The organism is Aeriscardovia aeriphila (assembly GCF_002259595.1).
Taxonomy (GTDB): domain Bacteria; phylum Actinomycetota; class Actinomycetes; order Actinomycetales; family Bifidobacteriaceae; genus Aeriscardovia; species Aeriscardovia aeriphila.
Genome location: NZ_MWWU01000004.1, coordinates 1 through 57,671, shown reverse-complemented (window position 1 = coordinate 57,671; position 57,671 = coordinate 1). Strand labels below are relative to the sequence as shown.

The following is a 57,671-nucleotide window of genomic DNA, read 5'->3' as shown; positions in this document are numbered from 1 at the left end:
TACCGCGTTGCCAGGTAGTCTTCCAACGTCTGTGGTTTGTTGCCGGTGAGCTTTTCGTAGTCGGAGGTGATTTCACCGAGCAAGCCCATGCTTCCGGCTTTATACAAGCTTGCTGACAGTTCGGCGTGGTCAGCAGTAACGGCAGATTGCTTCAAACGGGCAATATATTGTTCTGGCTTTGCGGGATGGTATTCCACAGGTCGGCCCACAACGCCGCTGAGCAACTGGGCAAGCTCGCTCGGTGTATAGGAACGCTCTTGGGTGAGCGTATAAGTTTGACGGTTGTCCTCTTCGCGAGGGTGCAGGGCGAGCTCGGTTATGGCATGGGCTACATCTTTAACGGTGATGAAGCTTAACGGAGCCTGAGAATCTTTGCCCATCGGCAAGTCAAGGATGCCAGATTGGCTGACGAAAGGAAGGTCATCGGCAAGCTTGTATGCGTACAGGCCAGTGCGAACGATAGTCCAATCGAAATCTGTTTCTTCAGCAAGGCGACGAGGAAGGTAGCCAAAGTAAGCCGAGCGGAAGAAGGGGTTATTGAGCTGGTCGGCAATGAAGCCCACAGAAATAATGCGCGAGACGCTGGCGCGCTTTGCTGCATAGATAAGGTGTTCCAGGTCGTGAACGGCATGGAAAGAATCGGGGTCGTTCGCAGGAATAAAGATGACGGTGTCGCAGCCCCAGAAGGCTGCAGTCAGCATGTTTTTATCAGAATAGTCGACGTGGCCAAGTTGCAAGCCGCGGCCGACAAACTGGGAATCCTTGCTGATGTCGTGAATGCCCAGGTGAATGTCAGAAGCGGGAATGCGGGTGGACATTTCATCGACGAGGGCACTTCCCAAATGTCCTGTCGCTCCTGTGATGAAGTACTTCATAGTCCGTCCTTAATGCTCTGAGCCTGCTTCCCTGCTTGTCACGTGCCTTTGTGAGATTACCAGCACGATGACATTTCTGTGGTTCTCTTCTGCTGTGAGTGCCATGTCTCTGTGTTGCTGCAACACGCGAGATGGCTCGGTAGCATTGTGCTTCGCTTTTGTAACGCGAGATTATCGTTCATGTTACATAAGAGGAAAACTGTTTACATTTGGCAGGGCGAGTGAGAGGGTGTCGCCTTGCGCAGACGATTTCTGTAACGTTACACTGATAGAGAAGGAAAGAAGGCGAGCATCAACAACCCCAGGAGAAAGCAAAGAGAAACTTTCGAAATAGCCTTCTTGCCAGCAACATTGTGACCGTTCACATACACTAGAACCGGTACACATCGCTTCAAACTCATTCAAGGAAGAGTGACTGTAATGACAGATGAGAAGCAAAAAGCACACCTGATCGTCGATGACGATTTCACAGTAGCTGACGTTGACCCTCGTGTGTTTGGAACACTGGTCGAGCACCTGGGCCGTTGCGTTTACGGCGGAATTTACGACCCTGAGAGCGAATACGCCGACGAAGACGGCTTCCGCACAGACGTTCTCGACCTCGTGCGCGAATTGGGAGTCACCACTGTACGCTACCCAGGCGGCAACTTCGTTTCCGGCTACCGCTGGGAAGATGGCGTTGGCCCACGCGACCAGCGCCCACTCCGCCTTGACCTGGCTTGGCACTCCACAGAGACCAACGCTGTAGGCCTGCATGAAATGGAGAACTGGCTGCATAAAGCTGGCGAAAAGAATGTAGAAGGCCAAGGAATCGGCCGCCCGCTGGAAATGATGGAGGCTGTGAATCTCGGCACGCGCGGCTTGGAAGATGCGTTAAATCTCGTCGAATACGCCAACATTCCCGGTGGAACAGAGCGCTCCGAGCAGCGTCGTGCCAATGGTGCAGATGAACCATTTGGCATTAAGTTGTGGTGCTTGGGCAACGAGATGGATGGTCCATGGCAGCTCGGTCATTCCAGTGCAGAAGAATACGCTTCCAAGGTTCAGCAGGTTGCTGCTGGTATGCGCCAGATTGATCCTTCAGTTGAGCTCGTCGTCTGCGGCTCCTCCGGCCATGGAATGCCTGAGTTCTCCCGCTGGGAGGGAACCGTTCTCGACCGTGCCTACAATAATGTTGATTTCGTTTCGTGCCATGCCTACTACCATATGGTCAACGATGATCTGGCGAGCTTCCTGGCATCCGGCGTTGATATGGATGGCTTCATCGCTGATGTGAGCGCCAGCATTGATGCTGCTAAGGCTCGTGCGAAGAGCAGCCATCAGGTCAACATTTCCTTTGATGAGTGGAATGTGTGGTATCTGGATTCTGAGCCAAGCAAGGTTCCTTCTGGCATCGACAACTGGCCAGTCGCTCCTCACTTGTTGGAGGACGTGTACTCGACAGCCGATGCTGTTGTGGTGGGCGACTTGCTCATTACCTTGCTCAAGCATGCTGACCGTGTTCGCGCTGCTTCTATTGCTCAGCTCGTCAACGTGATCGCTCCGATTATGGTTCCTGCCCAGGGCAAGGCTTACCGTCAGACGAGCTTCTTCCCCTTCGCTCAGACTGCTCAAGCAGCGCAAGGTGCTACTGTTTTGCGTCCTCGTTTGAATACTTCTCACGTGTCGACGGATAAGTACGGCGAGGTGGACGCTCTCGATACCGTTGCTCTGCGTTGTGCTGATGGTTCGCTGGCTGTTCTGGCTGTGAATCGCAACACGGAAAAGCCTCTTGATTTCACCGTGAGCGTGCCTGGTGCAGTTCAGTCCGCATCTGCTCTCACGCTGCATGAGGACGATTGGTCGCTGGCCAACACAGACGAGCAGCCAGAGCGCGTTGGCTTGAAGGAGAATTCTTCTGTCAGCGTTGAGGCTGGTGAGAAGAGCTCTGAGGTAAGCGTGAGCTTGCCTGCTGTTTCCTGGACCATTCTTCGTGTTCGTTAAATTATGAGTTTCTCCAGATTGTCAGTCTGATGAAACAAAAGGAGCTCACAGCGCAAGCGCTGTGAGCTCCTTTTGTTCAGGTTCAGATGTGCGATGAGAGACTTCTCCTGCACAGGAGCACACATCTGCACCTGGGAGGCTGGGTGGGAAGAAGGAAAGAACCCAGCTCTCGAGTCTGCGAGTGAAATTACGGATATTCGCAAGGTGCTTCCGCGCTCAGTGCCGTGCATGTTTTCATACACATTTCCATGCGTCTATCTATGCTCATTTCTGGCACTGAATGTGTTGTAACGCTGCGTGCGTTGTACGTGCACTGTACAGGCATAGGTGGCGCTGTCACATCAAGCTTGAGCTAGGAATGTGGCATGTAATTTCTCTCTTATTCTGTAGTAAAACAAAGAGTTATTTTCTTGGCATATAGCAGTGAAACAGTTCGAAAAGTAACTATATAATTCGATGAATATACGGCAATGGCAATCTGGGAAGTGCTGAAAAGAATTCTTTTCTTACCATTTTCTCAGGCGACGCGATTGCTTCCCTCAGTAAAATATGAGAACGTACATACGAGAGAGAGCGTTCTTTTCAGGCTTATGAACAAGTGATTACACACTTTCCACAGTCGTGAGGAGCGCTGAAGGAAGAGAGAATGGAGCACAGGGGAGAAGTGTCCCTTCTTCACTGCGCTCGAGGAGCAGATGATGAATCTCCACACAGTGTGGAAGCGTACAACTGCACTCATAGCTGCATTTGTCGCAGTCATTACGCTGATGACTTTCGCTATGCATACCTCTTTCCGCGCTTTTGCTGCTGATGATAATAGTTCTTCAGCGAAAGCAATTCCTTGTGGGACCCTCCTTGATAGCGCTGATGCGAGTGCTTCCGCCGCAGATAACGAAGTGAAGATTGCTTATAACCAATCTTCGCCGAACTATGAACTGGGCTTGAATCAGTTCGACTACACGATGAACTTTTCTGTCTCCACCTCTCAGATTCGCAAGAATGCCTCTGTCTGCTTCACCATTGATGGCAAGAATGCAAAACATGTGGACGGTTTTAGCGTACAAAACCTCGAGGGAAGCACAGTAGCATGGCCGAGCGATGTGAGCCAAGGCTACGATGAGCAAACAGACACGTACTATTACCGAGTCACCTTCCCCGAAGACCTCGCTCAAGGCACATCCATTGAAGGAAATATCAACATCAGCTTCAAGGACGGCTACCCGACAATTTGGAGTGAGGCTCCGCTGCACGCCTACTTTGCTGACGCGACGACCAATGGTGCGTTTATTGAACAGAAAGGCTCTCCACTCAAGCATCGCTTCCGCTATGGTGATTACGCAGCTTCTCACTTTTCCAAGTTTGTCAACCCAGACTATGGCAGTTCTCAAGCTACCAATACGCAAAAAATTCAGGTAATCGGCGGTAATGGCGAGGCTGCAACTAAGCCTCGTACGGGTATTCATTACATTCCTGCGAGCTCTGCGCGCCCGGTGAAGTACACGTTCACTGGCCGCTCCATTTACTATGCCATCGACAAGATTGTCATTACTGATAATCTTCCAACATATACCGATAAGGATGGCAAACTTCGTCATGCAATTTTGTAATGCCCGACAGCTGAGGATACTTCTGGCACCAATATGGCGGGTTCGGCCCCCAGTGACTGCATCAACGACAAATGGGTTGTTGACGAGGAAAAGGGGACTGCAACGCTGACGTTGAGCGCTGACGATGCAACAATTGCGGCTCAGGGCAAAGATAGGATATTTAAGCTACTTCAAGCTTCTCCCATTTACCTTGCCTTCCCAGACATTTTGCTTGATAAAACGTTCGACGATGAGTATAACCCAGGAATCAAGCGCTACTATGTGGAAATCTCGAACCATGCGCAAGCTCAGTACGAGCATGCTGGCGACAAGGGGATTGATACTTTCTCAGCGAATGAAGCGAATGGTGAAATGGACCCTCTGGTTTCTTATCTCGTTCCTGAGGCGACCTATGTGCAAGCGGGAAACCTCACGGAGCTCGTGCGAGATGCCGCCAACCATACGCCCACGCCGGATGACAATGACTACACCTCGTCGGCAACTCTCATGGATTACATCAAGGATAAGAGCACAAATTCTCCGTGGTATGTGGGCTTTTATAACGATACCTTGGTGAGTAAAAACAAGGTGTCGCTCACCTTTACCGCTGCTCCTGGGCTGAAGATTACCAGGATTGATCATCTCATCGAGCCAGTGAACTGGGTAGGAGATAGCCAACGCGGCTGGAAGATCGCGTGGACTTTCACACAATGGGTCAATCAGACGCAGTACTCTTTGCAAAAGAATATTCAATCCATCACTGTCTGTTTTGACCAGGAGAAGAAAGATTGCCAGCAGCTTGCAGAAGACCCTGCTAACTGGAGCTTTGCCAATGTTGGTTATGGCCTTGATTTCAACTTTTCCAAGCCAGTGCAATCTGTAACTGTGACGCTGAAACCTGATTTCGTGGTGAGGCCAGGCTCTGGAATCTGGATGCAACCCTACACTCAGTTCGTGGACCCACAGGGTACGAGTTATGACCCTGATGACTTGGATAAGAACAACTATGTGAGCCCCGCATCGGCAACGTCAGCGAATGTTGGCTCTGACCTGTTACTTTCTTCCCACCGTATTGCCACCCTCAGCTTGATTGCACCGAGCGAAGGGCAGGTCGAGATTCATGGTCAGAATTCTGGTTACAAACAAGGCGATAGTGACTTTGTAAATGCTACAACAGATTGGCAGACGCTTTCTCCAGTGAAAGGTGATCACGCAGTATTCGCTACGCGTATGAATAATGAAACCTATGGTGGCGTTAATTACAATACTGAGCTCAATGCTGATGCGCCGTATAAAAACCTGCGCTTGGTGTTCTATGCTCCTCATGGTTTGGACTTGAGCAAAGCAGAATACCAGGGTTTGAATGGCTCGGATAACATGATCACCCGAACCGAGGTTATCGATAACTATGAGGGCTCTGGTCAACAAGCTTTCGTCATGTACCTTGACCGTAACCAATACGAAACTAATCTGAAAAATGCTATTCAACAGACTACGATTGGTGTTCGCGTACCGTTGGGTAATAACATTTTGCCTGGTCGCCATGATGGTTATTTCCAAGTGGAATGGGATGAAGGCACGTATGGCACGAAAACCCAGAAAGCTGGGACCTCTGTGCAGAAGGTAGAACAGCATTTCTATGTCGATTCCACAGCAGTGCGCACTTTCGAAAAAGGCGTAGTAACCACACTCGATGCGGCACATGAATTTGACACCATGCCAAAATCCTCAGCAGTGACAGCTGGTTCCACTTTCTACTACACCTTATCCGAAAACTTCTTCGGCCAGGCAGATATGCCAACATCCGTTGTTGTGGACGCGCTTCCTCGTGCCAACACGACTGTGGACCCGAAGACGGGTGATGACACAACAGGGCCTGATTATGGCAAGACAAAACTCAAGCGCGATCTTGACGTGCACTTAACCGGGCCTGTGCAAGGAATCGTCGTCAAGTAGGACCCTCTCGACGGTTACAGAGTCAGCGTGAGCGATGCATCTGATAACTATGATGCTCTCTACACCACGAACCCTGCTGTTCAGACGAAGTCCATGACTGAGGTGTTGGCAGATTCCTCTATTCAATGGATTCCTGCCTCGCAAGTGAGCGATTGGAAGAGCGTAACCGGCGTAAAAGTTGATTTCACGAAGATGGCTCGCAACGCTATCACTCGCGTTCTCCTGCCAGTGGAGACAGACCATGCTTCAGTGGCGTTCGATTCTGCTCAGGCGAAAATCCCATTTGAATCTGACAACGTAGCTGGTCACCTCTTGAGTGATCAAGGCGAAGTTTCTGAACATAAGGTCACGGTCACCATGATGCCGCGCCTTCACGTTGTCGCGAGGAGTTTGCCTCGGGCTGGTGGCCAGGCAAGCACCGTATGGCTTTGGATTATCAGCGTTGCTGTTGCAGGAATTCTTCTTGCTCTTCTCGCCCTCAGGCTACGAACTCGCTGCAGCTGAGAGAGCTGGAAAGCCAGACTGTGAATAGTGTGTTGAAAGTACTCTGTAACAGGAAAATAATAAACAAATTCTCACAGTGTGTTTAACTCTAGCTGACAAGTGGATAGAATAAAGAGAGAAGAAGAAATCTCTGCATGAAGTATCGCTCTGGATTATCAGTGCGGCAGTAGCGGGCCTTGCTCTGCTCGTGTGCGCGGGCGTGGTGAGTGTCAGGCGGCGGAATGCAGCAGCGTAGGTGAAAACGGTAACTGGATACAACAAAGTGGCAGTTATGAGACACTCTCAATAGAGAGAATGCGGATATGAGACTTATTCTGATTCGAGATTTCCAAGGCCTTCACTATTACGGTTACATTCCTGAGACGAACAATGCGCGGAAAGAACAAATCGAAGTGTTTGAGCTCACTAAGGAGGATGAAGGCCTGCTTGATAAGGATTTTGTTACTCCTGTCGATGATCTCTGCCACTCACTTATTGATCCAGGGGACGTTGATTTCCTCAATGCTGACCAATGTAGGTTATTGCTTGTTTGGCTTCGCAAACGCTTGAAGGATCCTCTTGAACCGCGTTTAGAGATAATCTACGACGTGCTTGTGCGGTTTGCGCAGAAAGCTATCGAGTTGGTTACAGGTATCGTCTTTGACCTGTAAGAAAAATAAAACCCGCTGCTTCCGAAAAACAGCGGGTAAATGGCGGAGGATGCGAGATTCGAACTCGCGAGGGCGTTAACCCAACACGCTTTCCAAGCGAGCGCCATAGACCACTAGGCGAATCCTCCATCGGGCAACTTGCTAACCCTAACACAATTCGCTGAGAAATCCAAGCGGAGAAATTGCGGTGTGTCGAATTTTTTTGGGGAAAGTCAGCGTTCGCTACTTTTGCAAACTACAGAGCAAACTACAGAAGCAGCGAACGTATAAAGTTTTCTATTTACTCAATGCAGTCCATCCTTCCTGGGTCAGGTAGTTATTACCTACGGTCATGTCATATTGAATAAGCTTGTAATCCTTCAGGATTTCTTTCTGCTCATCTGTCATCTTCTGAGGCTCAATCGGGTTTCCTTCAGAATCCAAATACGTATTCGGCTGGATATCAGTATTCTTCGACCAATCTGATGATGTTTGCAAAGTTGGTTCGATAGCTGGAATCTGGGCATGAGCTTGAGTAAGGAACGCAAGGTAAGGAGAAACCTTAGCATTCATATGCTCTGCTGCCTGAGCCATGAAATAGTTGGGGGAGGTGTAAGCAGCATTACCAATTGGCTGGTTACCTGAGCCAAGAGCCCGAGCTGCGCTGTTGGACCAGATAAAGTAATCGGTTTCATGCAAGATGAGGCTATTCTCTGCGTTGGCAATCTGGTCAGGATAGTTGGCTGGAAGGTGGTCACCATACCAAATCACAGTTACTGGCCTCTTCAACTGGTCAAGCTTTTCAAGCCATTGTTGTGTTGCCTGGTCAGTGTATTGAACACCACGAGCAAAGGTGTTCAAAGCAGTAGCATCATCCTGATGTAGCTCGCCAGAAACGCTCAAACTGCGAGAAGGATACCAATCTCCATAAGGCAGATGGTTTTGCATAGTGCTCAACTGGACGAAGACAGGCTGATTGCCCTTCTCACGATTGAGCTGATGCAAGGTTTCTGAATAAGCAGAGGCATCGGAGATATGCGGATCGTTTTCAATGCGAGATTCTTGAGAAATGTAGTTCGGTCCATCCTGGGTATAGAAGAAGCGGAACAGAAACTTATCAGAGAAGATCTTGGAACGAGAATAGGTGCTTGAGGTATAGGGGTGGATAGCAAAGGATCCGCGGTTAATGAGTTTGCTGCTCTTTCCAGATTGGTCAGAAAGAGCATGCTGCACAGATTTATCTGCTGTATTCCACATTTGGTTAAAGCTAAATGCAGTTTCTTGGTGCGAAGTGACCTGCAGGTATGGTGTGATGACCGAAGGAGAGAAAATAGCTGTACTCATGCCAGTCAGAGCCTGGTACTCGAGATTAGCAGTTCCTCCACCATAGCCAGAAGAGAGCATAAGCCCAGACGTCGTCTGTGATTTCAGGGAACGAATAAATGGCATCGGGTCTTCGCTATACGACAAGCCCGGAACGCGCGTAGGGTCCGCAAATGATTCAGAGAGCACCATGATGACAGTCTGATCAGTCAGAGAGGTGTTGCGCGTTTGATTCATCTCCTTGGCTACCTTGGAGTAGCGTTGGGCAATTTTATTCATGGTGCTTTGTGAATAGTTACTCGGTTTCTTCATTACGGTTGTGTTGATGAAACGAGTGAAAGATACCGCTGCACCATTTTGTTGTGCATCGAGCAAAGTACTCCACATTGCTGGGTCATCATCCATGGACAGAGCGAATCTGTAGGCCCAGGTTCCGCTTGTTCCCAAGTTGAGAGAAAAATTTGCTACGAACAGGATAGTGGAGAAAATGGCGATGATGCGCAAAGGAATTTGAATCAAACGATTCTTAAACCACAACAATCGTGCCTTACCAAAGAGAAGCCGGAAAATAATAGAAAGCAAGATGGCAGAGATAACAATCCATACAGTTGTGGAGATGAGAGCTTTACTTTCCTTATTAAGAAATGAAGTGAGATTGCCACCGCCAAGAGACAGTGCTGCTTGAACATCTTGAAGAGTAACTGTCGCATTCCTTAAGGCAACCATTAAGCGATTTGACACCATCCACACGATGATGAGCGAAGAATAGATTGCAGTAGCTAGCCAGAAACGATTGGTGATGATAACAAGGGCGAGGTAAAAAGCAAAGAGAATGAGGTAGTTGAGGGCGAGACGGTGCTCAGTAGTAAACAGTGATTCCGTATATGCGTGAGCAAAAAAATCCGAAAAGCTGGTAAGGGAAGCACCCTTAATGAGATTGTTCGCATTCACTCCCCATTGCAAGGCAAAAATGCTCAGGCCGGGTAGGAGGAAAAGAAATAGAGGATAGATGAACCATTGATGGCGGAACCAATATAACCAGGCAGGTTGATGGGTTTTGTTGACCTCATCATACAGCGGCCAGTTTCGTTCTATCCACCCCTTCATTGCTTTATATTTGTTGGAGCACAGAGAGAAGAAAGATTGGATCGCATCAGGAAGGTTCATTACTTTCACCTCAATTTTGCCCAAGCATACAAATATATGGGGTTTATCATAATCGATAGCATCGCCGCCAGAGGAATAAACACTCTGTAGGGAAGCTTTTCAAGCGCAATCGCTACCGATTCATTTCATTGTGCGCATCACATCATTGGGAGCGTTACAGGAAATAGTTTGCCTTCAGCTTTCCTCCAGCAAGGAGAGGAAACAGTGAGGAACTAATGCTTTTTCTATACTATAAGAAGAGAGAAGTTTGAGGAGGAATTATGGTACGAGGCAAGCATGCGAAGCCATCGCAAACCGTTGAAAAGGTGAAAAAGACGAGCACTGCCCTTGCTGCTACCTTTGCTACAGGTGTCATGGCTGCTTCAGGTACGCAACTGGCGACTGCCGCTCTTGCAGCACCTGAGCAGGATAACCATGTTCGTACAGTTGACGCTCAACAAGAAAGTGTTGCGCAGCAACAATCTGCAGGTGTTCCTGATGTCGATTCCACGTTAAACCCGCCTGCTCCTTCTTCTACTAACCGCACTGAACAGGCACCTGTTACCTCTCTACAACAGCAAGATGCTTCACAAAGCCAAAGCGCACAGGCTAACCACAACATGTATGAGGAGAACCCTACCGTTGCTCTTCCTGAAAAGATCGCAGCATCTATCCCTGATGATGCTGACGTGGTAGGCCCCGATTATGCGATCAGCGCCGATAACTCTACGGTGTGGCGCCTCGACACCGGTGAGCAGGTCACTGATCCAGCTTTAGTGGGCACTCCAGATCACCCTGCAGATCCTTTTGCACTGAGCAATGGCCATCGCTTCCTGCGCGTCCCCGTCTCTCGCGTTCGTGAGGAAATGGCACAGGCAGGCCGCAGTTCGCAAGCTCGCGTGCAAACCCAGGTTCAGCATAACCAGGACGGCAACTCAACTGCAAAAGCTGGCCAAGGTGATCAAGCTGGCCAAGCGGCTGGTCAGTCTAGCCAATCGCAACAAGCCGAAAACTCTTCTGCGGCCTCACCTCAAGGTTCGGTGAATACAAGTGCCGCACATGAGGCAGACCAGAGCAGCAGTGATGGCGCGGTTCATGGTACTTTCGCTCGCGCTCACATCCCTGGCGCAACCTTGGCAACGAGCGCAGGTAAATACGCTGGTTCCACTCAAGCCACTACTTTCCAAGGCAATGAGTATGGTGCACACTGGGGTTCTGACACTGGTGGCGCAGCTTTCAAAGATTACCAGGGAAGAACAATGGTCTACCAAGCCCGACTCTTCGCTGATATTTCTCAATGGCAAGGCTACCCTGACTGGAATCAAGTGAAGGATTCCGGTATTCAAGGTGTCATCATTCGTATCGGCTACGGTACGGGTGGTATTGATACTTCTGCGCAATATAACATTCAGCAGGCCAAAAAGCATGGCATTCCCTTTGGCGTCTACCTTTTCTCCTACGCGGAGAACGGAAAAGAGGCATACGACGAAGGTATGCACACTGTTAATCTGTTGCGCCGTTATGGCGTAAGCCCCAGCGACCTATCCTTGCCAGTGTATTACGACCTCGAATACTACCGCCTGCCAAGCAGCACCTACGACTCTATCGCCAACAACTGGTGGGCAGCACTGCAAGCCAATGGGTACAAAAATTTGGCACTGTATGCAAGCACCAGCTGGTATAACACCTATTTGAACACGCCGAACTTGCATGCCAAGGCTGGCTGGGTTGCGCAATATGGTGCTTTGCTGCAGTATCGCAACTTCACCTCACCGTCGAAGTTCTTTGGTTGGCAGTACTCCTCTGAAGGCCGAGTTGCGGGTATAGCCGGTAATGTTGACCTCAATGCCTTCGGTTACACCGAGCCAGTATCCAACCCTTGGCAAGGCCAGCAGGGAAGTGATCAAGCAGGCGTTGATATTACTCGATATCCGCAAGTGAACATTCCTAATGGTGAGTATTACATTAACTCGGCGGTGAATTCTGGCCAGGTCGCACTTGATGTTCCCCGAGCAAGCGCCACTGATAATCTTGGGCTGCAGGTGTGGAATGGTAACCAACTGAAAAACCAGAAGTATCGGTTCACGCGCAATAGTGATGGAACATACACCATTATTAACGTGGGATCAGGTAAAGCGCTGGAAGTTTCTGCCGCACAGTTGGTAAAAGGAAAGGACCTTCAGCAATACAAGCCTAACGGAACGCGAGCACAACGATGGATTCTGCGTTCTGCAGGCAACGGCCAAGTGTATATCCAATCAGTGCTGGGCAATATGGTGATTGACCTTGCAGGTGGAAGCACTGCCAATGGTAATCGCGTGCAGTTGTGGTCTCCTAACCTCAATGTTGCTCAGAAATGGATACTCTCTTCATCCACTGTTTCTATTCCTTCAGGAATGGCGAAAATTCAGGCTTCTTCTGCAAGTAACCAGGTGTGGGATATACCATCCGCGCAGAAGGGCAATTCCGTTCGCGCCCAAGTGTATAGATGGAATAGAACGCAAGCCCAAGTGTATAAGTTCACCTCAGTGGGCAATGGACTGTATACCATCGCAAATCGCAATTCAGGCAAACTGCTTGAGGTTCGTGATGGTTCAGACGCAAAGGGTGCCTCAGTTCAGCAGTACCAGGCCAATGGAACTCAAGCACAGAAATGGGTAGTCAGAGATGGAGGGAATGGAACAGTTATGTTCCAAAACCTCGACTCGGGTCTCTTCATCGATATTCCTTCCGCAAATACCTCAAATGGTTCACAGCTGCAACAATGGGAAGGCAATGGCTCCTCAGCTCAGAAGTTCAGAGTAGTGGGATTACAAGCATCTGATTTGGCACCCCAAAAGCAGACGCAGCGTCAGCAACTCGATGAACTAGCTCAATCACATCGCAATGATGTGGAGGATGGCACATACAGGTTTGCTGCATCATCCAATAGCCAATTTGTTCTCGATATTGATTCAGCTTCCACCGCAGATCACGCAAATGCTCGCCTATGGAGTCAAAACGGAACATCTGCGCAAGAGTGGAATCTCACGCACGATTCTCACGGGTATGTTCAGTTGACCAACGTGGGAACCGGAAAAGTGCTTACCGTTTCCTCTGGGAAAGCGGGACAAGCAGTGAATGTTGACCAGTTGGTTCGATTGAACACAACTGATGAAAGTCAATACCGTCAAAAATGGATTGCACAGAAGACATCACGCGGAATTGTTCTTCTCTCTGCTCTCGATTCCTCGTATGCGCTCGATATTGACAGCAACTTCATGCATGATGCAACGAACGTGCGCTTGTGGAAGACGGATGGAACACCTGCGCAAGCATGGAATCTACAAAGCCCTCTCGTGGGAACTGCTCGAGCAGATGCAATGGCAAAGGCCTTCCGCTATCAGCTTTCCGACGGAGCTCATCGGTTTGCCTCAGCAGCCAACCAAGATTATGTCATTGACCTGCATGGAGGCTTCCGAAACGATCAGACGAATATCTGGCTGTGGAAACAGAATGGAGCATCCGCACAGTTATGGATTGTTTCCCATGATTTCCAAGGTTTCGTCACGCTGACTAATGCTTCTACAGGTAAAGCACTCGATGTTCAGTGGGCTCGTTCTACTCGAGGAGAAAACATCTGGCAGTACACCAAGAACAATTCGCGCGCACAAAAATGGATAGCTGTGCGAGTTGGGAACGCATTCGTTTTCCACTCGGCAATGGACCCCAGCTATGTCATTGATCTTGATTCTGCGCGAGTAGCAAATGGAACGAATATTCGCTTGTGGACTGATAACGGTACTGCAGCGCAACGATGGATAGGCTGAGGTTCTGAGCCTGGCGATACTTGTTCACTAGGCTCGCAAGTTCAAGCGCTGACGATTATCACTGCGAAAACTCACGATTCCCAAGATTAACACTACGAAAATGCGGCAGGGTGTTTGCCCTGCCGCATTGCTTTTTCCGCGCTGATAATCTCAAGAAATTTTAGATGCGGTGAGAAGAAGCCATATCATGATGCTGCTTCTTGAGAGCGGCCATAACATGGCGCAAATAAACGACATGGTTCATCTGCTGCGTGAAACGCTTCCGCGCGGCACGAGCTTGAGCGTCGAGGATCAAGCCAGCAATGAAGAAAAGCACACCCAGAATGATCATAAACACAGCGCAGAAGAGGGTAGGGAAGCGCTGTACCATATGCGTTTGCCAGAACTCCCAAAAAATAGAAGCCACGAAGGCTGCACCGATGAGCGCAATGATGCCACCAATCCAGCTGAAGAAGGGAAGTGGCTTGTTTTCGCGGATCATACGGCCAATCGTGCTCATCACCTTGATGCCATCACCCACCGTGTCAAGCTTGGAAACGGAACCTTCAGGGCGGTCGCGATACTGGACAGGCATCGCCGTGATTTTCACATTGTGGTTGAGAGCATGGATGGTCATCTCCGTCTCCAACTCAAAACCGCGAGAAATAGCAGGGTAGGTTTTCACAAAGCCAAAGCTCATCGCACGGTAGCCAGTCATCACATCAGTGACGTTGGAGTGGAACATGTGGTTGATCGAACCGCGCACGAGAACATTACCCATGTTGTGGAAGGGACGCTTGTTCTCCTCGAAGTAGGTGGAGGAGAGGCGGTCGCCAATCACCATGTCGTAGCCTTCGAGAATCTTTTGAATCATAGCAGGAGCATCTTCGGCCGGGTACGTGTCGTCACCGTCCACCATGACGTACGCATCTGCGTCGATGTCTTCAAACATGGAGCGGATGACATTTCCCTTGCCCTGGCGCGGCTCGTGGCGCACAACAGCGCCAGCCTTCTTGGCAAGCTGAGCGGTGTCATCGCTGGAATTGTTGTCATACACGTAGATAGTGGCGTGAGGTAGAACACGGCGGAAATCAGTCACCACCTTGGTAATAGTGACCGCTTCATTGTAGCAAGGAATAAGCACAGCAACTTCTGCAGCGTCCACTTTCCCCTGATCAATCGGCTCTGGCTGAGCAGGGAGGATCGGAGTTGCCTCATTTGCCTTGGCCAAGTTCTGCTCCTTTGACTGCTGATTATTCACAGTCTCAATACTAGCGAAAAGTAAGAAATAATACTGATAATGCGGTCGAAGCATTGCAAATGACGAGGAGTGACGAATACAGGTGAAGAATGCTTGTGCGAGTTTGAGGCTTGGCATGCTGTTGATAGGATAGTCCAGAGTAACAAGGAAGGTGAGATATGGCTGGCTGGCTGATGTTCGTGCTTGCGGGAATAGTGGGAGCACTCTTGCTTTACGTACCGGGAACGGTGCTTCTGCATTTATTCCGAGTTCCTTGGAATGTCAGTCTGATTGCATCAGCTCCAGTTACAGTCGGAATTGCACAGGTTCTTTTCCTTGCCTATTCTCATGCTCACATTCCAGTGACGCTTCTCACGTTTGTATTGCCGCTGACCATAATTCTTGGAATTGCTCAGGTCGCTCAAGTGCTGATGAGAAAAAAGGCAGCGATGAGCTCCCACGAGAGTGCAGGGAAAATCGCGCAAGGCAGTAACAGTGTGGAAAAGAATGCATGGAATTCTCTCCGTACTGTTCTCGCGCTGCCACGCTCGCGGGGGTACCTGATGGTGACAGGAACAGCCGTCGTTCTTCTGCTGTTCCAAACAATTTTCTTTGTCGTCAGCCGTTTTGATGGGCCAGATTCCTTCGTACAAAATTACGATGTTCCATGGCATTATTCCATCATTAAGTGGTTCATGGAGAAGGGTGATTTTTCTGCTACACGTTCTGGTGCTGTCGTTCCTACAGAAGGTGGAACATTTTACCCGACAGGCTGGCATGCTCTGGTTGCACTGACAGCCATGCTGACAGGAGCATCGATTCCGTTGGCTGCTAATGCAATTAACACCATTGTGATTTGCGTGGTGTGGCCTATCAGCGTTTACGCTCTTATCCGTTGGGTGATGAGGAAGCCTCCAGTACAGCAATTGTGGCCGTTGGCATTCCTTCTCAGCGGTGCATTCGCTGCATTCCCATGGCGCTTTATGTCATTCGGACCGCTCTATTCGAATATGTTCTCGAATGTGATGCTTCCAGTATTGCTGCTCTTTGGCCTAGTAATCTTTTCTCCGCAGAGCTCGTGGTCCACTCGCTTCCATATTCTTCCGCTTTTCGCTCTGACGGCAGTTGGCAGTGCTATGGCTCAGCCAAACGTCATCTTTACCACCGCAGTCATTCTTGCTGTTTACGTTGTTTTCCGAATCCCTGCATATTGTTCTGCTGCCTTAACACATCAGTCTGTGGCTGCTCGTGTTGCAATGAGCGTGGTTATTGAAGTGCTTTTCCTCTCTGTTGTTGCAGTTGTGTGGAAATTCCTTTATGGGCTAGAGTTCTTGCAAAGAACCGTGACATTTACATGGCCCCATTTCTTGCGCATTCGTTACGCGCTGTTGAATATGTTTGCAGTATCTGCAGCGGGCGGTGCAGTTGCGTGGGCTCCTCAGTACATTCTGATGGTTCTCGTCACTGTGGGTGCGATCTGGACATTGTGGCATCGTCAGTATCTCTGGATTACTGCATCTTACGCTGTTTTTGCGGGATTCTGGGTGCTTTCTGCATCGCAGGATAATGATGTGAAGCATCTCCTCACGGGTTTTTGGTACACAGATCACTATCGTCTTGCTGCAGCTACTGTCTTTTCTGGGATTTTTCTTGCAGCTTTTGGTCTGTCTGTCATCCTTCTTGGGCTTGCCAAGATTGTCATGAAAGGACATCTTTCCTCTGCTCATAACATTGCCTCCTCACGCTCCGAAAACAATGACGCTGAGAACAATGAGCTGGTGGCATTGATCAGTGGTAATACGAGACGTTCTCACATTGCTGCTGTTTGTGTTGTTCTTTTTACTGCTGTGTGCCTGTTGGTTAACATGGTTCCTTCTTTCACTCTTGCTGGTGACCATCATCAATTAGGTTTTGAAGATGTCATCGAACACTTGGAGGATGGGAATAAAGCCACAGGGAAACTGCGCAGCTACACACAAGAAGAACGCCAGTTCGTGAAGAAAGTGAAGGCTATCGTTGGCAATTCAGTGGTGCTCAACCAACCCTATGACGGTTCAGCATTTATGTATGCCTTGGATAATGTCAATATTTTCTTCAAAGCATTTGACGCGAACTGGATGGGTCACCCGAGTAATGATATGTGGCCAATCATGCAACGGCTTTACGATTATTCAACCGATGCACAGGTACGCGCAGCTGTGAAGAAATCAGGAGCTCGCTATGTCCTGCTCATGGATCGTCATGAATATCGATTTGATAAGAATGATGGATACTGGCATGGCTATACAAACAGCTACATGGCTTCAATGTGGACAGGTTTTGACAAGCTCAAGCCATCAACTCCTGGTTTTACGCTGGTCTTAGAAGAAGGGAATAACAGGCTGTATCGCATTGACGAGTAAGTGTGTCTCTGTTTTGCTATTCCTGCTGGTAACATGACGCATAGTTTCATGTTTGGAGGGGTTATGCCAACAATTCGCTTCGCAAATGTTCTTCTCGAAGAGAATCCTCGAGCGCTTGAATGCCCAGGGTTATACGTGCATGCTACCGGGCGATTCCAACCGCTCGATGTTGCCGACAATAACCCAGCACATTCGGTGTGGAGTTTTGCCGCACATTCGAGCTTTAACTTCATGACCTATTTCAACGCGCTTTCTGTAGGAAAGCTCCGCGAATATGCTTCGGCACAAAAGTTCACTCTCACGGTTACGCATAAGGGTGGCCAAGCTCATCTCCAGCCGATCATCGCGTCTGTGTACTCACACACTCCTCAGCCTCAGGGCGAGCCTGTCCTTCTTCCCGCATCTCAAGATTGGCACAGTGTTGAAGTTGAGCTTCCGTGCAACACTGACACTGTCTTGGCCTCTTTCGTTCTCACCACTGAGGATGAGCCTGTTGAACTGACTCATTCTTACTACTCAGTCAGCGTGGAGCAGCAACTGCGCGATGTTAATCTCGTGCTTTCGACAACGACTTTTAAGAAGGAAAGCTATGTTCGCGACAACATTGCCAAGGTAAAAGCGCAGCTGTGCCAGCCCGGTGATGAGCTTGCTGATCACTTCCATATGTATGTGATCGATAATGGCCGAACTTTGCCCGTTCATGAGCTTTCTGATGAGCATGTCACCATCCGTCCTAATAAGAATGTTGGCGGTGCTGGTGGTTTTGCACGCGGCATGATCGAAGCGATGGAGCAGGAAAAACCTGCAACACACATTATTTTGATGGACGACGATGTGTCTATCGCTCCGGAATCCATTCGACGTACCTATAATTTGCTGCGAATCGTCAACGACGAGTACAAGGAGGCTCTCGTTTCCGGCTCGATGCTCAACTTCATCGTCCCTAACCTCAGCATGGAGGATACTGGCTGGGTTACTCCGCAAGGGCCGTTTGCTCCACTCAAACCGCAATTGGACGCGAACAACCTGGACGATCTGATCTACAATGAGACTTTCGAAGCTCCGAAGGACATTCAGCGTCGTCAACGCTACGCAGGCTGGTGGTATTGCTGCATCCCGATCAGCGTCATTAAGCGCGTAGGCCTTCCATTGCCATTCTTCATTCGCAGTGATGACACAGAATACGGCACGAGAACGATGGTTCCTCTGATGAGCATGAACGGCATTGGAATCTGGCACATGCCATTCTATATTCGCTACTCTGCTGCAGTGGAACGCTACCAGACTATCCGCAATACTCTGACTGCACAGTTCACCACTGGCTTTGCGCCTGATTCTGACTTCATTTATCAAGTACACAATTTTGTGCGACTGGAACTCAAGAAGTTCGGCTACACGAACGCGCGCCTCGTGTTAGACGCCTTTGAAGACTTCTTGAAAGGCCCAGAATTCTACTCAGCAAAGGGCATGGCCGAGAAGACGTTCCTCGCAGCGAATAAGAACCAGGAAAAGCTTGTTGACTATGCTCAGTTGCAGAAGCAAACGGCAGCATTAGGCCTCGATTTTGATCCTTCTCACTACACTCATCAGCTGGTTGATTCCGACAGTCCGCGCAGCTATGTACAGCGCATCGCCGATTACGTGACAGACAATGGTCAGCGATTCCTGCATTCTCAGGGCGAAGGCTATGTGGTCATTCCTACTGATGGATGGTCATACCCTGCTGGTGTGATTCGCGGCAAAAAGTACATCATCGTGGTGGATTGGTATTCACAAAAGGGTGCTGTACGGCAAAAAGACATTCAGCAGTTCAAAGAAATCCAGGCACGCTACCGTCGCGATATGAAGTATTTCAAGGCTCACGAGAAGCAGTTGCGTGCTCGCTACGAGGCTTCCCGTTCTCGCGTTACGTCGCTGGAGTTCTGGAAGAACTATTTGGATATGAAGTAACCAAGATTGTCAGCCCGACTGACACGTGCTGAGAAGAATAATGAGGGGCGTTCCTCCTTGCAGGAACGCCCCTTACTTTGTGATACGCACGGCTATACGCAAGAGTAAACTGCCGCTAGTCCATATACGTGCTTACTTATCTTTTGCTTCCTGGTCCGCTTGAGAGAAGATCCTCTCCCACATGTTCCTACTTGCAAAACCGAAAGAGAGATAACGATGACGCAAAGAACCCCAGTTCTTGATAATCTGGCGGGTTAAACGGAAACCTTCCCACACGCCTTTGCGCATCACAAAGTCATCGCGACGATTCAGAGAAATGCCATTACCATCAGAAGACGCAACCAGAGCAGAGGTGACAGGCTCGAGAGTTTGCCAATTAGCCTCTTGAGCAGGAAGCGAAAGTTGCGGCGCTTGTTCAGGTGTAGCACGACGAGGAGTGAGCAATGCGCGAACTGTCGCCTTCATACCCTGACGAGCAGCTTCGCTTTCGCTTAAGTATAAAGCATTCTTGTCATAAAAGCTCTGCGTAGGAAGAGGAAGGCGAGCTTGCTCCTCATCGTCCAGAAGGTGAGCATCGTCAAACTGAGAGCGATATTTATTCACATCTGCGATGGCATGAGGATAGTGGGAAACAATGGTTTCAGGCCCAGAGAGGATCTCTTTCATCGCGAGATTATCCATAGAAATGCCAGAGTAGAGGAAACGCAAACCTAACGATGCTTCATGGGTGAGCATGACCTTCGTCAAAGACTTCAACGGACGCTCATACGTCAACAGAGCGAAGAGAATGCGATTGCGTTCCTCAAAGTACTCCTGCCAGCTGCGAGACGAATCCTTGCTATGCCAGGCTTGATGCCACAATGCAACTCCAGGCAAACTGATCGTGGGGAAACCATTGGCACGAGCACGATAACCATACTCCACATCATCATATTTGATGAAAACAGGCATGGCATAGCCAATTTTCTTCATCACCTCAACAGGAATAAGGCACATCCACCAGCCGTTATATTCGCTATCCACACGACGATGAAGCTCAGGAGAATCAGCAAGGCTCGAGAGAGCAAAATCATGATTCTTCACATACTGCTCATGCAGAAGAGTTCGCGCATTCATCCTCTCTGCTTGTGTATAGAGCATCGAGCGATTATCCAAATGCAGCATCCCCGCACCAACCAGCGATGGCTTATGCGTATAGTCGGCAAACTGAACAGCGCGCAGAAGCGCTTCTGGCTCGTTAATAGCATCATCATCAAGAAGAACAACACTGGAGGAGGTTCCTGCCTTCTCCGTTTCGTACATTCCTCGGGAAAAACCACCCGAGCCACCCAGGTTAGCTTGGCGAATATAAGTCAGCTGATCACCTAACTCACGCTTAACGCGGTCAAAGCCTGTGAGCGCACTCAGAGGATGAGTGCCTTGATCGATGCAGTAGACAGTATCCAAACGCTCACGGAGAAGAGGATCATGAGCAATGCTGTTCAACTGGCGAAGAGCGAAAGCTTCCCGGTTAAAAGTAGTAATTGCGATGGAGAAACGGGAGAGATCACCCACATGGCGTTTTAGTTTTGCATCAACTTGCCACGAAGCTTCATGAAGCTCAAAATCATCCACATCCGTCTCAACATCAAACCAGATGAAACCGCCGTCAATAGTGCCAGTCAGAGGAATAGTAATAGTGAGAATCTCAGAGTCTTTCTTATGAGAAGAAAACTTGAGAGTGCCAACGGGAGTGCTCAGCCCCAGAGAATCCGATTTGAAAAACCGCACCGTTGCGTTGCCTCGAGCCCACATTGAGCAACGAACAGCGCGCACACCAGTCCAATACTGCCAATAAGAGGCAGGGAAAGCGTTGAAATACGTGCAGAAAGTGATGTGTGAAAAAGAGTAAATGGTGGCGGCATAGCGAGAACGAACGCGCATTCTCCCAGAGGCGAGAGCCTCAGCAGTAGCCTGCGCAGAGTGAACAGGCTTGTGGCGAATAACTTGCTGGAAATCAAAAGCTTCAGGAGAGATATGCGAGGGATGCCACACTTGAGCGTAAAGAGGGAAAGTAAGCTCCTTATCGCTCGTAGGAAAAACAATGCGGTGGACACTTTCCCACATCGTCACTGGTTCGGGCTTCGCAATATTAGTCATAGTTTCATTGTAGAGAAAACAGCCACTTTGTGCGGCATAAGCTTGAGAGTGCTGTGTATTTTTCCTCGAATCAGGATGCAAGTGAGTAGCCAGTGAGCATGCAACAGTAAACTGTAGGACGTGAATACATTGGTTGCTCAGTTACGAAAGCGCTACGCATACGCTTGGACGGTGCTGAAAGGTTTGGTGAAAACCGACTTTAAGCTCCGCTACCAGGGCTCTTTCCTCGGTGTGGCATGGTCAGTGGTGAAGCCGCTGCTCATGTTCTGCGTGATGTACCTCGTCTTCGCGCGCTTCTTGCGCATGTCCGACGGAACTCCGACATACCCTGTGGTGCTGTTGCTGGGAATCAGCTCGTGGCAGTTCGTCACTGATACCACCAATGTGGGCTTGCGTGCACTCGTCGACCGTGGTGACTTGTTGCGCAAAATCCACTTCCCTAACTACATCGTCGTTGTGTCTGCCTCGATGGGCGCTCTGATCAGCTATGGAATTAACCTGCTGGTGGTATTGCTCTTCGCTGTGGTCAACCGTGTTCAATTCACTTGGCGTGTGGTGTTGTTGCCGCTGAATTTTGTGGAATTGTATTGCATCACCATCGGCTGGACGCTCATTATGGCCACGATGTATGTGTACTTCCGCGATATTGCCCATATTTGGGATGTGTTCTCTCAGCTGCTTTTCTACGCAACACCGATAATTTACCCGTTGAGCTATGTGTTCCAGCGTGGTGGCATTTATGCGCGTTTAGGAAGTTTGGAATTGCTCAATCCTTGGGCTCAAACTATTCAGGATATTCGTCACAACTTTATTGCACAGACGCAGCCTACTATTTGGACGCAGTTTAGCAACTGGGGAATTCGCTTGATCCCTCTGATTATCACTGCTTTTATTCTGTGGTTGGGTATTTTTGTGTTCCGTAAGTATGAGAAGCATTTCGCCGAGGTGATGTGATGAGTGAGGAAAAGATGAAGAATTCCATGAGCTCCACTTCTGCATCTGCATCTGCTCAAGAGGACAGCGTGAGCGTGGAGAGCGGCGAATATAGGAGTAATGGTGAGCGTTTCCCTGGTATGGATGCTCCTGTTGTTCTCGATGTTCACGACGTGTATAAGGACTTCAAGCTGCCAACCGAGCAGGCTACGGGCTTAAAGCAGGCTGTGATTAACTGGACGAAGGGAATTCGTGGTTACCGCTGGCAGCATGTTCTGCGCGGTATCAGTTTCCAGGTGCATCAGGGTGAATTCTTCGGCATTGTGGGCCGCAATGGTGGCGGTAAGTCCACCTTGCTCAAGATCATTTCGCAGATTTACTACCCTAATAAAGGTTCTGTTTCTGTGTCGGGTAAACTCGTGCCGTTCATCGAATTGGGCGTGGGCTTCAACCCCGAGCTGACTGGCCGCGAGAACGTTTACCTCAATTGCGCACTGTTGGGCTTCGACCATGAGCAAACGGATGCGATGTATGACGACATCGTCGAGTTTGCTGAATTGGGCGACTTCATGGACCAGAAGTTGAAGAACTATTCGTCCGGTATGCAGGTGCGCCTCGCTTTCTCTGTTGCTATCAAAGCGCAGGGTGACATTTTGGTGCTGGATGAGGTTCTCGCCGTGGGTGATGAAGCTTTTCAGCGTAAGTGTGATGACTTCTTCACTCAAATTCGTAAAGACCCTACGAAGACGGTCATTCTTGTCACTCATGATATGGGGGCCGTCAAGCGTTATTGCACTCGTGCCATGATGATCGAAGATGGCAAGATCGTTGCTTACGGTGATAAAGAGACGGTTGCTGACCGTTACACGCTGTCGAACCTTGAAGCGGAGCGCAAGAAGGGCGAGAAGCAAGCGCGTAAAGCTGCTCAAGCTTTGGCACAGAAGGATGAGCAAGGTAAAGCTGTGCCGGTATTTCCTAATGGTTTGAATGCCCGCGTCCCGATTTTGCGTACGTACCCTATCGGTTCGCCGTTGATTGATGGCACTCAGCCCTTCCGTTTTGGTGTGGAATACCAGTTTGATGAGCCAGGCGACTTCTACATCGCTATCGCTCTGCATGATATGTCGCGTGGTGGCATCACCTATGACTCTGGTTCAAAGACGTTCAGGATTACCAAGAAGGGGCATCATCGCCTAGAATTTGAGCTGCCAGTTGACCAGTTCAACGACGGTGAATTCTCCCTCTTCACTTCTTTGCGAGTGCCGAACGCTTCTGACCCTGGAGCAACCGATTTGGTAGCAGTAGCTATTGACGCCAATAGTTGCAGCTTCGTGGTGCGAAACCCACGTAATAGGCAGTATGCTCTTCTCTCCGATAGGGCACTCCAGTTTGTTCCTGTTACTTCTGGAGAAGAAGATGGGCTTCAAGCGCAGGATGTCATCGTTAACAAGCCTGCTGAGTGGAAGAACCCACAGTCGCAGCAGCGTGTTGATGAAGCACAGCGCCAGAATGCGTTGGGTTCGCTCAAGCAGATTACCTATGATGCACAATAAGCGTATGAGCTTAGCTCATTTACTCCAGCAGATGAATCAAACCCAGTAAATTTGGCTGTTACCTCGACTGTTATCTCAGTGAGGAGAGAGTCCTCTCGACTCCCTCCTCCACCGAGATTGCAGGGGACCATCCCAATTCCCTCAACAATGAATCATCTAATGCTGTGGCACGCTGAAGGCTCGTCTGTTCATCCCAATCAGGAGTTGGATCACCATGGGTGAAAGCCACTGCCGCAGTACGCGCGATCAGAGCAGAGAACTGCGCAACGGTAGTCAAATTGTTGGAATTAGTGACGTTATAGGCAACACCTGCCTTACCTACAGTCAATAAACTCAGAATTGCTGAAACGCAATCACTCACATAAATCATCGTTCGATGATCCAAGCCTGCACTTCTCAATTCGATTGCCTGGCCAGCTGACGCACGCTTAAAGAAATCAGCTGAAATACGATTATCTGAGGCTAAAAAGCCGGGGCCGAACACATGAGAGAGGCGAGCAATCACCACAGGAATGCCATATTCACTGATAGCACTAATTCCCAAGGTCTCACTTGCCCTTTTCGCCTGCGGATAGCAAGAGCGAGGAGAGAGCACATCCAATTCTCCCAGCTCATTCTCCTTCATGAGATGCCAGCCATGGGTGTAACCGTAGACTTCTCCGGAAGAGATATACACAAAACGAGAAACCTCATGACGACGAGCAAGAGTGAGAAGGTTGATCAAACCCTGAATATTACTTTGCATCGTCTCTACTGGGGAGCGAGAAAAGAGCGCAGGATTAGCAGGGCTTGCTGCATGAATAACGTGAGTCAGAGGGTTCTGCTGCATACTCGCTGTGAGCTCACTGACAGCAACTGCATCAGAAACATCGAGGGAAACAATCTCAACGTCAGACAAATCAGCAAAAAGCTCGCGCATATGTTCCGTGTGACGAGCAGCGGCAACAATGCTCACACCTAAGTGCAAGTGTTGGTTCAATTCATGCAGTGTGGAGACGATCAGTGAGCCAATCAATCCACTTGCTCCTGCGACGAGAATATGAGCACCACGAAGGAGCTTGGGTTGTACGGTTGCGCGGGCGGCAAGTGCTGCATCTGAAATAGTCATAAAAACTCGATTGTGTGCTTCGTCTCGTTTACTCTTGGGAATTAGTGGAAGATTGTTTGAGCCAAGGGCTTCGTTGTGCGTGAAGCAAGGCTCGGAAAATGTCAATATCCTCGAGGGTAGTGAGCTTAATATTCTTCTCACTTCCGCGGCTCAGATGCATCGTTTTGCCGCAGAGTACCACCATTTCGCACGGTGCTTTCGGTTGGATTCCTCGCTGGTCCACTTCAGCTTGCATTTGTTGGAGGTCAGAAAGGATGAAGCCCTGAGGTGTTTGAGTTCTCTTTGCAGTAGAGCGTTCAATAACACGAGCGGATGTTGAACCATCTTCTGATTCGAGAAGTACCTCAGCGGTAGGGATGACAGGAACTGAGTTGCCATATTGGGTGGCGACTCTCACGCTATCCTCAATAACAAACTGGGGAAGGTTAGGACGAGCTGCGTCATGCACCAGAACGAGCGTATCGGGTGGGAATTTCTGGGCGGCAAGGCGGGTACCGTTTTCAATGCTCTCATGGTTTGTTGCTCCGCCTTCACAAATGCCAACAAGCTTCGTGATGCCAAATTGGTTGGCATAGGCTTGAACAACGGTCTCCCAGCCGGCGATGCATACGACGATAATTGCATCAACGAGAGGGCTCTTTTGCAGAGATTCCATAGTGTAGGCAATAGCAGGTTTGTCTTCAATGGGGAGGAATTGCTTGGGAAGGTCTTGACCCATGCGGTTTCCTCTACCGCCTGCGGTGATGATAGCAACAGTACGCATGTGAGCTCCTTAATCTAAGGATTGAGCAGAATCAATCAAACGGGTGAGTGATTCTCGTGTTTCTTGGCTCTCAGTAATAGAAGCAAAATGACGGTGATTTTGCATTTCAAACATGTCACGCGGTAAGGAAAGCCAATCACCATATGTGCGTTCGAGGAAGGTTTTTGTCACATCCAGAGAAGGCGCGGACAAAGTAAAGTCCCTAAATTTAATTGGGTGAATATCCACCCAATCCTTCTTAGGGTAAGGATGCGCAGGATGTGGTTCAGGAATATTTTCAATTCCTCGAACAAAACCAGAAGCCTTCTGCTCGGAATCAACAAAAGTCACGGATTGACCAAGCTTCTTCTGCGCTGCTGCGAGGAATTCGCGCAAACGCTGAGCCAGAGGAGAATCATCATCGGGGATGAGATGATCATCATAGTTGCTCGAGGTTGCCCAAGAGGTAGAAGCAAAGGTGTCCCACAGTTTCTCTTGGAAATCTAAACGGGCTTGAACGGCTTTGTCCCCTGAAGTTTGAGGGTTGGAGGAGACCCAGTATACCGGGAAAATATCGACGAATGCCGGGCAGTTCGGGTCAGAAGTCATGAAGCGAATCTGTCGGCATGCAGCAATCCAATCCCACATCACGCGAATGCGGAACTGCGGCTCCTGCTCGGTGATAATCTTCTTTAATTTGAGAAGCTGATCCGAGGGCATGTATACGTCGATGTCGTCGTCCCAGGGGACAAAATTGCCATGACGAACAGCTCCGAGGAGAGTTCCGCCGTTAGCCCAGTACAGAAGGTTGTTGCGCTTGCAAATATCGGCGAAATGGTGGAGGAGTGCGGCTCCAGCATCTTGCATGAGCATGAGATTATCACCATGAGGAGTGAGAGAGTGGAAGAAGCGAATTTTAGCGGCTTCTTCGCTCTCGCCTTCGTGGCGGTAGAGCTGCCAGAACAAGTATTGGAAGCGCTCAAGGCGGTAATTTGCTTCGCCATCCTGCCAGATAACGCGATTGCGGATGTCATCTTGCGATTCGTGGAGGCCTGCAATCTGGTTGCTGATTTCATCGAGACGGTGCAGAAGCTTCTGTTGGTTTGCTTCGCTGACCTCTTCATGGCGATGGAAAGATCGAGAAGAAACGGGAAGTAGTTTTTTCATTTGTGATAGGAACCCCATGCTGCCTCGTTGCTCCTCGCCATACCTGTGCCGGTCAAACTTACTCTTTTCACATTGTAATTGCTGGGAGGGGAATAGAGAAAAAGTGCGTGCTGTTTTGTGGATTACTGGCAAGGAATGGATGAATTCTGAGTGGCAGTCAACATAACCGCTCTGCGCTTTCAGCCACATACACAAAAAGCTGGTAACAAGGGCAACTTGTTACCAGCTTTTCTTATATGTGAAGCGGCGAAGAGAAACGCAGCCTGATAATCTCAAGAAATTTACTTGAGCAGAGGCTTGACCTGTTTCTCCCAAGCAATGAGAGCAGAGTTAATGGTTTGGTGCATGTCGAAGTAAGCGTAACCACCCAGACGGCCGCCAAACACGACGTTTGGCTCGGCGTCCTCCATGGCCTTGTACTGGGCGAAACGCTCGCGGTCCTCAGCGGTGTTGATTGGGTAGTAAGGCTCGTCGTCCTTGCTGGCGAAGCGCGAGTACTCGTCCCACACAATCGTGCGCTTCTGCTCGGCCACTTCGGTGCGCTCCGGGTTGAAGTTCTTGAACTCGATGGAGCGGGTGAACGGAACATCGGCGTCCACGTAGTTCATCACTGGGGTGCCCAAGTGGTTGACCTCGTCGTAGCGGTGCTCCTTGAAGTCGACGGTGCGCCAGTGCAGGTCGCCCAGCTGCGAGCCGAAGTAGCGGTCGATTGGACCGGTGTAGACGATCGGCACGGAGCCGCGCAAGTTGGCCTTGGAAAGTTCCTGAGAAGCATCGAAGAAGTCGGTGGAGAGCGTCACTTCGATGTTCGGATTATCAATCATGCGTTCGAACCAGCGAGTGTAACCGTCGGTTGGCAGGCCCTCGTAAGTGTCGCGGAAGTAGCGATTGTTGTACGTGAAACGCACTGGCAGGCGGCGGATGATGCTGGCTGGGAGCTTCTCAGGGTCAGTCTGCCACTGCTTGGCGGTGTAGTTCTTGATGAAAGCTTCGTAGAGAGGCTTGCCGATCAGCTTGATGCCCTGGTCGTTGAGGTTTTGAGGCTCAACATTGGCGTACTCGCCGGCCTGCTCGTTAATAAGCGCTTCAGCTTGTGCTGGGGTGTAAGCCGCGTGGAAGAACTGGTTGATGGTGCCCAGGTTGATTGGCATGGGGTAGACTTCGCCGTCGTGGGTCGCATAGACGCGATGGACGTAGTTGGTAAAGCTAGTGAAGCGGTTCACATAGTCCCACACTCGCTGGTTGGAAGTGTGGAAGAGGTGAGCACCGTACTTGTGTACCTCGATGCCTGTCTCCTTATCAAAGTAGGAGTACGCATTACCGCCGATATGCTCACGAACGTCGATGATGTGAACATGGTAGCCATTCTCAGCAGCTTGCTGGGCGACAGTCAGGCCAAACAGGCCGGCGCCGACGATGATCAGGTCGGTATGCTCTTCGGTAGCCATAGTTTTCCTTTCGCTGGCATGAGCCGGGCTGGTAATCTTGAGAATTTCTTGAGATTATCAGTACGCACAAGGCCGCGTGAAGCGTTACCAGTTGCGTGCTCATGTTCTCTCGCTTCCTTAGTGAGTGTAGCGCGTACGAGGGTATGAGGAACGCTCGGCGCTTGAGATTTCGGCATTTCCCACACTTTAGCCACGTAATGGCAACAATTATGCGCTAGCGTTAAAAGAAGACCCGGGTTGCCAGTGTGCTTTGGCAGCGAGCGATAAGAGGCTACAGTGTGCTGTGGTATTGCGCACGCAACTATCCGGTGCGAGCCAAAGATGGAGAGGCTACAGGGAAAGGAGGAGCGTGATGGACATGGATAATGGCGATTTTAACGACATGAATAATGACATGAACAACGACTTCATGAATGACATGAACAATAATGGCATTCCTGACGAGGTGGAGTTTGATGACATGCAGCCTGCTCCCACTTCGGTTCCTTTCCCGCGTAACGATGAGGGGATTTTAGGCCCAAACGAGGTTGGCAGCCCTGGTCGAGGTAATGGCCGCGGAGGCGGCGGTGGTGCTGGTAAAGCCGGGGGTGCTGGGAATGCAGACGGCTCAGGCAAGAAGCGGCCACCCGAGTGGGTCAAAGTGCTCATCTTCGTGATCGTGGTCGTGCTCATGTTTGGCTCAATCGCAGGCACCTTCTTCTACTTGAGCAGGCGTATTGACAACTTCAGTCTGGGCGACTCTTTCCACGACCTCTCCGATACGTTAAGCGGTAAGAATGCCCCTCAAGACCCTGCTAATCTTGAGCAAAACAAAAAAGACATCGAGAAGCTGCAAGAGTATTACGACCAAGAAAACGACAACGACAAGAATTCTGACAACAGTTCGGAGGCAGGCGTGGACCAGCAAGGTTTAGTAGGAGCGAGCCCACAAGAACGAGCAGTTGCGAGGAAGTTGATGAGAATCTATTCAACATGTTCTCTTCTCAAAAAGATAGCTGCAGATAATTCTGGTGATGAGCAAGTCACGCTCAATCAAACAGGCACTGCCCTCACCTTGGTCTCGGGGCCGGACTCGTCGATGAAAGTTTTCGAATGTGTGGTCGGCAGGCTTAACGTCCCCGATGCAAGTGTCAACCAAATGCGCGCACGCAAGGAGACGAGCGAAACGCAGAAGCTCGAATGGGACAAGTACGCCGCCGAATGGAGCTACCAGAAGGATGTAGGATTAACACTCTTCGTTTACCCCGGTTCCAGCGCGAGCAGCAGCTCCTCGGACCCGGTGCTGAAGTAAAGCGGCCGGTTGCCGGCGTGTGGATGTGCGGTGCTCGGGTATGCGGCCGGTGATAGGTGTGCGGTTGGGTGGCTAGTGCGTGTGGCTAGTGCGTGCGGCTAGTGCGTGCGGCTAGTGCGTGCGGCGACTTGGGAGTGCGAGTCGTTTGGCGTGCGATTTCCATGACGCGCGAAAGGTGTGGCGTTGACGAAGTCGTGAGTGCTGATACAATAAAGATTGCTCTCATGCGGCGATATGACGCAAAACTCCCCCAGGGCAGGAATGCAGCAAGGGTATGCGGCCTCTATCGGGTGCGTGAGAGTTTTTCTTTTTCTGCACGAGTACGTCATCTCATTTTCAGTTTGACCCAGTAAAGTACCTCACTATAGCGGCCGGTAACACCACAATGGTCAACAAAGCTGAGCTGGCCGTGATGGTTGCTTGGCAAACAGCAGGGGCGCATGTCGATAGTCCGATACTGTGGTACAACAAGGCTCTGTGACAGCGTGCGACGAAGGTAGGGGAGAAATGGCTGAGAATACTCATCAATCCGAGGGTCTACAGCAATCTGAGACTATCGCCGCGCAGCAAGCCGGCGCCGAACCCTCTTCCTCTGACTCTTTGAACTGGGGACAAGGCCTCGACGCTTCTTCCGCCCATGATGACGGCATAGCAGGCGCTTGTCAGGGTGCTGCAGCTGGTGGCGCGCAACAAGCTCCTCGCGAAAGCTTCGCCGAAATGATCGGCCTTGTAGGTACCTCTGAAGCAACTAACGAAGTGGTTCATGAAGCAGAGAATACAGGCACTGATCGCACTTCAAGTAAATCTAGCCGATCTAGCAAAGCCCGTGCCTCGCGCACTTCCAGCACATCCAGCAAATCTCGCTCTTCTCGTTCCTCGCGTGCAGGGCACGCGGCCGCGCCGATGAGCGAAAGCCTCAACGACCCGCTGCTCAGCTCGCCTCGCTGGTCAGCACGAATCCTGTGCCTGCTACTGGGTGTGGGCTTTCTCGTGGCGGCAGGCGCAGTTTGGCTCGCCTTCGTGCGCACCATTACAGGCCAGCAATACGACGAAATCGTGTGGTCTTCCTTCTCTCGCTTCATCCCGCAAGCTTTGCGCCAGGTCACCCTCTTCTTCGTGAGCAACTATGTGACTATTGCTTTCGTCGTGCTCATCTGCCTGGCTTCTTTTATTACCGCGCTGGTGCGCAAGCGTTGGGAGTTGTTCGCCCAACTCGTGGTGTTCGGGCTGGTGTGTTTGGTTGGTGGCTGGGGGTTGAAGCGCGTGCTGCCTCGCCCGCACTTAGCCCGTCAGATGGCAGCTCCGGCGAACTCTTCACCGTCAGGGCATTCGGTGGCGGCAATGGCTGCTGCCCTGATGCTCGTCATGGCGGTGGGCTTGGCGTGGCGTTGGGTGGCAAGCCTGATTGGCTGGGCTTTCGCTCTTCTCGTGGGCTGCTCGGTGGTGTATGGCAAGTGGCACAGGCCTTCTGACGTTCTGGTCGCTTTCCTGTTCGTCACGGGCATTGCTTTGCTTACGCTCTCGGTGACGCGTAACTCGGGGATGGATCGCCTCGGCGCTCGCCGTTCGTCGCCGACGCTTCAGGTTGTTGACACGGTTTTGTTGGTGTTGGGCTTGCTGGCCAGTTGCTACGGCTTGTACTTGCTGTGGCAGGTTCGCTCAGGATTACCACTGGCGGAAGGTTGGCGTGCAGGCTCTCCCGACTTCTGGGTACTTACTCCTGCCGCGGCTTCCAGTGCGCTGCTGATCGGTGGCGTTGCGGCGGTGTGTGTGGCGACGGTCACGATTATGCGGCAAGTGACGGCGTCCCCGCTCTCCGCTGTGGGTTTGGTGGGTGCACCGCCGAAACCGCAGAAGAGGAGTCAGATCACTTTCTAATCAGTGTGCTGGTAATCTTGAGCGATGTTTTGCACATTTTGCGCGGAAAGCTTGCACAATGGGGGCGAGTGCGGGCAAAGTAGAAGCAGCTGCGTTCATGAGTACGGCCTGAGGCGCAGCTTGCTGGTCAGTGAGGATTTGGTGGTGTTCGTCAGGGCTACCCGCTAGGAATAGTCGGAAGAAGAACCGGAGTCGTTGGGAGGAAATATGGCACACGGCAATAAGCTCGTCATTGTGGAGTCTCCGACCAAAGCGAAGAAGATCCAAGGCTATTTGGGCCCGGATTATACGGTTCTCGCCTCGGTTGGCCACATTCGCGACCTCGCCCAGCCTTCGCAGGTGCCGGCGAGTAAGAAAGAGAAGTTTGGTCGCTTCGGTGTCGACATCAACGACGGTTTTGAGCCCTATTACATCGTTTCGCCGGAGAAGAAGCGTACGGTGGCGGAGCTCAAGTCCGCTTTGAGTAAGGCTGACGAGCTTTTCCTCGCAACTGATGAGGACCGCGAGGGTGAGGCTATTGCTTGGCACTTGGTGCAAACGCTCAAGCCGAAGGTTCCCGTTCACCGCATGGTGTTTCACGAGATTACCAAGAAGGCCATTGTGGAAGCTATCGCTTCCACTCGTGACGTTGACCAAAATATGGTGAATGCGCAGGAGACCAGGCGCATTCTCGACCGTTTGTATGGTTATGAGCTCTCCCCGGTGCTGTGGAGGAAGGTTGGGCCGAAACTCTCGGCTGGCCGCGTTCAGTCGGTGGCAACGCGCCTGATTGTGGAGCGCGAGAAGGAGCGCATGGCTTTCGTGCCGGCTACGTACCGCGATATTACTGCGGTGGTGGCGCCGGTAGAGAATGAGGCTGGCGCTGACGCAACGACCGGCGCTGCTGAGGATCTCTCCTTTGAAGCGCGTATGACGGGCTTGAACAACACCCGCCTCGCCCGATCCAACGACTTTACCGACAAAGGTGAGCTCACCGATAAAGCGCGCAGTGATAATCCTGTGCAACTCAGTGGCGCTGAGGCCGACGAGCTCGCCCAGCAGCTGCAAAACGCCGACTTCAGCGTGACGAGCATCGAAAAGAAGCCGTACACTCGCCGATCTGCCGCGCCTTTCACCACCTCGACTTTGCAACAGGCTGCCGGCAACCGTTTGGGCTTCAGCTCGCGCGTGACCATGCGCGCCGCACAAACACTGTATGAAAACGGTTACATCACCTATATGCGAACCGATTCCATCATCCTGTCCAACGAGGCAATCCAGGCGGCTCGCGAACAAGTGGCCGAGCGTTTCGGCAACGAATATTTGACCGAAAAGCCGCACCATTTCGCCAACCATGGTGAGGGAGTGCAGGAGGCGCATGAGGCAATCCGTCCAGCAGGCTCGCACTTCCGCGCTCCTGAAGAGATTGCAGCGGCAGTCTCGCCCACCGAGTTGCGCTTGTACACGCTGATCTGGCAGCGCACCCTCTCCACCCAGATGGCACCGGCCACTGGCTCCACCCAAACCGTCAAGCTCGTCGCGCCTACCAGCAAGGGGGACGCAGAATTCCAAGCTTCTGGCACGGTCATCACTTTCCCAGGCTTCCTGCGCGTCTACGGCGACGGCGAAAAGGCTCAGGAAAAGGAAACCCGTCTGCCACAAATGCAAGAAGGCGAGATTACCAGGGCTGTTGCACCCGTGGAAGCCGTGGAACACCAAACCCAGCCGCCGGCCCGCTACACGGAGGCCAGCCTGGTGAAAACTTTGGAAGCCAAGGAAATCGGCCGCCCATCCACCTACGCGAGCATCATTTCCACCATCATCGACCGTGGATACGTGTATGAGAAGGGCCGCGCGCTCATCCCTAGTTGGCTCGCCTTCTCCGTAACCCGCCTGCTCGAAGGCTATTTCCCCACGCTCGTCGACTACGAGTTCACCGCGCAAATGGAGAAGGGCCTCGACCAGATCGCCTCGGGTAAGGAAACAAGCCTCGAATGGCTCACTGCCTTCTATTTCGGGCACAAGCCTCACTCCGTGGCAAACAAGCAAGAGGCGAACGACGGCTTGCAAGCCCAGCTCGCCCAACTTCCGGACATCGATGCGCATGAGATTAACACTGTGCCTCTTGGTGAAGGCATCAATGTGCGCGTCGGCCGCTTCGGCCCCTACGTGGAGGACACCAATTCGCTAGACGAGCAAGGTAACCCTCGCCGGGCATCCGTTCCGGCCGACTTGGCACCAGACGAGTTGACGGTGGCGAAGGCGCGCGAACTGCTGGCGGCAAATGCTGGCGGTGCTCGCGTGTTGGGTACAGATGCGCAGGGTAACACGATTGAAGTGCGCACGGGTCGCTTTGGCCCGTACGTGGCTCAAGTGAGCCCTGATAATCTGGAGGGTTCAGACGACAAGAAGAGCAAGAAAGACCAGCCTAAGCCCAAGATGGCCTCGCTTTTCAAGAGCATGACCCCCGGAAGCGTGACATTGGAGCAGGCGATCCAGCTGCTCTCCCTGCCGCGAGTGGTAGGCACCTACGAAAAAGCCGATGAAAAGACGGGCGAGCTCATCGAGTACACCGTGGAAGCCAACAACGGCCGCTACGGCCCGTACCTGACGCAGACGAGCAGCGAGGGTAAGAAGGAAACGCGCACACTCGAGTCGGAAGATGCGATTTTCACAGAGACTCTCGAGCAGGCACAAGCTGCCTTTGCCCAGCCGCGCTACCGGCGAGGAAGGGGAACAGCTAAGCCGCCGCTTAAGGAGTTCGGCAACGACCCGACCACCGGCAAGCCAGTCGTCGTTAAGGACGGTTTCTACGGCGCATACATCACCGACGGCACGACGAATAGGACTGTTCCGCGACAGTTCACCGTCGAGTCGCTGACTGCTGAGGATGCGTTCCGTCTGCTTGCCGAGAAGCGTGAGGCTGGCCCGAGCACAAGGCGGGGGACAAAGCGCAGCACGACGAAGAAGACGACGGCGAAGAAGACTGCTTCAGGTAAGGCTACTGCTTCAGGTAAGGCTTCCTCGAGTAAGGCTGCGACCACGAAGAAGGCGACAACTACCAAGAAAGCCACAACTGCGAAGAAAACCGCGAGAACCACAACCCGCGCCACGAAAAGTGCGCGAACGAGCACCCGCGCCACAAAAACAACAGCGAGCGAGTGAGCATGGCTGAGGAGAACAACGTGAGTGCAGCAACGAGCGAACCATCAGGCCTCTTCCTCACCTTTGAAGGCATCGACGGAGTGGGCAAAACCACACAAGTGAACATGCTCGCCCAATGGATCAGAGAAGAATATGGCCGAGAAGTAGTTACTACCTTCGAACCAGGCGACACTGCACTTGGCCGAGCAATCCGCACACTCCTGCTCAACCCAGAACACACAGCAGCAGCTGTATCCCCGCGAGCGGAAGCACTGCTCTACGCTGCCGACAGGGCCCAACACGTGCACGAAGTTATCGCGCCAGCTCTGAACAGGGGAGCAGTGGTAATCTCAGACCGCTACATCGACTCCTCCCTGGCCTACCAAGCAGGAGGCCGCGAGCTGAGCAGCAACCAAATTCTCGCCATGTCGCAACTCGCAACAGGGAATTTGTGGCCAAGCAGAACCTACCTGCTCGACATGAGTGTGGAAGAATCGCACCGTCGAGTGGCCTTAATCAGGGGCGAGCAGCCAGATCGGTTGGAAGCAGAGAAAGAAAGTTTCCACCAACGTACCCGCGAAGCCTTCTTATCCCTCGCAGCCGCGCATCCTGAGCGTTTCTGCGTAATCGACGCGAGCCAAACGATCGGCCAGATTCACAACGAGCTGTGTGGCGACGTGCGAAAACTCCTGTCTCCAACACGCTAAAGCAGACCGAAGGTAGGGAAACGGGCGCAAGCACAGAAGAGTGCAGGGAAGGAACAACATGAGTGTGTGGGATAACATTGTTGGCCAGCAGTCTGTCGTCGCGCGCTTGCAAAAAGTGATTGACCAGCCGCAGGCTCTTGCGCAATCCTGGCTTTTTGTTGGCCCTCCCGGCTCGGGGCGCTCTGTTCTTGCTCGCGACTTCGCTCAAGCTTTGGAATGCCCCAATGGTGGGGACGGTACCTGCGAGGTATGCCACCAAATTGAGTTGGGCAGCTTCCCAGACGTGCGTGTTCTGACAACACAAGCAGTGACAATCGGCATTGACGATGTGCGCGCACTGGTGGCGGAATCGGAGCAGATGCCTTCTGTTGGCCAGTGGAAAATCTTCATTATTGAAGATGTGGATCGCATGAGTGAACGCACAACGAATGTGCTGCTCAAGTCAGTCGAAGAGCCTGCCGAGCACACGATTTGGCTGCTGTGCGCTCCTTCTGCCCAGGATGTTTTGCCAACCATTCGCTCTCGCTGCCGGCTGGTGACGCTGGCTGTTCCTCAAGCAAAAGACATCGCGGCTTTCCTTACTCGCCGCTACCCTGATCTCACTTCTTCTCAAACCGCTCAGATTGCCAGAATCTCTCAAGGCCATATTGGAATTGCGAGCTTGTATGCCACGCATCGCGACATGTTGGCAACCAGGGCAAACATGATTTCTGGCGTGATCAGCATGACGCGTTCCTCAGATGCAGTGTTGCTGGCTCGCCAGATTGATGAGGATGCGAAAGCACAGGCCCAGCAAACCGTCGACGAACGCGTTGAGAAGCAACAGCTAGAGTTTAAACGCAAGAATGGCTTAGAGGAGAAGAAGCCTGTCCCTGCTGCACTTCGCCCTCAATACAACAGGATTGGCAAAGCCGATGAGAAAAAGCGCGAAGTAACGCGCAGCTATCGCGACATCATTGACCGCATTCTCACCGATATTTCCTCGGTATACCGCGATATCAGCGTCATTCACAATGATGCACTCGAGTCCGTGGGAATAGTGAACTTAGAGAATAATGCTCAGCTTCAGCAGCTAGCCGTCAAGCTCACTCGCTCTGAGGCTACACAGAGGCTCGAGGCTGTGGAAGTAGCACGCCGTCGCATCCAAGGCAACGGTGCACCACTTCTCGACCTCGAAGCCATGCTGTGCACTCTCATCCCACCGTTTAAACGCTAGATGAGCTCACTCGTGTATGAGCCAGTTTAAAATGCTGCACAGCGCTGGATAGGCATCGTTGGGGTGATCATAGGCAAGGATAGAGGAGCTGCTCTGGTTCAAAGCGTTGTCGATGTTCGCATAACCGCCGTCGTGTGCGACGATCTCGCGAACGGCATCATGATCCTGCTCGATGTGGAATTGCAGACCTACTGCTCGAGCTTTCGAACTGGTGACACTCTCCTGAGATATGAGCGGTGAGCGGAAAGTGACATTGACTTTTCCTTTTTCACAGGCAAAACCTTGGTTGGTTACGAGCTGAGAGGAGAAGAGGAGCTCAGCACCAGCAGGAATACGGAACATCTGCTCATGCCAATGTAATGCTATCAGCTGTGGTGGGATGCCTGGAATTATAGAGCTAGTGCGTTCAATGGGTGCCCAACCTACCTCTTTGTAAGGTGCGGGAAGCACTGCTGCACCGAGGGTTGTAGCAAGCTGTTGAGCGCCTAAACAAATTCCGAGTACAGCAACTCCATGAGCAAGGCAATTGTTGATCAGTGTGCGTTCTTGCTTCAGCCACTTGAGATTATCAGTGGTGTTCATTGGTCCACCGAGAATAATAAGAAGGCTGCGCTTGCCAGAAAGTTTTTGCCAATCCGGAAGAATACAGTCATCAGCGGGATGGTAAAGATCATAAGAAGCGTTCTGTTCTTCGGCCCATCTCAGGATGAGGCCTGGTCCTTCGTGGTCGACATGCTGAATAATGGCAATCTGTATGGGGTCTTCGTGCTTCATGGTCCCCTAGTATAGTTTTTTCTTTTGTAGTCAGGCGAGGGCTGAGAGATAATAAGAATATGCGCGTTACAACTGATTTTTCTGTGATTCCTGACCAATACAGCAAACATGCTCCTGCACCATTGCAGGAAGATGGGATGGCGATTATGTCATTCCCCTTCTATGTTGACCAGCTCAAACCTGGTACGCAGTATTTGCATTGGGCGTTGGTGGATGATGATGCTATCCCAGTGTGTGGATTCCAGTGGATTCACTGGGCAGTAGCAAATGTTCCCGTTGATGCGCTGATGTTTGACATGAACGATGCTCAAGCAGTGGAAATTCCAGAGGACTTCTCTCGCATGATGATGTCGATGGTTCCTGAAGCCTTGTGTGGAAGAAACTCAACGGCAGGAAGCATGATCGGCTCTGATAATCCTCAGGTGTATATGCATTATGTTGGGCCTCAGCCACCAGATGCCGACCATTACTACAAGCTCATGGTGTGGGAGAGCGAGCAGCCGCTTGAGCTGGGGCAAGGCTTCTGGCTTAATCAGATGTATCACGAGCTCAACAAGGCACAGATTAACGATCCAGCATGGCTGTACCTTGTCGGTCGGCAGTGAAACACGCGTCATTACTGGTTTCACCTTGTCAGAGGAAACGACCAGCCGGGCTATTAGGCTGGAAGAGGTAAGAAATTTTGCAAGATTACCAGCGCGAGTGCAGTACGGATGGAGTGCAGTGCAGTCCAGATGTGCAGAAGTGCAGTGTGTTGCATGTGTTCCGCGCTGATAATCTCAAGAAACAGAATGAAGGAAGAAAGAATATGGCGTGCACCACTATTCTTGTCGGTAAAGCTGCCAGCTACGATGGCGCACCGATCATCGCCCGTAATGAGGACTCCGCCAACGGTGAGTTTAACCCGAAGCGTTTTGAGGTTGTTGAGCCGCAGCAACTGCCCAAGGTTTACCGTTCTGTTCTCTCTCACGTTGAAGTGCCGTTGCCACAAGGGGCTATGCGCTTTACTCAAACGCCGAATGCTATTCTCAACGAAGGTATTTGGGGTGAAGCAGGCATCAATGCAGCCAATGTTGCCATGAGCGCCACCGAAACTCTGACCACCAATGAGCGTGTGCGCGGAGCTGATCCTTTCGTTGAGCTCCAGCCAGCTCAGGGCAAAGAGGGCGAGCCAGGTTATGTTGCTGAACAGGCTGGCGGTATCGGTGAGGAAGATTTCGTCACTCTCGTTCTGCCTTTCATCCACTCAGCTCGCGAAGGTGTGCTCAGGCTGGGCGAACTGCTCGAAAAGTATGGCACCTATGAAATGAATGGTGTTGCTTTCAGCGATGAAAACGACATTTGGTGGTTGGAAACTGTGGGTGGTCACCACTGGATTGCTCGTCGCGTTCCTGATGACTGCTATGTGACCATGCCAAACCAGCTGGGAATTGACGACTTCGACCTCGATGATGCCTTCTCCGATCAAGCGGAGAACATGTGCTCTGCTGATCTGCGCGAGTTCATCGAAGAAAACCACCTCAACTTGTCAGTAGATGGTGACACTGGCCACATTAACCCGCGTGACGCTTTCGGCTCTCACTCCGACACTGACCACGTTTACAACACTCCTCGCGCGTGGTTCATGCAGCGCTTCTTGAACCCTTACGATGAGGATTGGGATACTGCTGAAGCCCTCCACTCCCCGGAGAGCAACGACATTCCATGGGCTCGCCAGCCAGAGCGCAAGATTACCATTGAGGACATCAAGTACGTGTTGAGCTCCCACTACCAGGGAACAGCATTCGACCCGTACGACAACCGTGGTACAGCACAGACTCGTGGCATGTACCGCCCGATCGGCATTAACCGTCAGTCTCAACTGTCCGTCATGGAAGTTCGCGCTGACAAGCCAGCCGCATTCCGCGCCGTGCAGTGGATCGCCATGGGCTCCAACCCATTCAACACGATCATGCCGTACTACACCAATGTTCTGAGCACTCCTGAGTACTTGGAAAACACCACTGCCCGCGTGACAACCGAAAACTATTACTGGGCAAACCGCGTGATCGCAGCACTTGCTGACGCTCACTTCAAGGACAACCTGGCTCATCTCGAGCGCTACCAGGAGAAGACCTTGGCCTTTGGCCACCAGGTGTTGAGCGCAACGGATAAAGCCGCAGCCCAGCTCGTCGATTCCACCGATTTCGACAACCTTGAGCTTCCCGAGGTGCAAAAGCTCCTCGAAGCAGCAAACAACAAGATTGCCACTCAGTTGAAGAAAGATACCGAAGCATTGCTCGACTCCGTGCTGTACACCACCTCGATGCATATGCGCAACGGCTTCTTCCTCTCCGATAACTGATCGGGAAACTGATCGGATAACCGATGGCAAACCAATCGGATAACCAGTTGCAAAACGGATCACAAAGCTGATCAGAAAACGGACGGGTTACTCATCCGATAACTGAGCAGTAGTCAGAAGAAGGTTTGCTTGCCACTGCGAACATGATGAAGTGCTCAGCGTCTACCACGCTGAGCACTTTTGTTACGCTTCGATAACGTTTTTCTTCTTCCTCTTTTTCCAGTGGTAATCTCACCAAGGACAAGCTGTTGTGAGAGAACAGCTCACACCCACAGTGCACAACACTGCGGCAGAGAAAGGAACTATCCCAAACACAGTGAACACTATGTCAGTCAATTCAGCATCGTCACCACTCCAGCAGGCTTCTCACCCAGCAGAGCTACACCAGCAAACTCTCCACGAGCTTCACCAAACACAAGCTCGCGCACTGCGAAGCTACCTCAACTCTGCTCTCACAACCATGGTGAAACAACGTGACATCGCTGAAAATCTTGCTGACTTTACCCAACCTTACGGTCTCAACTTCAAAATCGACGCCTACGGCTGGCTCGAAGCACTCGCCAACAAGCAGGTAAGAGGGAAAACAGGCCAGATTGTGCTCGTCACCTCCGACACACCACTCAAAGCAAGCCGCGGCGAAGGCAAAACCACCGCAGTCATCGCCCTGACCGACGCCTTGCGTGCCAGAGGAATCGACGCTGCAGCAGTCTTACGCCAACCATCCATGGGAATCACCGCAGCAGGCTCAAAAGGAGGAGCTTCAGGCGGCGGAGTCTCCAGCCTCGAACAAGTCAACCTCACCGACTGGGGCTTGTACGGCGAAATGGCCAAAATCGAAACTGCACAAAACCTCATCGTCTCCCGAGCGGAGAAAATGCATGACGAAGAGCCAGACCGCCTTGCCACCATTCTCATGCCTCGCGTATCCGAACTGCCCAGCCGCTCACTACGCCACATTCTCGTCGATCATCAGATCAACAAAGAAACGGGGACCAGGGGAGACCTCGAAGAAAAAACAGTCATCACACCAGCCAGCGAACTGATGCAAATCGTCGTCCTGTCCAACTCTCGCGCAGAAATGGCAGAACGTATCGCACACATGATCGTCGGCCAATCTTCAACAGGAAAAGCCATCCTCGCTAGCGAAGTCGTCGACATCGACCGCATTATGACGGTTCTCGGTGACGCTCTCAACCCCGTGCTCACCCGCTCACGCCAAGGCTCACCCGTCTACATTCACGCAGGCCCCTTCGGGAACGTATCCCTCGGCCTTCCTTCTATTAGCGTGATGAAACTCGCTCAAAGCCTGCACGACGTCGTCATCATCGAAGCAGGCTACGGAGCAGACGCCGGAGCAGAAAAGTGGATTGACCTCGCCACGCCCTTCTACAAAGCCCCCTGGCCAACCTGCTGCGTCGTCGTCTCCCGCGCCTCCACCTGGAACAACGAAGAACTCGGCTGGCGCTACGACTTCAACATCCAACGCATGGAAAAAGTAGGATTACCAGCCTTCCCACTGCTCAACTTGTGGAGCGGAGAAGACGACGAAACCGAGCAGCTGCGTACTCGTGCGCGTGAACGTGGTTTGCGTGAGCCTCTCATTGGTAACCTTTACCGAGACGGGGGAGAAGCTTTGGCTCCTCAACTCGATGGCTTGCTTGAGTTCTTGAAGTCTGCTCGCGCTCACGGGCCTGCTCATGCTCCCTCGGCTGATGAGGTCGCGACGATGGATACTCACCGCAGCGTCGAGCAGCGCTTGTACACCATCATTGAGCAAGCGTTGGGAGTTCCTGCATCTCGGGTTATCGCACGTCAAGATTATCAGCCCAGTTTGCTCGCAGCGCGCAAGCTTGTTGAGTCTGCTGGCATGAATTTTGACGAATTTGCCATCTGCCCGATTAAATCGCCGTCGGTCATTACCGACAATGATGAGGCGGATGCTGATGAGCGAACGGTGACGCTCAAAATGACATCTGTTCATGCAGGTGCGAAAATTCTGCAGATTCATGTGACGACGAGCTTGACGACAAGTATGCCCAAGATCGTGTGACGGGATCGGCATGCGCTGGTTTGACTGAAGATAAGTATTCTTGCCTTTGACGCGAGTTGGGGATGAACATTCTCAAATGAGTAATGGATGGGCATCCTCAAGCAGGTTGGGAATGCTCAATCTCCAAAGGCATTCTCGTACAAGTGAGACCACAGATGAATCACTGAAAACCTCTCGGTAGTGGATCAGCCACTGCCGGGAGGTTTTTCGTGTTACCGAGCTGTTTTATAAGCGCGGTTTACGAAAACGCCTGCAGTTGCGGCTGGGGGCACTGCTGCTGGTGATGGATTTTTCTGGGTGAGAAAAGGGTGATGGTAATCTCAAAAAAAAATTATGTTAAACGTTTGACGTAAAACGTTTAACGTGTTAGGGTAAGGCTATCACGAGCGGGCAGGGTAGCCGCACAGCACACCCTGCGCACTCATGAGGAGTTCTGATTTCGTGACAGGAACACGAAACAGGAAGAGAAAGAGGACGCAATGTCACAAGGACGTGCATGGAAGATTCTGGCGGCATCCGTTGCGCTTGCCACCATCGTTCCACTCGCAGCATGCGGAAATTCTAAGCCAACTACCGACTCCCAGGGTCGACCAATCGTCAACATCCTGGTCCGCCGTAACGTCACTGATAATCCTATGCAAAAGACGGGCTTCACCAAGGAGCTTGAGGCAGCCTGCAAGTGCGCCATCAAGTGGAGTGAGGTTTCCGACAACGCATGGGGCCAGCAGAAGAGCGCTAAAATGGCTGCTTCTGAGTTCCCAGACATCGGCCTGAGCCTCTTCGACCGCAACGACGCCGCCAAGTACAAGGATTACTTCGCTGACTTCGGCCCACACCTCAAGGACATGCCAAACGTCAAGGCATTCTTTGACGCACACCCAGGCGCACTCAAGTACGTGCAAACAGGCAAGAAGATCCCGCTGCTGCCATCTGACCGTGGCAAGGGCTACGAAGTGTCCGCAACCCACATGTTCATCAACAAAACCTGGCTCGACAAGCTGGGCTTGAAGATGCCAACCACATGGGACGAGCTCAAGCAGGTTCTCGAAGCCTTCAAGAAGGATGATCCGAATGGCAATGGCAAGGCTGACGAAGTGCCAATGAACATTCGCGGTCTCGGCTTCGGCTTGTGGAGCCCACTGACCTTGATGAACTCTGAAGGCGTTGTCACCTCCTTCATGGGCGGTGGCGCTTCTGAACAGGGCTACTACGTTGAGAATGGCAAGGTGAAGACCTACTGGACTTCCCAAGCTTTGAAGGACACCATCTCTTACTTGCACGAGCTGCTTGCGGAAGGCTTGATTCCTAAGGACGTGCTCACCCGCGACGCTTCTCAGTACCAGGCTCAAACCATTTCCGATGGTAAGGTTGCGAAGTCTGGCGTCACTTTCGGCTGGTCAAACTATTCCGAATTCGGCAACGATCTTGCTGGGCAGTACGTCACCCTCCCACCTTTGAAGAAGGACGCTTCTACTCCAGATTCCCAGGTTAAATGGGACTACTCTCAAGATGCTGCACGCTGGGCCTACACTGCTTCTGGCGTGACTGTGAACCCGAACGCTGCCAACTTGAAGGCTGTGTGGAAGGTCATCAACGCCATGTACTCGGAGAAGCTCTCGGTGGAAGGCTTCTACGGTTCTATTCCGGACATCGTCAAAGATGATGGTAACCATCAGTACACCGTCGACACGAAGAAAGCTTATGCTGAGTACCCTGATACTCGCGCCGTTGCTTTGCAAGATCGCTTCGGTGGCTGGATTCGCGACGATGTGAAGATGGTTGGCGATACGAACGCTGAACAGGTGACTGCTTCCGACCTCGCTGTGCGTGATGCTCGCAAGCACGTGGACGGCGAGAAGGACGTCATCCCGATCTACGTTCTGCCAAGCATTGATGACACCAACACCTTGCAAAACAACAACACTGCTATTGCTAACTATGGCAATAACCAGCTGGCAAAGTGGCTGCAAAAGGGCGGAATCGACCAGGAATGGAACGATTACGTCAAGAAGATTTCTGAGCCAAGCCTCGGGCTCGACCAGAACATCAAGATCTGGCAAAAGTACTACGACAAGGTCGTGAAGTAAGCCGGAGCTTGATGGCGTGATCGCCAAGCTGAGTGCTTAATAACTGATCACTATCTCTGCTTTCGGCGCCGCGCACAGTTCGTGCCCAATAACGAGCGGTGCACGGCGCCGATTTTTTCTGTGAGCTGGCCCTCAACCAGCGCTGATAATCTTGAGAAATTCTAGGGAAAGGAAGCTCCATGGCGCATTCCCAAGCACGGGCCATACAAGCGCCCACAGCAGCAAACCGGCGTAAAACCGGGCTGCTGAACAAAATTGCTGATCATTTTTCTCGCTACTGGCAGCTGTGGATTCTCGCTTCCCCAGCTCTCTTCTTCATCGCACTTTTCGCCTACGTGCCAATGTGGGGAATTCTGCTGGCATTCCGCGAGTTTAACCCCTCCCAAGGCTTAACGGGAGGAGCCTGGGTGGGGATGAAGTACTTCACTCAGTTCTTCCACAGTCCACTCTTCGGTGAAATTATGACGAACACGATCCGCATTTCTCTGTGGACACTCGTCATGGGCTTCATTTTCCCGATCATCCTGGCTTTGCTCATCAACCAAATCGGTTCGAAGAAGGTCAAGGGTTTCGTTCAGACCATCACCTACATGCCACACTTCATTTCTGTGGTGGTGATCGTCTCGATGATCAACATCTTCCTTACTCCAGGTACTGGTATTCTCGGCCGTTTCTTTGGCTCCGAGTCGCTGATGGGAAATCCCGACCAGATTACCAACGTGTATTGGATCTCAGAAGTCTGGCAGCACTGCGGGTGGAATTCCATCATCTACCTGGCAGCACTCGCTGGTGTAGACACCTCACTGTATGAAGCTGCCAAGATTGATGGTGCAGGCCGACTCTCGATCATCCGCTATGTTGACTTCCCTGCTATTTTGCCAACCTGCTCGATTCTGCTGATTATGACGATGGGTTCTGTGTTGAACGTCGGTTTCGACAAGATCTTCTTGATGCAAAATGCTCTGAACCTGCCCGCAACGGAAGTTATTTCCACATACACCTACAAAATCGGTATTTTGAACGGCCAGTACTCGTACTCGACGGCTATTGGCTTGTTTAACACTCTCGTCAACTTCGTGTTCCTGATCAGCGCTAATGCGATTGCCAAGCGCGTTTCTGATCAGAGCATCTTCTAAGGCTAGGGGATGAGAAAAATGGCTTTGTTTGCGAAAACTCGTACAACACACGAAGATCCCGTCATGCTCGCCGCTCGTCGCCGCCAGCACTCTGCTGACCCCATTGAACGGTTGATGGCTAATGGCTCGCTCAAACCCAAGTCGCTGGGTGAAAATATTCCTTTCAACAAGAAGGTTCGCCCTTCGATGACTGCCGGTGACCGTACTGTGAGCATCATTATCAACGTCATCTTGGTACTCGTCGTCATCGCAACACTCTACCCGTTGTGGTTCGTCGTTATCGCATCGTTCTCGAACCCGACGAGTGTTGCTGCAGGTACTGTGACTGTGCTGCCGAAGAATGTGACGTGGGTGGGTTACGCCAAAGTGTTCGCCAACGCTCGCATTTGGCGTGGATATATGAACACGATTCTCTACTCTGTTCTCGGTACTGCTGTCAACATGGCAGTGACTATTCCGTGCGCTTTCGCACTCTCTCGTCGAGAATTTAAGCCTCGCCGTGTCATTCTCTTCCTCTTCACTGTCACCATGTTTATTGGTGGCGGTCTGATTCCGAACTACTTGCTGTACAAGTCCTTAGGGATTAACAACACCATGTGGGTGTTCATTTTGCCAGGAGCCGTGAGCGTGTACAACGTGATCGTCGCCCGCTCCTTCTTTGAAACTTCGATTCCTGAGGAGCTGCATGATGCTGCTCAGATTGATGGTTTGAGCTACTTTGGCTACTTCTTCCGCATTGTGTTGCCACTCAGCTCAGCAATTCTCGCTGTGATTGGCCTGTATTACTTTGTCGGCCACTGGAACGACTTCATGACTGGTTTGATCTTCATTACCGATGATACGAAGCAGCCATTGCAGGTGGTTCTCCAACAGTTGCTCCTCGTCGCACAAGGTACAGGAACAAACGTGGATGCTGCTGCCCAACAGCAGGCCGCTGACCAGATTAAGTTCGGTATCATCATCGTTTCGACTGCTCCATTGCTCATCTTGTACCCGTTCTTGCAAAAGTACTTCAACAAGGGTGTCATGCTTGGAGCCGTGAAGGGCTGATCAGCTATGAATCGCGATTTAACAGCCTTCGGGGCTTTCGCTCGAGGTTATGAAAAAGTCTGCCGCGCCATCCTTCTCGTCTTCGTCATCAATGTGGCTATTGTGGCTCACACGCTGCTCGGAGTCGTCGTGGCAGGCTTTTTCCCCAGCATTGCAGCAGGTTTTGCTACGTATCGCTCCTGGTTGCTGGACAGTGACCGTGAGTGGGGTGTGAAGCAAACCTGGATGTGCTTCCATCGAGTATGGAAGCAAGAGCTCATCTCGGCTAATCAGATGGGCTGGGCTCTTGCCGCAGGCTGGGCGCTCATCGGTTACTCTATGTTCCTCGTGTTGAGCAACGACATGGGGCCGCTGGGGTATGCTTCCTCGGGATTGCTGCTCTTGGCAGTGGTAATCTTAAGCCTCTTTAGCCTGATGGTGTGGGCTGTTCGCGCCAATTTCGCTGAAACAAACCGATGGGCTGCGCATGTAGCCATGGTCATGATCATCGCCCGTCCCGCCTGCAGCCTGCTGCTCATCGCAGTGGCAATCTTGGCGGTACTCGCAACCTTCACTTGGCCTGGAATTCTTGCCGCTTTCGGCCTGTCGCTTCCCATTGGCCTGACCCAAGCTTGCGTTTATGTTGCCGCAAGATTACCAGGAATGTCACGGCAAACGACTACTGCCAGCCAGCAAGCCCAGCCAGCCGCATTATCGACGCGCGGGGTTGACCAGCAAGCTCATCCCGCCGCAACTTCACCAGAAAGGAGGGGAAAATGAGTTCAACCTCCGCCAGCGCGCATACGTATAATGGTGGCAGCCGGCAACAAGGAAGTAGCCACAGGAGGCGCGGCATGATCTCAATGAAAGACATCGCAAACCAAGCGGGAGTTTCCATTGGTACCGTCTCTTTAGTGCTCAACGGCAAAACGGAGAATCGCGTTTCACAAAAAACGAGCGAAAAAGTGCTCCAGATTGCCAAAGAGCTCAACTACGAGCCCAACGCCGCTGCAAAAACGTTGAAAATGCGCAAGTCAAACACCATTGGCTTCCTCACTGACTCCATCGGCTCCTCACCCTACGCAGGAACCATACTTCTGGGAGCCCAGGACGCCGCACGAAAACTCGGCTACGTCCTGCTCATGGTCAACACCAACGGTGACAGGCGGCTGGAAAAGCAGGTGTTGTCAGTGATGCGCGGTTACCAGCCGGATGGCTATATTTACGCTCTCATGTTCCACCAGAAGGTGACAGTTCCTTCGCAGTTGGAGGGAATCCCTACTGTTGTGGTCGATGGTGAGGATCAGCGTGGGCTCGTGCCGTCCTATTTTCCTGATGAGTTTTCCATTGGCTATGACGCGACAACTCGTTTGGCTCAGGCTGGTTGCCAGCGTATTGCTTATATTGGCTCGCCTCAAGGTATTGTTGCTGAGATTAACAGGTACGAGGGCTACCGTCAGGCGCTCGCAGACGCGGGGCTTGAGTTTGACGATCATCTGGTAGTGCATTACGAAATTGAAGAGTTGGGTGATAATGAGGCTGCTGCTGCCCGACATTTGATTTCCACTGTGCAACCGGATGGAATTTTTTGCTTTAACGATCAGCGAGCTGCTGTCGTGTACGATGCTGCGCGCGAGTTGGGTTTGGCCATTGGTAGGGATATTTCGATTGTCGGTGTTGATAATGAGGCGATTATTGCGTCACTGTTGATTCCTCGTTTGACGACGGTCGAGCTTCCTCATTATGCGATGGGCTATCAAGGTGTGTTGCGTTTGGTAGCTCAGATGGATGGGGTAGAGGCTTTACGCCCTCTTGTGGCGTCTGACCCTTACGCTGCCACGGTTTTGAAGCAGATGGATATGCAGGCTGTTTCGCTGCGCTGTGAGCTGCTGGAGAAGGAATCAGTGGCGTAAAGCTGTGCGTTGATAGCGTGCAGAAGTGAAATGGAGGAGGGGAGAGGAAAGTGATCATCTCTCTTCCTTTAGTTAAACGTTTAACGTATACTAGGGAAAGACCCTAGCATAATTTGGCTGAGAAGAGGAGAAAATGGAAGCAGGATACAACGCTGTTTCACGGTCCTTCCCAACAGGCGTATACCGCACTCTTGACGTGTTCCTGGAAGGCGAGGATGAAGGAGTAGGTTGCATTAGCGTAACAAGCAGTGCGAGTGCACCCGAGGCGGCAAACGCTTCTTCACGCGATGAACGTTCAACGCGCACCTACCTCATGCCTCAAGGCCAGAAACGCCATCATTTTTCCATTCCGGTTGAACAATTCAGCACCGTGAACGTCAGCGTTGAGAATGCCATTGCACGCTACGCTTATTTGAACGATGCCGATGACCTCATCAGCCTTGGCGTGCAGATGGTCAATCTCGATGCCGAGAATTCGGTTTGGCCTGTGCTGCCGAAGATTGAAGACATGTACGACTCACGCCGTTCTTCCGTACATTTCGAACCGTCCACCCGCTGGATGAACGATCCCAACGGTTTATGCTATTTCCGTGGCCATTACCACCTCTTCTTCCAATTCAACCCCTACGGCTGGGGTTGGGACAACATGCACTGGAATCATGCTGTTTCTGAAGACCTCTTACACTGGCGCATGCTTCCCATTGCCCTGGAACCTCAAGCAGATTTCGCCACTCACCCTGAGATTTCAGGCGGAGCCTTCTCTGGCTCGGCGATCACCGTCGACGAAGAAGGAAACCCCTGTGTAGGAGCCGATGCTGACGCTATCCGCATTTATTTGACGCGACACCAAGAAGTCAGAGGGGACATCGGCTCTGCCGTGGAATGGCAAGCAACTGCAGTCAGCACTGACGCCATCCACTTCGGAGTAGAATCAGCAGTTATCACTCGCCCGAGCGAAGCCTACGGTATCGATTTTCGTGATCCGAAGGTAGAACTCGGCTCTCGCCTTGCTGAAGCCTCCTCAGACTCAGCCGGTGTAGATTCACATCGAGCTTACATAGTCGTCGCCTCAAACATTGCAGCAAGCGAACTGCCACAAACTGGCGGTGGTCGTACCCAGGAGCACAACCACTCTGACAATCTTCCTGCACCTCATGTTGCAGGAGTTTACGACGCGACAATCGGCGGCGATTTCAGCCAGTCACCTCGAGGTGAGCGTAACCTGAAAGAGAAGAACGAGCAGCAGATTCCTGCCATGGTACTGTTTTCCTCGTCTCTTCCGCTGCATGCCAACAAGCCGTGGCGCTACGAAGGCCCAGTTCTTGCCGACCGTGCACATAGTGTGGCGAAAACATACGAATGCCCCGACCTGTTCGCTCTGGATGGCAAGATTGTCGCTGCGGGCGCACTCATGCACTATCGCGACCATGCAGGCCGCTTCCAACCTGTGAAATGGTACGTGGGCAATCTGGTGAACAAGCGCCTTGAAGTTGAAGCTTCTGGAAACGTTGACTTTGGCAACGCCTTCTACGCGACGCAGAGCTTTTATGACGATTCTGTTCCTGGTGGGCGCCGCATCGTGTTTGCCTGGATGGCTGACTACGCTGAGACTGCGCATGAAGAAGTAGGCCTCGCTCATGGCACGATGTCCCTTCCGCGAGAGCTTCACGTGAAACATGGCCGGTTGTATTCGCACCCGATCGCTGAAGTATATAAGGAACTAGTGGGAGAGACTCTCTACACTGCTAATCCGGAGGAGCTCGCTCAAGCTTCAGTCAATGACGCTCTTCTCAAGGCTGCTCAGCTCAGTGGCAACGCATACTTCGCTGACCTTACTTTCACTGGCGACGACGACTTTAGCTTCCTTGTCGCCCAGTCTTCCGACGGTAGCCAGATTGTCAGAGTGGTTCAGCGCGACGGCATCGTACGGCTCGTCACACAAGGAATGCGCAGTGACGACATTGATTTCCATAGCACGCAGCTGACACCAACCCGTCACCTCGAAATTTTCGTGGATCGAACGATGATCGAAGTGTTCGTCAACGATGGTGAAGACGCCGCAGCACTCCAATTCCCCATCACCACCAGCGCAGTGTTCGCTGTCGACAAGCCAGGCAGCCTCGCTACGCTCTCACTGCACCAACTGAACCCCGTGTGGAAGTAATGGCGAGCTGAAGTTGAGTTGCCGCTGATTCCAGGTAGATGCAACGATGATGAGACGCGCGTAAGTTTTCCCCTGACTTGCGCGCGTTTTTTCTCATAAGTTTCCGTATGTTTGCTCGGAATTGACACGACTAAGCAATTTTGAGTAAAAATGCGAAGATCAGTCAATGCCGGTGACAGCCAAGAATGGCTTCATTCCAACGAAAACAAGAATATGCACAGTAGATTTGAATTGTGAATGAGTCGGCAGAATAGTTGCTAAGCTCGTACTAATACTTTTAATCAGAGGTGATTAAAGAGGAAGGCATGACGATGATAGTACGACGTCAACAACTGGAGAACCAAGGAAAGCCCAATGCAGACGCACTCCAAAAATATGCAGTCGCACTCGATATTGGTACAGGTTCTGTGGGGTGGGTTGCTATCAACCAGAATACCTACCGATTGATGAGAGCTCGAGGAAAAGAACTCATTGGAGCCCGTTTGTTTGACCCGGCTCATACGGCAGCTGAACGCCGTGGTTACCGAGCAGCACGTCGTCGCTATTCTCGTCGCTCTTGGAGGCTTCGTCTACTTGATGAGCTGTTTGAACCAGCAATTCGCCAGATTGATCCTTCTTTCTTCCTCAGAAGGCAGTACTCGTGGGTTCATCCTCAGGATGAGAAAACTATTGCTGATAAAGGATTAAACAGAGATTCCTTGGGCTATCTTTTCCCTACCAAAGATGAAAACCTTGCATTTGCGCATCGATATCCGACTATTTACCATCTGCGTCAAGCTTTGATAAATGACACAGAGAAACACGATATTCGCGAGATTTACGCAGCTCTCCACCACCTGGTGAAGTACCGTGGCCACTTCCTCACTGAAGGTGAAATTGACGCCTCACGAGTACTCAATGATGAAGATGTTACAGCGTTGGTAGCCTTCGCTGTAAATCTCAATTCAACTGAGGAACCACGAGTCTCTCTCGATACCGATGACCTTGCTGAAGAGAAAACTTCGTTAGTACCTTCTCTCGAACACGCGCTTACTTCACAGGGCAGCAAATCTATTCGAGCAGATCGAGCACTTGAGATTGCCAAGGATAATTTCAGCAAGGAAACCGCTGATACCTTGAAAATTGTTTTCCGCGCGCTGACAGGTCTGCAGACTGATTTTGCCAAGCTCTTCACCAAGGACGAGCTTGATACGGACCAAAAGAAGCTCGTCAGTGTTCGGTTTGATGCCGAAGACCTTGATGATAAACTGCAGGAAATCTATGATTCTGGCATCTTCACTGAAGAAGAGATTTCGGTTATCCGTATGATCCAGACAGTTCACAGCGAAGTAGAACTGGAAATCCTTCTATCAGGAGAAACCAGTATTGCTGACGCGAAGGTCACGGCGTTCAATAGCCACCGCGACCATTTGCAAACTTTCATGAGCTGGGCAGATCAGGTTGATAACCAGAGCAGCGGGGAAGAAAAACTAACTTCAAAAGTCAATGAGAACTACTTCATTATGCTCAAGCGTAATGTGCGGTGGAGCGGTTCAAAAGCACAAAATACATATGAAAAGGCATTAGGTAATGCCAAAAAGTTCTTCTGCAACGTTGAAGAAAACACCATTCTTGGCAAACCAAGTGAACTGTTCACCAATGAGCAAGGTTTCGTTCCCTTCGATGGAAAAGAATTAACAATTGAGCAATTCTCAGACTTGGTATCAGACCCGGACCAACTGTTCCCGCTTCTGAGAGATAAGAACAACTCTGTCATTCCGCATCAGCTGAGCGGCAATGAGGTAAAGAAGATAATCGAGAAGCAAGCGAAATATTATCCTTTCCTTGCTGATACCTTCACTAACCGTGATGGAAAGTCTGAATATAAGATCCTTGGCTTAGTGAACTTCCGTGTACCGTACTTCGTAGGCCCTCTTGCTACCCAGCAGAGCGTTGAAAATGGTGGGTTTAATGGTGAAAACCATTGGATGCAACGACGTGCTGGTCATGAGCATGAGCAGATTACTCCTTGGAATATTCATGAAGTAGTCGACTACGGAAGGTCTGCTGAGCAATTTATTGATCGTCTCACGGAAACTGACACCTATTTGTTGGGCGAGAAGACGCTGCCACAGCACTCTTTTACCTACGAGCTATTTGAGGTGTTGAATGAGCTCAACAATATTCGTGTTATTGCGCAACAGGCGAATCGCTCGTATGAGCATATCCGCCGACTCACGGTTGATGAAAAACTCGTTCTTCTTGATTTGTTCAAACAACATAAGAGCGTTTCTCAAAAGAGAGCAGAGGAAGTTCTCAGTGATGAATTCGTGGCAGCATATGAGTTGAAGGGTTTTGCAACTCCAGGCAAGTTCATGGCTTCGCTTGATTCATATATTGAAATGAGGAAGGTACTTTCTGCCTTCATGCCTCACAGCGAAGTCAGCAAGCTGGTCGATGATGAATCAAAGCGTGACTTCTTTGATGATATCGTTATCCGACAGACTGTGTTTGAAGATGAAAAGATGCGTGCAGATGAAATTCTTCATCTTCTTCAAAGCTCTGTGCTGGATGGAAAAGGATATGACCTTCGTGCTCTTGCGCAGAAATTCGCGAAGACTCACTACACCGGTTGGGGAAAGCTATCTCGGAAGTTCTTAACCTCACGCGAAATTCGCTTCGGCTCAGAACGTTTCTCCGTATTGCAAATGCTGGAGAAAGATAACAAGAATCTGCAAGAGATCCTCAAAGATGATGATGAGAACACTGGCAACCATTTCTCACAGTGGATTGAACAGTGCAATACAGGGTGGTCTGAGAAGCAAGAGCATATTAGCTCTGAGCAGCAATTCATGGAAGAGCTTCAGCAGAGGCGTATGTCTGCACCTGTTCGACGCGGTGTAATCCAGGCCTTCCGAATTGTTCAAGATATTACCTCTGCTCTTGGCTGTGCTCCTTCTGCTTTGTACATTGAAATGGCAGACGAAGTTCAAGCATCTGTAAGAACTTCTCGACGTGAAAGGCAGTTGCAGGACCTGTTCAAAGCGATGAAGAAAACATCAGATTCTTCATTGACTAAGGACATCTCTGAATTAGAAAAGCAGCTCAAAGATCGTGATGTTCAAACTAATGACCGTCTCTTCCTGTACTTCCTTCAGCTAGGTAAGGATATTTACACGGGTGAGCCAATCAATATTGATGAGATCTCGAGCAAATACGATATCGATCATATTATTCCACAGAGTCTGGTGAAGGATGATTCGCTGGAAAACCGTGTTTTGACGAGCAGACCGACGAACGGTTTTAAGTCTGATCGAAGCTTCCTGTGGCATGATGGTGAGAACAAGCCTCAAGTCCGTAATTTGTGGAAGCTACTTCATCAGAATGGTTTGATGGGACAGAAGAAGTACAATAACTTGTCTCGTCTGGCAGATGATCAATTGAGCACCGTTGAGAAACAACGTTTTGTAGCGCGAGCTTTGGTGGAAACCCGTCAGATTATGACGAATGTGGCTGATCTGTTTCGTCATCATTACGACGATCAGATTGTTGTTCGTGGTCTGCCGTCGACAGTGACCCATGATATGCGTCGTTATCTCGGCTTCACAGAAAAAGACCGTGATATCAATGATTATCACCATGCGCAAGATGCTCTCTGCATAGCTCTGGCAGCGCAGTTTGCTCAGAATCGAGGTTTCTTCGATAGTGAGAGAAATTCTGATGGCAATCTGTTTAACCTTTGGCTTGAGCGTCAGAAGGATCAATATAGGAAGCAGTTAGGTAAGGATGATGGTCATAAAGCAGTGAAGCCAAGCAGTGCTTATGGCTTTATCGTTGGTAGCATGAGATCTTCTTCTGTTGAAAAGCAAACGAATGCTTTTACAGGAGAAGTTGTGTGGGACAAGTCGAATTATGATTATGCCCAACATGTGATGAACTTTAAGAAGATGCTTATCACGCGGCGTAGTGGTGATATCAAGGGTAACTTCTTCAACCAGACGATTATTCCGCGCACTGCTCCTGGCAAGAAGGCTCCAACAGCACATGGTAAGGATCCAGAGTTCTATGGTGGTTTTGCAACTCCGCTGAGTTCTTATATGGTTCTGATTTCCTATGTCAAGGGAAAGAATGAGGTTACCAGCCTTCAGACTTTCACTGCACAAGAAGCTTCTCTGGTCCAGTCGGGGCAGAAGAGTGAAGAGGAGATTATTCGAGCTCGTGGTATCAACAAGTTCACAGTGTTGTTGAAGCATGTTCCTGTTGGTCAGCTCGTTGAATATCATCCAGCAAAGATGGGTAAGAAGAAGTCCCATCTTGTTCGCTTGGCTTCTGCAACTGAGTTAAAGAATGCTCAGGAACTGTGGCTAGAGCATACTGATTATCGAAAGCTTCACGTCTTCTTGACGGAGAAACCGGAGAATTTTGACCTGCTGATTTCTCGGATCAATGATTCTTCAGATCCAGTTGATGTTGCCAGAGAAGCTAGTGCACTGATGCGTAAGTTGATGCATATCACGCATCGGAAATATGCTAAATTCACGCAATTCCCGGATGATGAACAAGCATTCCTAGAAGTATTTGAAAATGCTGATACTGATGAGCAGCAAAAAGCTTTCAAAGCGTATGTAGGAATTCTGAGCGTCCCAGGAAAGCTTCAGACGGCACTTCATCAGTACGGTTTTGGAACAGCATTTGGAAGAATTCAGGATAATGGGCTGAAATTCCAAGATACTGATATCTTCATCTTCCAATCTCCAAGTGGAATATTTGAGAAGAGAATGACTGTTGCTCAGCTCAAGGAACAAGCGCAGAAGAATGCAATGAATGATGAATAGAAGATGAAATACAAAAGGCCTCCCATTGGGAGGCCTTTTGTTTAAAGCCTTTCGGCGAAAAACTGTGAAGCTCCTAGTTTCCTAGTTGCTTTATTTCGACGCCTGTCATTCCAGAGACTAGAAAAACGTCTGGAGTTGTGACCAACAACTCTTTAATCAAGTATATACCTAAGGGGATAAAATGGCATGGAGAAATGTAATTATCTCGCATCATTGCAAAATTAGTTCAAAATTGGGGTCTCTACTAGTTCAGACCATTGATAACTCGTATCAGATTCCTCTGTCTGATCTTGATATGGTGCTGATTGAATCTCCTCGAGCGATGATATCGACGCATGCTCTCTCGCAACTGTGTGATAGGAATATTGCAGTTATATTCTGCGATGAGAGAATGCAACCAATGGGGCAAATTATGCCTTTCAATGGTACTGATTCCCAACGGGCGCATATTCTCAATCAGATGCAATGGCAAGAAGAGCGAAAGGATATGCTCTGGCAATCAATAGTAAAAGCAAAGATTTGTAACCAAGCATACGTTTTAGCTCAACAAGATGTTGCGGATTATGATGATGTGGCAAAGCTAGCGGATCAGGTTGTTCCGGGCGATACGAACAATAGGGAAGCGGTTGCTGCACACATGTATTTTCCACGTCTCTTCTCTTACGAATTTACGAGAGGGGATGATGAAAACCCAATCAATTCCGTACTCAACTATGGCTATGCAATCCTCATGTCTGAGGTAGCACGACAAATCAGCGTGAACGGGTATCTGTGTCACTTTGGAATTCATCACGATAATGTCAATAATCAATGGAACTTTCCATGTGACCTTATGGAACCTTTCCGCCCGATTGTTGATAAATTCGTTATTGAGAATGAATTGAAGGAAATAAACCCAGAAACAAAGCGCAAGCTCGTTGATCTCCTTCTGACTCCTTGTCCCGAATATCATACGAGCCTATCTCTCGCCATAGGAAAATATGTCCACGATTGTATTTCATATCTCAATGGCAGTGAGAAGCTTCCAACAGTGGAGCTGGAACAGTGAGGTATCGAGTTATGAGAGTCATGATCTTCTTTGATCTTCCAGTTGTTACAGCAGTCCAAAGAAAGCGATACCGCCAGTTCAGGAGGTCATTGATTAAGGAAGGCTTTCTGATGATCCAAGAATCTGTTTACGTTCGTATAGCTTCCAATGAAAGTGCAGCTCGACTTCTCGAGCAGCGCGTCGCAAGTTTCACGCCGAGAGAAGGAATTGTTCAATCGCTGATCATTACCGAAAAGCAATACACAGGAATCCGTTTTCTCGTGGGGTCTTCATCGGAGGATGTCCGCAACTCAATTGAAAGGACGATCGTCATATGATTACGCGCATGGCTACTCCAATGATGGAACATCCAATTGAACCGCAGCTTGGAATTAATGTAATTGCCATGGAAAACACATCCGCATACTTTGATCTGGTTCAAAGTATCTCGTCAAGTGAAGAAAAGTGGTTATTCTTCTCTGATAAGAAGCGTGTAATAGCTTCAAAAGTCTGTATTTTCCTGGGTGATCCGGCATCTGGAATCGATGTGAACAGTCTTTTCAAGAAGGTAATGTTCTCTCAACTGATCTCGTTTCTTCAAGATGAACAATATCAGGAACTTCACGAGATCACCGAGCAGCTATATCAATTTATGGTCAATCTCGTCATGAGCAACGAGATGGATATTGAACTGGATAATGAATTTGACCCTAAACTACTTCTTGAATTGTTCCATCCGCGACTTGCAGAGTCAGATGCTAATTCGGCATTTGAAGTGCTGCAAGATATAATAAAAATTGCCGGAGCTCTGCAGGTTGAGCAGACACTCGTGTTGCTACATGTATTTGATTACTGCACGAATGAGCAGATTGAATACTTACAGCGTGAAACTTTAAGACAAGAATTACAGGTACTTTGCCTTGAGAGGTCTAACCAGCCTCTTGAGTTTGAGAAAGGGCGGAACTGGTATCTTGATGCAGATTGGACAGAACTTTACTGAATGTCTCACCAATGTTCAGCACTTGTTCAGCGAACATTAAGGCTATCGGTTTCGGAAGCCTGTCATTCCAGAGACTTGAGAAACGGAGTTCAGTATTATTCTCAGGCTACTGGGGTTTCGGAAGCCTGTCATTCCAGAGACTTGAGAAACGCCCGCAAATGCACATGCCGCGCCGTCAAGGTTTCGGAAGCCTGTCATTCCAGAGACTTGAGAAACCTAGCTGGCTGTCCATGTCGACAATATACAGTTTCGGAAGCCTGTCATTCCAGAGACTTGAGAAACTGTCGCTTGCATCCTCGGCATCGTGTTTTTGTTTCGGAAGCCTGTCATTCCAGAGACTTGAGAAACCCGGTCGCGGGCATGGTACGCGATGCTTCTGTTTCGGAAGCCTGTCATTCCAGAGACTTGAGAAACCAGATGATAGAATAAAAAGCACTGCACACCGTTTCGGAAGCCTGTCATTCCAGAGACTTGAGAAACAATTGGGACTCAAAACAACCCGCAAGCGCAGTTTCGGAAGCCTGTCATTCCAGAGACTTGAGAAACTGAAGAGTGAGAAGGAAGCCAGGGCTAAGGGTTTCGGAAGCCTGTCATTCCAGAGACTTGAGAAACGAGCCTGAAGGGTGGGGCGTGTGATGGTATGTTT

The 57,671-nt window shown here is 50.7% G+C and carries 37 protein-coding genes, 1 tRNA gene, 1 other RNA gene and 1 CRISPR repeat array (1 of these 40 running past the window's edge); of the genes, 29 read left to right on the top strand and 10 right to left on the bottom strand.

Features of this window, described 5'->3' with window-relative positions; all coding sequences use genetic code 11:
• A protein-coding gene (locus tag AEAE_RS06040) for an NmrA family NAD(P)-binding protein (RefSeq protein ID WP_094690256.1) crosses the window boundary here: on the bottom strand, positions 1 to 875 show its 5' portion. Its footprint begins 1 nt before the window's first position; 875 of the gene's 876 nt are visible here — the first part of the coding sequence; its start codon is at positions 873 to 875; the stop codon is cut by the window's left edge — 2 of its three bases fall inside, at positions 1 to 2.
• A 420-nt stretch (positions 876 to 1,295) separates the two neighbouring features.
• Between AEAE_RS06040 and AEAE_RS06035 the strand changes: the two genes are divergently transcribed.
• From AEAE_RS06035 to AEAE_RS06010, 5 genes are all read left to right on the top strand, one after another.
• Positions 1,296 to 2,858, top strand: coding sequence for an alpha-N-arabinofuranosidase (locus AEAE_RS06035; RefSeq protein ID WP_094690255.1), 1,563 nt, complete (start codon positions 1,296 to 1,298; stop codon positions 2,856 to 2,858).
• Positions 2,859 to 3,553: 695 nt separating this feature from the next.
• Positions 3,554 to 4,465 (top strand): hypothetical protein, encoded by a 912-nt coding sequence (locus AEAE_RS06025; RefSeq protein WP_148139982.1) that lies wholly within the window; start codon positions 3,554 to 3,556, stop codon positions 4,463 to 4,465.
• Between the two features lie 33 nt (positions 4,466 to 4,498).
• A complete protein-coding gene (locus AEAE_RS06020; protein ID WP_094690252.1) occupies positions 4,499 to 6,400 on the top strand; it encodes a hypothetical protein in 1,902 nt (633 codons plus the stop codon).
• Positions 6,401 to 6,427: 27 nt separating this feature from the next.
• Complete coding sequence (locus AEAE_RS06015) at positions 6,428 to 6,904, top strand: hypothetical protein (protein WP_094690251.1); 477 nt, start codon at positions 6,428 to 6,430, stop codon at positions 6,902 to 6,904.
• Positions 6,905 to 7,206: 302 nt separating this feature from the next.
• Positions 7,207 to 7,554 (top strand): hypothetical protein, encoded by a 348-nt coding sequence (locus AEAE_RS06010; protein WP_094690250.1) that lies wholly within the window; start codon positions 7,207 to 7,209, stop codon positions 7,552 to 7,554.
• 40 nt (positions 7,555 to 7,594) lie between these two features.
• Here AEAE_RS06010 and AEAE_RS06005 read toward each other — a convergent pair.
• Positions 7,595 to 7,682, bottom strand: a tRNA-Ser gene (locus AEAE_RS06005).
• 148 nt (positions 7,683 to 7,830) lie between these two features.
• Positions 7,831 to 9,963 carry an LTA synthase family protein gene (locus AEAE_RS06000; protein ID WP_158520549.1) on the bottom strand — a complete coding sequence of 711 codons (2,133 nt, stop codon included), beginning with the start codon at positions 9,961 to 9,963 and terminating at the stop codon, positions 7,831 to 7,833.
• 320 nt (positions 9,964 to 10,283) lie between these two features.
• Between AEAE_RS06000 and AEAE_RS05995 the strand changes: the two genes are divergently transcribed.
• The gene (locus tag AEAE_RS05995) at positions 10,284 to 13,811 is read left to right on the top strand and encodes an RICIN domain-containing protein (protein ID WP_094690248.1); all 3,528 of its coding nucleotides are present in this window, start codon (positions 10,284 to 10,286) and stop codon (positions 13,809 to 13,811) included.
• A 160-nt stretch (positions 13,812 to 13,971) separates the two neighbouring features.
• Here the strand turns inward: AEAE_RS05995 and AEAE_RS05990 are convergent, their stop codons facing one another.
• Positions 13,972 to 14,970, bottom strand: coding sequence for a glycosyltransferase family 2 protein (locus tag AEAE_RS05990; protein WP_244569669.1), 999 nt, complete (start codon positions 14,968 to 14,970; stop codon positions 13,972 to 13,974).
• Between the two features lie 239 nt (positions 14,971 to 15,209).
• Between AEAE_RS05990 and AEAE_RS05985 the strand changes: the two genes are divergently transcribed.
• Complete coding sequence (locus tag AEAE_RS05985; protein WP_094690247.1) at positions 15,210 to 17,432, top strand: DUF6541 family protein; 2,223 nt, start codon at positions 15,210 to 15,212, stop codon at positions 17,430 to 17,432.
• Between the two features lie 63 nt (positions 17,433 to 17,495).
• Positions 17,496 to 19,382 (top strand): glycosyltransferase, encoded by a 1,887-nt coding sequence (locus AEAE_RS05980; protein WP_094690246.1) that lies wholly within the window; start codon positions 17,496 to 17,498, stop codon positions 19,380 to 19,382.
• 132 nt (positions 19,383 to 19,514) lie between these two features.
• On the opposite strand, the gene AEAE_RS05975 is transcribed toward AEAE_RS05980, so the two are convergent.
• Entirely contained in the window at positions 19,515 to 21,521 is a 2,007-nt protein-coding gene (locus AEAE_RS05975) for a glycosyltransferase (RefSeq protein WP_094690245.1), read from the bottom strand.
• A 120-nt stretch (positions 21,522 to 21,641) separates the two neighbouring features.
• Between AEAE_RS05975 and AEAE_RS05970 the strand changes: the two genes are divergently transcribed.
• Together AEAE_RS05970 and AEAE_RS05965 are read left to right on the top strand one after the other, a co-directional pair.
• Positions 21,642 to 22,475: an ABC transporter permease gene (locus tag AEAE_RS05970; RefSeq protein WP_094690244.1), complete on the top strand. Its 834-nt coding sequence runs from the start codon at positions 21,642 to 21,644 to the stop codon at positions 22,473 to 22,475.
• A 119-nt stretch (positions 22,476 to 22,594) separates the two neighbouring features.
• Positions 22,595 to 24,007 (top strand): ABC transporter ATP-binding protein, encoded by a 1,413-nt coding sequence (locus AEAE_RS05965; protein ID WP_244569668.1) that lies wholly within the window; start codon positions 22,595 to 22,597, stop codon positions 24,005 to 24,007.
• A 70-nt stretch (positions 24,008 to 24,077) separates the two neighbouring features.
• Here AEAE_RS05965 and AEAE_RS05960 read toward each other — a convergent pair whose 3' ends face one another.
• The 4 genes from AEAE_RS05960 to glf form a co-directional block, all read right to left on the bottom strand.
• A complete protein-coding gene (locus AEAE_RS05960) occupies positions 24,078 to 25,115 on the bottom strand; it encodes an NAD-dependent epimerase/dehydratase family protein (protein WP_094690243.1) in 1,038 nt (345 codons plus the stop codon).
• Between the two features lie 28 nt (positions 25,116 to 25,143).
• Positions 25,144 to 25,878, bottom strand: a complete 735-nt coding sequence (locus AEAE_RS05955) for an IspD/TarI family cytidylyltransferase (RefSeq protein WP_094690242.1) — start codon at positions 25,876 to 25,878, stop codon at positions 25,144 to 25,146.
• Positions 25,879 to 25,887: 9 nt separating this feature from the next.
• Entirely contained in the window at positions 25,888 to 27,042 is a 1,155-nt protein-coding gene (locus tag AEAE_RS05950; protein ID WP_211277540.1) for a LicD family protein, read from the bottom strand.
• A gap of 263 nt (positions 27,043 to 27,305) precedes the next feature.
• Positions 27,306 to 28,472 (bottom strand): UDP-galactopyranose mutase, encoded by a 1,167-nt coding sequence (gene glf, locus AEAE_RS05945; protein ID WP_094690240.1) that lies wholly within the window; start codon positions 28,470 to 28,472, stop codon positions 27,306 to 27,308.
• Between the two features lie 352 nt (positions 28,473 to 28,824).
• Between glf and AEAE_RS05940 the strand changes: the two genes are divergently transcribed.
• The 6 genes from AEAE_RS05940 to AEAE_RS05915 all read left to right on the top strand — a co-directional run bounded on the left by AEAE_RS05940 (position 28,825) and on the right by AEAE_RS05915 (position 36,687).
• On the top strand, positions 28,825 to 29,763 hold the full coding sequence (locus AEAE_RS05940) for a hypothetical protein (RefSeq protein WP_094690239.1): 939 nt from the start codon (positions 28,825 to 28,827) through the stop codon (positions 29,761 to 29,763).
• Positions 29,764 to 29,977: 214 nt separating this feature from the next.
• An RNA gene (gene ffs / locus AEAE_RS05935) (signal recognition particle sRNA small type) lies at positions 29,978 to 30,072 on the top strand.
• Between the two features lie 198 nt (positions 30,073 to 30,270).
• Positions 30,271 to 31,641 (top strand): phosphatase PAP2 family protein, encoded by a 1,371-nt coding sequence (locus AEAE_RS05930; RefSeq protein WP_094690238.1) that lies wholly within the window; start codon positions 30,271 to 30,273, stop codon positions 31,639 to 31,641.
• A gap of 207 nt (positions 31,642 to 31,848) precedes the next feature.
• Positions 31,849 to 34,785, top strand: a complete 2,937-nt coding sequence (gene topA, locus AEAE_RS05925; RefSeq protein WP_094690237.1) for a type I DNA topoisomerase — start codon at positions 31,849 to 31,851, stop codon at positions 34,783 to 34,785.
• 2 nt (positions 34,786 to 34,787) lie between these two features.
• Complete coding sequence (tmk, locus tag AEAE_RS05920) at positions 34,788 to 35,471, top strand: dTMP kinase (RefSeq protein ID WP_094690236.1); 684 nt, start codon at positions 34,788 to 34,790, stop codon at positions 35,469 to 35,471.
• 58 nt (positions 35,472 to 35,529) lie between these two features.
• Complete coding sequence (locus AEAE_RS05915; RefSeq protein WP_094690235.1) at positions 35,530 to 36,687, top strand: DNA polymerase III subunit delta'; 1,158 nt, start codon at positions 35,530 to 35,532, stop codon at positions 36,685 to 36,687.
• Positions 36,688 to 36,693: 6 nt separating this feature from the next.
• Here AEAE_RS05915 and AEAE_RS05910 read toward each other — a convergent pair whose 3' ends face one another.
• Positions 36,694 to 37,461: a type 1 glutamine amidotransferase gene (locus tag AEAE_RS05910; protein WP_211277539.1), complete on the bottom strand. Its 768-nt coding sequence runs from the start codon at positions 37,459 to 37,461 to the stop codon at positions 36,694 to 36,696.
• A gap of 59 nt (positions 37,462 to 37,520) precedes the next feature.
• Here AEAE_RS05910 and AEAE_RS05905 point away from each other — a divergent pair, with 59 nt between their 5' ends.
• From AEAE_RS05905 to csn2, 13 genes are all read left to right on the top strand, one after another.
• Positions 37,521 to 38,066, top strand: coding sequence for a YbhB/YbcL family Raf kinase inhibitor-like protein (locus tag AEAE_RS05905; protein WP_094690234.1), 546 nt, complete (start codon positions 37,521 to 37,523; stop codon positions 38,064 to 38,066).
• 203 nt (positions 38,067 to 38,269) lie between these two features.
• On the top strand, positions 38,270 to 39,805 hold the full coding sequence (locus AEAE_RS05900) for a C69 family dipeptidase (protein WP_094690298.1): 1,536 nt from the start codon (positions 38,270 to 38,272) through the stop codon (positions 39,803 to 39,805).
• 460 nt (positions 39,806 to 40,265) lie between these two features.
• Positions 40,266 to 41,855 carry a formate--tetrahydrofolate ligase gene (locus AEAE_RS05895; protein ID WP_094690297.1) on the top strand — a complete coding sequence of 530 codons (1,590 nt, stop codon included), beginning with the start codon at positions 40,266 to 40,268 and terminating at the stop codon, positions 41,853 to 41,855.
• A 479-nt stretch (positions 41,856 to 42,334) separates the two neighbouring features.
• Positions 42,335 to 43,942: a type 2 periplasmic-binding domain-containing protein gene (locus AEAE_RS05890; RefSeq protein ID WP_094690233.1), complete on the top strand. Its 1,608-nt coding sequence runs from the start codon at positions 42,335 to 42,337 to the stop codon at positions 43,940 to 43,942.
• A 179-nt stretch (positions 43,943 to 44,121) separates the two neighbouring features.
• Positions 44,122 to 45,078, top strand: a complete 957-nt coding sequence (locus AEAE_RS05885; protein WP_094690232.1) for an ABC transporter permease — start codon at positions 44,122 to 44,124, stop codon at positions 45,076 to 45,078.
• A 114-nt stretch (positions 45,079 to 45,192) separates the two neighbouring features.
• Positions 45,193 to 46,128 (top strand): carbohydrate ABC transporter permease, encoded by a 936-nt coding sequence (locus AEAE_RS05880; protein ID WP_094690296.1) that lies wholly within the window; start codon positions 45,193 to 45,195, stop codon positions 46,126 to 46,128.
• Positions 46,129 to 46,134: 6 nt separating this feature from the next.
• A complete protein-coding gene (locus AEAE_RS05875; RefSeq protein ID WP_094690231.1) occupies positions 46,135 to 46,887 on the top strand; it encodes a YesL family protein in 753 nt (250 codons plus the stop codon).
• Between the two features lie 74 nt (positions 46,888 to 46,961).
• On the top strand, positions 46,962 to 48,020 hold the full coding sequence (locus AEAE_RS05870; RefSeq protein WP_244569662.1) for a LacI family DNA-binding transcriptional regulator: 1,059 nt from the start codon (positions 46,962 to 46,964) through the stop codon (positions 48,018 to 48,020).
• Positions 48,021 to 48,153: 133 nt separating this feature from the next.
• The gene (locus AEAE_RS05865) at positions 48,154 to 50,184 is read left to right on the top strand and encodes a GH32 C-terminal domain-containing protein (RefSeq protein WP_094690229.1); all 2,031 of its coding nucleotides are present in this window, start codon (positions 48,154 to 48,156) and stop codon (positions 50,182 to 50,184) included.
• A 305-nt stretch (positions 50,185 to 50,489) separates the two neighbouring features.
• Complete coding sequence (cas9, locus tag AEAE_RS05860; RefSeq protein ID WP_094690228.1) at positions 50,490 to 54,998, top strand: type II CRISPR RNA-guided endonuclease Cas9; 4,509 nt, start codon at positions 50,490 to 50,492, stop codon at positions 54,996 to 54,998.
• Between the two features lie 181 nt (positions 54,999 to 55,179).
• The gene (cas1, locus tag AEAE_RS05855) at positions 55,180 to 56,046 is read left to right on the top strand and encodes a type II CRISPR-associated endonuclease Cas1 (protein WP_094690227.1); all 867 of its coding nucleotides are present in this window, start codon (positions 55,180 to 55,182) and stop codon (positions 56,044 to 56,046) included.
• A gap of 11 nt (positions 56,047 to 56,057) precedes the next feature.
• Complete coding sequence (gene cas2 / locus AEAE_RS05850) at positions 56,058 to 56,363, top strand: CRISPR-associated endonuclease Cas2 (protein ID WP_094690226.1); 306 nt, start codon at positions 56,058 to 56,060, stop codon at positions 56,361 to 56,363.
• An 8-nt stretch (positions 56,364 to 56,371) separates the two neighbouring features.
• On the top strand, positions 56,372 to 57,025 hold the full coding sequence (gene csn2 / locus AEAE_RS05845) for a type II-A CRISPR-associated protein Csn2 (RefSeq protein ID WP_158520547.1): 654 nt from the start codon (positions 56,372 to 56,374) through the stop codon (positions 57,023 to 57,025).
• 48 nt (positions 57,026 to 57,073) lie between these two features.
• Positions 57,074 to 57,637: a CRISPR direct-repeat array (repeat unit 36 nt; unit sequence GTTTCGGAAGCCTGTCATTCCAGAGACTTGAGAAAC).
• Positions 57,638 to 57,671: the final 34 nt, after the last annotated feature.

Bases quoted from the DNA above. Each gene is read 5' to 3' on its own strand.
- topA (WP_094690237.1), top strand. From the start codon at position 31,849: ATGGCACACGGCAATAAGCTCGTCATTGTGGAGTCTCCGACCAAAGCG.
- AEAE_RS05890 (WP_094690233.1), top strand. From the start codon at position 42,335: ATGTCACAAGGACGTGCATGGAAGATTCTGGCGGCATCCGTTGCGCTT.
- AEAE_RS05865 (WP_094690229.1), top strand. From the start codon at position 48,154: ATGGAAGCAGGATACAACGCTGTTTCACGGTCCTTCCCAACAGGCGTA.
- AEAE_RS05900 (WP_094690298.1), top strand. From the start codon at position 38,270: ATGGCGTGCACCACTATTCTTGTCGGTAAAGCTGCCAGCTACGATGGC.
- AEAE_RS05965 (WP_244569668.1), top strand. From the start codon at position 22,595: ATGGATGCTCCTGTTGTTCTCGATGTTCACGACGTGTATAAGGACTTC.
- cas1 (WP_094690227.1), top strand. From the start codon at position 55,180: ATGGCATGGAGAAATGTAATTATCTCGCATCATTGCAAAATTAGTTCA.
- csn2 (WP_158520547.1), top strand. From the start codon at position 56,372: ATGGCTACTCCAATGATGGAACATCCAATTGAACCGCAGCTTGGAATT.
- AEAE_RS05975 (WP_094690245.1), bottom strand. From the start codon at position 21,521: ATGACTAATATTGCGAAGCCCGAACCAGTGACGATGTGGGAAAGTGTC.
- AEAE_RS05905 (WP_094690234.1), top strand. From the start codon at position 37,521: ATGCGCGTTACAACTGATTTTTCTGTGATTCCTGACCAATACAGCAAA.
- AEAE_RS05915 (WP_094690235.1), top strand. From the start codon at position 35,530: ATGAGTGTGTGGGATAACATTGTTGGCCAGCAGTCTGTCGTCGCGCGC.
- glf (WP_094690240.1), bottom strand. From the start codon at position 28,472: ATGGCTACCGAAGAGCATACCGACCTGATCATCGTCGGCGCCGGCCTG.
- AEAE_RS05870 (WP_244569662.1), top strand. From the start codon at position 46,962: ATGATCTCAATGAAAGACATCGCAAACCAAGCGGGAGTTTCCATTGGT.
- AEAE_RS05940 (WP_094690239.1), top strand. From the start codon at position 28,825: ATGGACATGGATAATGGCGATTTTAACGACATGAATAATGACATGAAC.
- cas2 (WP_094690226.1), top strand. From the start codon at position 56,058: ATGAGAGTCATGATCTTCTTTGATCTTCCAGTTGTTACAGCAGTCCAA.
- AEAE_RS05960 (WP_094690243.1), bottom strand. From the start codon at position 25,115: ATGACTATTTCAGATGCAGCACTTGCCGCCCGCGCAACCGTACAACCC.
- AEAE_RS05995 (WP_094690248.1), top strand. From the start codon at position 10,284: ATGGTACGAGGCAAGCATGCGAAGCCATCGCAAACCGTTGAAAAGGTG.
- cas9 (WP_094690228.1), top strand. From the start codon at position 50,490: ATGACGATGATAGTACGACGTCAACAACTGGAGAACCAAGGAAAGCCC.
- tmk (WP_094690236.1), top strand. From the start codon at position 34,788: ATGGCTGAGGAGAACAACGTGAGTGCAGCAACGAGCGAACCATCAGGC.
- AEAE_RS05875 (WP_094690231.1), top strand. From the start codon at position 46,135: ATGAATCGCGATTTAACAGCCTTCGGGGCTTTCGCTCGAGGTTATGAA.
- AEAE_RS05950 (WP_211277540.1), bottom strand. From the start codon at position 27,042: ATGGGGTTCCTATCACAAATGAAAAAACTACTTCCCGTTTCTTCTCGA.
- AEAE_RS06010 (WP_094690250.1), top strand. From the start codon at position 7,207: ATGAGACTTATTCTGATTCGAGATTTCCAAGGCCTTCACTATTACGGT.
- AEAE_RS05880 (WP_094690296.1), top strand. From the start codon at position 45,193: ATGGCTAATGGCTCGCTCAAACCCAAGTCGCTGGGTGAAAATATTCCT.
- AEAE_RS05930 (WP_094690238.1), top strand. From the start codon at position 30,271: ATGGCTGAGAATACTCATCAATCCGAGGGTCTACAGCAATCTGAGACT.
- AEAE_RS06020 (WP_094690252.1), top strand. From the start codon at position 4,499: ATGGCGGGTTCGGCCCCCAGTGACTGCATCAACGACAAATGGGTTGTT.
- AEAE_RS06035 (WP_094690255.1), top strand. From the start codon at position 1,296: ATGACAGATGAGAAGCAAAAAGCACACCTGATCGTCGATGACGATTTC.
- AEAE_RS05955 (WP_094690242.1), bottom strand. From the start codon at position 25,878: ATGCGTACTGTTGCTATCATCACCGCAGGCGGTAGAGGAAACCGCATG.
- AEAE_RS05980 (WP_094690246.1), top strand. From the start codon at position 17,496: ATGCCAACAATTCGCTTCGCAAATGTTCTTCTCGAAGAGAATCCTCGA.
- AEAE_RS05985 (WP_094690247.1), top strand. From the start codon at position 15,210: ATGGCTGGCTGGCTGATGTTCGTGCTTGCGGGAATAGTGGGAGCACTC.
- AEAE_RS06025 (WP_148139982.1), top strand. From the start codon at position 3,554: ATGATGAATCTCCACACAGTGTGGAAGCGTACAACTGCACTCATAGCT.
- AEAE_RS05895 (WP_094690297.1), top strand. From the start codon at position 40,266: ATGGTGAAACAACGTGACATCGCTGAAAATCTTGCTGACTTTACCCAA.
- AEAE_RS06000 (WP_158520549.1), bottom strand. From the start codon at position 9,963: ATGAAGGGGTGGATAGAACGAAACTGGCCGCTGTATGATGAGGTCAAC.
- AEAE_RS05910 (WP_211277539.1), bottom strand. From the start codon at position 37,461: ATGAAGCACGAAGACCCCATACAGATTGCCATTATTCAGCATGTCGAC.
- AEAE_RS05885 (WP_094690232.1), top strand. From the start codon at position 44,122: ATGGCGCATTCCCAAGCACGGGCCATACAAGCGCCCACAGCAGCAAAC.